45 protein-coding genes (1 of these 45 running past the window's edge) are annotated in these 57,671 nt (G+C 61.1%); 23 read left to right on the top strand and 22 right to left on the bottom strand.

The window, feature by feature from the left end; genetic code table 11:
• Positions 1 to 539, top strand: partial view of an adenine phosphoribosyltransferase gene (locus VFI82_08625; GenBank protein HET7184739.1) — the 3' portion only. It extends 13 nt beyond the left edge of the window; only the last 539 of its 552 coding nucleotides appear in the window; its start codon lies beyond the left edge, outside the window; it ends in the stop codon at positions 537 to 539.
• Positions 540 to 608: 69 nt separating this feature from the next.
• Positions 609 to 1,922 carry a SpoIIE family protein phosphatase gene (locus VFI82_08620; protein HET7184738.1) on the top strand — a complete coding sequence of 438 codons (1,314 nt, stop codon included), beginning with the start codon at positions 609 to 611 and terminating at the stop codon, positions 1,920 to 1,922.
• 17 nt (positions 1,923 to 1,939) lie between these two features.
• On the opposite strand, the gene VFI82_08615 is transcribed toward VFI82_08620, so the two are convergent.
• From VFI82_08615 to VFI82_08595, 5 genes are all read right to left on the bottom strand, one after another.
• Positions 1,940 to 2,206: a hypothetical protein gene (locus tag VFI82_08615; GenBank protein ID HET7184737.1), complete on the bottom strand. Its 267-nt coding sequence runs from the start codon at positions 2,204 to 2,206 to the stop codon at positions 1,940 to 1,942.
• A gap of 70 nt (positions 2,207 to 2,276) precedes the next feature.
• Positions 2,277 to 3,392, bottom strand: coding sequence for an NAD(P)-dependent alcohol dehydrogenase (locus VFI82_08610; GenBank protein HET7184736.1), 1,116 nt, complete (start codon positions 3,390 to 3,392; stop codon positions 2,277 to 2,279).
• Positions 3,393 to 3,519: 127 nt separating this feature from the next.
• Positions 3,520 to 5,037: a hypothetical protein gene (locus VFI82_08605; protein ID HET7184735.1), complete on the bottom strand. Its 1,518-nt coding sequence runs from the start codon at positions 5,035 to 5,037 to the stop codon at positions 3,520 to 3,522.
• Between the two features lie 223 nt (positions 5,038 to 5,260).
• Entirely contained in the window at positions 5,261 to 7,096 is a 1,836-nt protein-coding gene (locus VFI82_08600) for a phosphoenolpyruvate carboxykinase (GTP) (protein ID HET7184734.1), read from the bottom strand.
• A gap of 263 nt (positions 7,097 to 7,359) precedes the next feature.
• Positions 7,360 to 7,725, bottom strand: coding sequence for a hypothetical protein (locus tag VFI82_08595; GenBank protein ID HET7184733.1), 366 nt, complete (start codon positions 7,723 to 7,725; stop codon positions 7,360 to 7,362).
• Positions 7,726 to 7,806: 81 nt separating this feature from the next.
• Between VFI82_08595 and pgeF the strand changes: the two genes are divergently transcribed.
• Complete coding sequence (gene pgeF / locus VFI82_08590; protein ID HET7184732.1) at positions 7,807 to 8,709, top strand: peptidoglycan editing factor PgeF; 903 nt, start codon at positions 7,807 to 7,809, stop codon at positions 8,707 to 8,709.
• 52 nt (positions 8,710 to 8,761) lie between these two features.
• Here pgeF and VFI82_08585 read toward each other — a convergent pair whose 3' ends face one another.
• The 6 genes from VFI82_08585 to VFI82_08560 all read right to left on the bottom strand — a co-directional run bounded on the left by VFI82_08585 (position 8,762) and on the right by VFI82_08560 (position 18,531).
• Positions 8,762 to 9,091, bottom strand: a complete 330-nt coding sequence (locus VFI82_08585) for an HU family DNA-binding protein (GenBank protein HET7184731.1) — start codon at positions 9,089 to 9,091, stop codon at positions 8,762 to 8,764.
• 108 nt (positions 9,092 to 9,199) lie between these two features.
• Positions 9,200 to 10,117 carry a signal peptide peptidase SppA gene (gene sppA, locus VFI82_08580; protein ID HET7184730.1) on the bottom strand — a complete coding sequence of 306 codons (918 nt, stop codon included), beginning with the start codon at positions 10,115 to 10,117 and terminating at the stop codon, positions 9,200 to 9,202.
• A gap of 368 nt (positions 10,118 to 10,485) precedes the next feature.
• Positions 10,486 to 11,322 (bottom strand): diacylglycerol kinase family protein, encoded by an 837-nt coding sequence (locus VFI82_08575; protein ID HET7184729.1) that lies wholly within the window; start codon positions 11,320 to 11,322, stop codon positions 10,486 to 10,488.
• Between the two features lie 181 nt (positions 11,323 to 11,503).
• Positions 11,504 to 12,217 carry a fibronectin type III domain-containing protein gene (locus tag VFI82_08570; GenBank protein HET7184728.1) on the bottom strand — a complete coding sequence of 238 codons (714 nt, stop codon included), beginning with the start codon at positions 12,215 to 12,217 and terminating at the stop codon, positions 11,504 to 11,506.
• Between the two features lie 135 nt (positions 12,218 to 12,352).
• A complete protein-coding gene (locus VFI82_08565) occupies positions 12,353 to 15,649 on the bottom strand; it encodes a DUF3857 domain-containing protein (protein ID HET7184727.1) in 3,297 nt (1,098 codons plus the stop codon).
• Positions 15,650 to 15,771: 122 nt separating this feature from the next.
• Complete coding sequence (locus tag VFI82_08560; GenBank protein HET7184726.1) at positions 15,772 to 18,531, bottom strand: bifunctional acetate--CoA ligase family protein/GNAT family N-acetyltransferase; 2,760 nt, start codon at positions 18,529 to 18,531, stop codon at positions 15,772 to 15,774.
• A 607-nt stretch (positions 18,532 to 19,138) separates the two neighbouring features.
• Between VFI82_08560 and purM the strand changes: the two genes are divergently transcribed.
• Positions 19,139 to 20,191: a phosphoribosylformylglycinamidine cyclo-ligase gene (gene purM, locus VFI82_08555; GenBank protein ID HET7184725.1), complete on the top strand. Its 1,053-nt coding sequence runs from the start codon at positions 19,139 to 19,141 to the stop codon at positions 20,189 to 20,191.
• A gap of 84 nt (positions 20,192 to 20,275) precedes the next feature.
• Here purM and VFI82_08550 read toward each other — a convergent pair whose 3' ends face one another.
• Positions 20,276 to 21,958 (bottom strand): D-aminoacylase, encoded by a 1,683-nt coding sequence (locus tag VFI82_08550; GenBank protein ID HET7184724.1) that lies wholly within the window; start codon positions 21,956 to 21,958, stop codon positions 20,276 to 20,278.
• Positions 21,959 to 21,983: 25 nt separating this feature from the next.
• Here VFI82_08550 and purN point away from each other — a divergent pair, with 25 nt between their 5' ends.
• The 4 genes from purN (at position 21,984) to VFI82_08530 (ending at position 26,134) form a co-directional block, all read left to right on the top strand.
• Entirely contained in the window at positions 21,984 to 22,664 is a 681-nt protein-coding gene (purN, locus tag VFI82_08545; GenBank protein HET7184723.1) for a phosphoribosylglycinamide formyltransferase, read from the top strand.
• Between the two features lie 120 nt (positions 22,665 to 22,784).
• Positions 22,785 to 23,219: a dUTP diphosphatase gene (gene dut, locus VFI82_08540; protein ID HET7184722.1), complete on the top strand. Its 435-nt coding sequence runs from the start codon at positions 22,785 to 22,787 to the stop codon at positions 23,217 to 23,219.
• Between the two features lie 137 nt (positions 23,220 to 23,356).
• Positions 23,357 to 24,646: a tyrosine--tRNA ligase gene (gene tyrS, locus VFI82_08535; protein ID HET7184721.1), complete on the top strand. Its 1,290-nt coding sequence runs from the start codon at positions 23,357 to 23,359 to the stop codon at positions 24,644 to 24,646.
• Between the two features lie 45 nt (positions 24,647 to 24,691).
• Positions 24,692 to 26,134, top strand: coding sequence for an aldehyde dehydrogenase family protein (locus VFI82_08530; protein HET7184720.1), 1,443 nt, complete (start codon positions 24,692 to 24,694; stop codon positions 26,132 to 26,134).
• A gap of 79 nt (positions 26,135 to 26,213) precedes the next feature.
• On the opposite strand, the gene VFI82_08525 is transcribed toward VFI82_08530, so the two are convergent.
• A complete protein-coding gene (locus tag VFI82_08525) occupies positions 26,214 to 27,962 on the bottom strand; it encodes a thiamine pyrophosphate-dependent enzyme (GenBank protein ID HET7184719.1) in 1,749 nt (582 codons plus the stop codon).
• A 421-nt stretch (positions 27,963 to 28,383) separates the two neighbouring features.
• Here VFI82_08525 and VFI82_08520 point away from each other — a divergent pair, with 421 nt between their 5' ends.
• From VFI82_08520 to VFI82_08460, 13 genes are all read left to right on the top strand, one after another.
• Entirely contained in the window at positions 28,384 to 29,082 is a 699-nt protein-coding gene (locus VFI82_08520; protein ID HET7184718.1) for a cytochrome c3 family protein, read from the top strand.
• A gap of 48 nt (positions 29,083 to 29,130) precedes the next feature.
• Positions 29,131 to 32,265, top strand: a complete 3,135-nt coding sequence (locus tag VFI82_08515) for a TAT-variant-translocated molybdopterin oxidoreductase (protein ID HET7184717.1) — start codon at positions 29,131 to 29,133, stop codon at positions 32,263 to 32,265.
• A complete protein-coding gene (gene nrfD / locus VFI82_08510; protein ID HET7184716.1) occupies positions 32,265 to 33,665 on the top strand; it encodes an NrfD/PsrC family molybdoenzyme membrane anchor subunit in 1,401 nt (466 codons plus the stop codon). Before VFI82_08515 ends, nrfD begins: the two co-directional genes overlap by 1 nt.
• Entirely contained in the window at positions 33,662 to 34,195 is a 534-nt protein-coding gene (locus VFI82_08505; GenBank protein ID HET7184715.1) for a DUF3341 domain-containing protein, read from the top strand. The genes nrfD and VFI82_08505 overlap by 4 nt, the downstream gene beginning before the upstream one ends.
• Before the next feature lie 172 nt (positions 34,196 to 34,367).
• A complete protein-coding gene (locus VFI82_08500) occupies positions 34,368 to 34,958 on the top strand; it encodes a cytochrome c (protein ID HET7184714.1) in 591 nt (196 codons plus the stop codon).
• Positions 34,955 to 36,169: a hypothetical protein gene (locus VFI82_08495; GenBank protein HET7184713.1), complete on the top strand. Its 1,215-nt coding sequence runs from the start codon at positions 34,955 to 34,957 to the stop codon at positions 36,167 to 36,169. The genes VFI82_08500 and VFI82_08495 overlap by 4 nt, the downstream gene beginning before the upstream one ends.
• Before the next feature lie 34 nt (positions 36,170 to 36,203).
• Entirely contained in the window at positions 36,204 to 36,683 is a 480-nt protein-coding gene (locus VFI82_08490) for a hypothetical protein (protein ID HET7184712.1), read from the top strand.
• A gap of 40 nt (positions 36,684 to 36,723) precedes the next feature.
• Positions 36,724 to 37,599: an SCO family protein gene (locus tag VFI82_08485; protein HET7184711.1), complete on the top strand. Its 876-nt coding sequence runs from the start codon at positions 36,724 to 36,726 to the stop codon at positions 37,597 to 37,599.
• Positions 37,600 to 37,602: 3 nt separating this feature from the next.
• Complete coding sequence (gene coxB / locus VFI82_08480) at positions 37,603 to 38,604, top strand: cytochrome c oxidase subunit II (GenBank protein HET7184710.1); 1,002 nt, start codon at positions 37,603 to 37,605, stop codon at positions 38,602 to 38,604.
• A gap of 7 nt (positions 38,605 to 38,611) precedes the next feature.
• Complete coding sequence (ctaD, locus tag VFI82_08475) at positions 38,612 to 40,240, top strand: cytochrome c oxidase subunit I (protein ID HET7184709.1); 1,629 nt, start codon at positions 38,612 to 38,614, stop codon at positions 40,238 to 40,240.
• Entirely contained in the window at positions 40,230 to 40,892 is a 663-nt protein-coding gene (locus VFI82_08470) for a cytochrome c oxidase subunit 3 family protein (protein HET7184708.1), read from the top strand. Before ctaD ends, VFI82_08470 begins: the two co-directional genes overlap by 11 nt.
• 4 nt (positions 40,893 to 40,896) lie before the next feature.
• On the top strand, positions 40,897 to 41,199 hold the full coding sequence (locus VFI82_08465; protein ID HET7184707.1) for a cytochrome C oxidase subunit IV family protein: 303 nt from the start codon (positions 40,897 to 40,899) through the stop codon (positions 41,197 to 41,199).
• A 96-nt stretch (positions 41,200 to 41,295) separates the two neighbouring features.
• Positions 41,296 to 42,018 carry a PhoU domain-containing protein gene (locus VFI82_08460; GenBank protein HET7184706.1) on the top strand — a complete coding sequence of 241 codons (723 nt, stop codon included), beginning with the start codon at positions 41,296 to 41,298 and terminating at the stop codon, positions 42,016 to 42,018.
• Between the two features lie 56 nt (positions 42,019 to 42,074).
• On the opposite strand, the gene VFI82_08455 is transcribed toward VFI82_08460, so the two are convergent.
• Positions 42,075 to 42,794, bottom strand: coding sequence for a DUF1326 domain-containing protein (locus VFI82_08455; protein ID HET7184705.1), 720 nt, complete (start codon positions 42,792 to 42,794; stop codon positions 42,075 to 42,077).
• A 93-nt stretch (positions 42,795 to 42,887) separates the two neighbouring features.
• On the opposite strand from VFI82_08455, the gene VFI82_08450 reads away from it, so the two are divergent.
• Positions 42,888 to 43,727 carry a DMT family transporter gene (locus tag VFI82_08450; protein HET7184704.1) on the top strand — a complete coding sequence of 280 codons (840 nt, stop codon included), beginning with the start codon at positions 42,888 to 42,890 and terminating at the stop codon, positions 43,725 to 43,727.
• A 379-nt stretch (positions 43,728 to 44,106) separates the two neighbouring features.
• Positions 44,107 to 47,208 (top strand): carboxypeptidase regulatory-like domain-containing protein, encoded by a 3,102-nt coding sequence (locus tag VFI82_08445; GenBank protein HET7184703.1) that lies wholly within the window; start codon positions 44,107 to 44,109, stop codon positions 47,206 to 47,208.
• Between the two features lie 114 nt (positions 47,209 to 47,322).
• Here VFI82_08445 and VFI82_08440 read toward each other — a convergent pair whose 3' ends face one another.
• From VFI82_08440 to VFI82_08405, 8 genes are all read right to left on the bottom strand, one after another.
• On the bottom strand, positions 47,323 to 48,897 hold the full coding sequence (locus VFI82_08440) for a citrate lyase subunit alpha (GenBank protein HET7184702.1): 1,575 nt from the start codon (positions 48,895 to 48,897) through the stop codon (positions 47,323 to 47,325).
• Between the two features lie 45 nt (positions 48,898 to 48,942).
• On the bottom strand, positions 48,943 to 50,181 hold the full coding sequence (locus VFI82_08435) for an aldolase/citrate lyase family protein (GenBank protein ID HET7184701.1): 1,239 nt from the start codon (positions 50,179 to 50,181) through the stop codon (positions 48,943 to 48,945).
• A 19-nt stretch (positions 50,182 to 50,200) separates the two neighbouring features.
• On the bottom strand, positions 50,201 to 51,421 hold the full coding sequence (locus tag VFI82_08430; GenBank protein ID HET7184700.1) for an isocitrate/isopropylmalate family dehydrogenase: 1,221 nt from the start codon (positions 51,419 to 51,421) through the stop codon (positions 50,201 to 50,203).
• 104 nt (positions 51,422 to 51,525) lie between these two features.
• Entirely contained in the window at positions 51,526 to 53,511 is a 1,986-nt protein-coding gene (lysF, locus tag VFI82_08425; protein ID HET7184699.1) for a homoaconitase, read from the bottom strand.
• Positions 53,492 to 54,910, bottom strand: coding sequence for an MmgE/PrpD family protein (locus VFI82_08420; GenBank protein ID HET7184698.1), 1,419 nt, complete (start codon positions 54,908 to 54,910; stop codon positions 53,492 to 53,494). The genes lysF and VFI82_08420 overlap by 20 nt, the downstream gene beginning before the upstream one ends.
• Positions 54,907 to 55,470, bottom strand: coding sequence for an HDIG domain-containing protein (locus tag VFI82_08415; protein ID HET7184697.1), 564 nt, complete (start codon positions 55,468 to 55,470; stop codon positions 54,907 to 54,909). The genes VFI82_08420 and VFI82_08415 overlap by 4 nt, the downstream gene beginning before the upstream one ends.
• A 252-nt stretch (positions 55,471 to 55,722) precedes the next feature.
• On the bottom strand, positions 55,723 to 57,381 hold the full coding sequence (locus VFI82_08410) for a glutamate synthase-related protein (GenBank protein ID HET7184696.1): 1,659 nt from the start codon (positions 57,379 to 57,381) through the stop codon (positions 55,723 to 55,725).
• A gap of 82 nt (positions 57,382 to 57,463) precedes the next feature.
• On the bottom strand, positions 57,464 to 57,671 hold a 208-nt coding region (locus VFI82_08405), incomplete at its 5' end, for a four helix bundle protein (protein HET7184695.1).

Raw genomic sequence — 57,671 nt, 5'->3', positions numbered from 1 at the left:
CGAAGGCGCCCACCGATTCTGATTTCCTGAAGCAGTTAATCCGCGAGGTCCCCGATTTTCCCAAGCCGGGGATCCTGTTCTACGACATCACCACGCTGCTCAAAGACAAGCTCGGCTTTGCCACTCTGGTGGACTGCCTGGGTCAGTGCTACATCGGGCGGCGAGTGGACCTGGTGCTCGGCATCGAGGCCCGCGGGTTTATCTTCGGGCCGGCACTTGCTTATCGGTTGAACGCCGGCTTCGTTCCCGTGCGCAAGCCGAAAAAACTTCCCGCCGAGACGGCGCGTTGGACGTACGAACTGGAGTACGGCAGCGACACGCTGGAGGTGCACAAGGACGCGATCCAGCCGGGGCAGAGCGTGATCATCGTGGATGACCTGCTGGCCACCGGCGGCACCGCAAAAGCGACTACCCAACTGGTGGAATCCCTCGGGGGCAAGGTTGCGAGCCTGGCATTCATTGTGGAGCTGGATTTCTTGCGGGGGCGCGAGAAGCTGTCGGGCCATGAAGTGGTGTCGCTGCTGCATTACGACAAATAGCGATATTTACAACGCCATGGCCCCTGCATATAGTAGCGGCACCCCAGGCGCATCCGGGGAAAGGTGACCTTGGATTCCCCTGTTGCCACCGCCGGCCAGTACCAGAAGACAATCCAGCAGCTCTCGGCGCTGTTCGAGGCCACCCGCCTGCTGAATTCCACCCTCGACTTGGCGGAACTGCTGGAGTTGATCCTGAAAATCGCGCGCGCCGAGGTCAATGCCGATCGCGGCACGGTGTTCCTGGTGGACAAAGACGCGCGGCAAATCTGGTCGATCGTCGCCATGGGCCTGGAGAAGCAGGAAATCCGCATGCCCTTCGGCGTGGGAGTGGCCGGCACCGTCGCTCAGACTGGCCAGCCGATCAACGTCCAAGACGCTTACCAGCTGGCGTGCTTTGACCCCACTACCGACCAGAAGACGGGGTATCACACGAAGTCGCTGCTCTGCATGCCGATACGGCACAAGGGCAGCGGAGAGATCGTGGGCGTCATCCAGCTGCTGAACCAGTTGATCGACGGCCGCTTCACCGCGGAGGACCAAGACTTCCTGGAAAAGCTTTCCGGCCACATGGCGATGGCGCTGGAAAACGCCCGCCTGCATCGCGCCGCGCTGGAAAAGCAGCGCATGGAGCGCGAGCTGGAAATGGCGCGCGGCATCCAGCGCAGCTTGCTGCCGGATGCGCCGCCGGTGCTCGAAGGTTACGAGCTGGCGGTTTCCAACATGCCATGCTTTGAATGCGGGGGCGATTATTACGATTTCATCAGCCTGGGCCAGGATACGCTGCTGCTGGTGATCGCCGACGTGGAAGGGAAAGGCGTCTCGTCGGCGCTGGTGATGTCGAACCTGCAGGCCACGCTGCACGCACTGGTCACCCACCTGCACTCGCTGGAAGTGCTGGCCTTGTCGTTGAACGAAATGATCTGCAACGACACCAAGTCACGCAAGTTTCTTAGCATTTTTCTGGGACTGCTGGACACGCGCCGCAACCGGCTGCACTACATCAATGCCGGACATGTGCCCCCGATCATCGTGAACGGCGAGAGCGGAGAGTACGAACTGCTGCAAGCCGGCGGCACGGTGGTGGGACTGTTCCCCGACTCCGAGTACTCGCGCGGCTCCGCCAAGCTGAATGCGGGCGACCTGCTTGTACTCTGCACCGACGGCATCACCGAACCCTGCAACGTCGAGGAAGAGGAGTTCGGCAGCGAACGGCTGGCGGAATCCGTTTCCCGTAATCGCCGTGGCAGTGCCGAGCAAATCGTCGATGCGGTGCACAAAGAGGTCAACGCTTTCTCGCTGGGAGGCACCCATACCGACGACAAGGTGCTGATGGTGTTGAAGGTCACGGAAGCCGGCGGCGTGGACAAAGCAGCGCGGCGTTAAACAGCCGGTTCCGGTTTTCAGGTTCGTGCTTCTTCGGTGACAACCAACCCGGCGTCTTTCCCCATATAGCCCTTCCGGTGAAACCAGTCTTCCATTGCGGCTTTCAAGCGGTCCAGGGGGACGCGCGCTCCGATCTCGATAACGCCATCCCCGGCTGGAAGGGTGTCGTCGAAGACCTGGTCGTTAGTGAAGTTGCGCATGGCAAAACTGTCCAGCCACTTCACGGGCGCGGGCAGACGCTTGCCCTCAGCTTCGTATTCGACGCGAATCTTGCGGGAGAACATTCCCACCCGGAACAGTAAGGAGAATGCCCCGCCCAGGTTGTGGCATGACCGGGCGGGGCACTCCACGGGTTTATTGCAACGACGCCATGTCGATGACGAAGCGGTACTTTACGTCACTCTTCAGCAGTCGTTCGTAGGCTTCATTGATCTGCTGAATCCGGATCAGTTCGATGTCGCAGGTGATGCCGTGCTCAGCGCAGAAATCGAGCATCTCCTGGGTTTCACGGATACCGCCGATTCCGGACCCGGCCAACTGGTGGCGTCCAAAAATCAACCCGAAGGAAGAAACCGGCAGCGGCATGGGCGGCGCGCCCACCAGGGTGAGAGTTCCATCCCGCCTCAGCAGGGCAATGTAGGAGTTCACGTCGTGCGCGGCAGAGACGGTATCGAGAATGAAGTCGAAGCTGGCCGCACGTTTCAGCATTTCATCGGCATTGGTGGAAACCACTACTTCCTCGGCGCCGAACCGCAACGCGTCCGCCGCCTTGTTTGGGGAGGTCGTAAATAACGTGACATGGGCGCCAAGGGCGCTGGCGAACTTCACGCCCATGTGGCCAAGTCCGCCCAGTCCCACCACGCCAACTCTTTGCCCCTTGCGAACATTCCAGTGGCGCAGCGGCGAGTACGTGGTAATGCCGGCGCAGAGCAGCGGCGCTGTCGCGGCAAGGTTTACCTTGTCGGATACCTTCAGCACGAACGCCTCATCCACCACGATGCGCTCCGAGTAGCCGCCGTACGTGACTCCTCCGAGCACCTTGTCTTCCGAGTTGTAAGTGAAGGTGGCAATCTTTTCGCAGTACTGTTCCAGGCCGTCGCGGCAATTCCGGCAAACGCGGCATGAGTCGACCATGCAGCCGACGGCGGCGAGATCGCCTTCCTTGAATTTTGTCACCGCACTGCCGGCCTTCACCACGCGGCCGACGATTTCATGACCGGGCACGCAGGGGTAAACCGTCGGCATGGTCGCATGCCACTCATCGCGGACCTGGTGCAGATCCGAATGGCAAACCCCGCAATACAGAATGTCGATCTGCACGTCCTGCGGCCGCGGCGCGCGACGACGGAGGGAGGCGGGCGCCAGCGGCGATTTTGCCGATTGCGCCGCATACGCCCGCGTGGAATAGGAGTTATCAGCGCGCGAAGGGACCTCGTCGTTCAGAGTTATGGTTGAAGTGCGTTCGTCCATGGCATCCTTCCCTATTGATAAATGTATAAACCCGTCCAACCCCATTACGGATGTTTCGCGCAGGACGAAGATTCTTAACTTTGATTGTGGCGGGTTCCGATTGCCGCTCGCGGTCCTGCTGCGCGAACTACCACGTGTAGTGAACTGCATACATGATAGTGACTTCGCCATTGGCCGGAATGGCCACCGGGAACTCGACCTGGTGGGAATCGAGCTTGCGGTAGTCGTGGTTACGGCTGGTGATCTGCCAACTGTTGCAGCGGTAGAGGTGCTCGACTGCGCGCACCACGGCGGCTTCCTTCTTGTGGTTGCGGATCTTGATTTCGAAAGACTCGTCGATCGTTTTCTTCGCATTGTCGACGTGGTAGTCGACGCGGCGACGCTCGCCCACCAGGTCGAAGGCGTTGCCGGTGTAGAGGCGGATGGTCTCGTCGGGCGGGGTGTGGTCAATCATGTTTTCGCCGGTGAACTGCAGGCGGCCGTCTTCGTCGCGGCGATAGAAGCGCATGCGGCCGCGGGGCAGCGCGATTCCGAGGTGGTTGGCGCTGGAGTTTTTCAGCTCCTGCATGACCCAGACTTTGGGATTGGACTGGGTGCCATAACCGGGGTCGTTGCGAATATTTTCGAAGGACCAACCGCGATACTGGTTCCAGTTAATGTTGGCGCCATCGTAGACATACAGCCGCTGCGAATGGACGCCGGTGGCGCGCACGAACTCCACCTGCTTGGTTTCGTGGTCACGCATGGTGACCGGTCGCTGCAGCGTGTACAGGTGGTATTCGTCGAAGGAGCGCTCGGTGACGGCGGGCTGCATGGCGTCCACGGCTTTCATTGCCATGGCCTCGCTGCGCACCATTCCACCCACGGCGCCGGGAAGGATCTTGTTGATGTCGCCGGCCATGAGTCGCACGCGCGCGTGGTCGAAGGTCTTGCCGCTGGTGTTGTCGATCGTGACCCAGCCGGTGACATCGAGAACATCTCCTGATTCGGGCGCGACCACGTTGTAGTCAGCCTGCCAGCGCATGCCGCCGGAGACGTAAGACAGCTCGGCCTCGAACTTGCCCGGCTTGTCGGTGACCAGCTGCCAATTGAGCGTGGGCTTCAGCACCGAGTCGTTGCCGAGCGCGGGAAACAGGGGCAGGCCAGGGAGCCCGAACTGGAGGTGACCGTCCGTCTCGATGATGGGCTGGGTACCGCCCTGCGGATTGTAGCCGTTGCGGTAGTCGTAGACGCGCGGCGTGTATCCGCTGCGGACGACCCTGCCGGGAACGATCTTGTCGTTGCTGAGGCGGAAGCTGATCGTCTTGCCTTCGTACATGGAGAGCAGCAGCTCCTGCGATACAGGATCGTTGCGGAAATTCTGTTCCAGCACCTGCAGTTGGCGCCGCCCGAGCGGGTCGCGCAGCATCACCGAGTCCGGCTCAAGGAAGTTGGTGGTCTCTGTGAAGCGAACGTCGTTGACGCCGGGGTTGAGGTCGAGCGAGAGCGGCTGGCGTACGACGGCAAAGTTCTGGTTGTAAATGGTGAGCGAAGGGCCGGAGGCACCTTCGTCGACGGATTGGGCGCTCCTGGCGGCGACGATCGCTGCCGCGGCTAAAGACAGGGTCAAACAGATGGCGGCAGGGATCGCAAATTTGCGGCTCATGTTCTCTCCTCGGCTTGCGAGGAGAGAACGCGTGAGCAGGCGGAGCTTGCAAGCGGGTTGTCGTTACTCTAGTAACGCCGTGGGCCACCCGACAGAGCACGCGAGGGCGCGTGCGCCACATCCGCTTGGCGCGAGGAAAGTTAGGCCCCGGCGAAGGCGCCGGGGCCGACGTTAAGGATCTTCTCAAACGGCCGTGGCACGGCTGAAGCCGTGCCGTTTCCGTTTAGCCCTTCGTTTTCTTCAGCCGCTCTTCCAGTTTATTGACTTCGTCCTTCAAGCCCTGCGGCAGGCGCGATCCGAACTTGTCAAAGTGTTCGCGAATGAGCGGGATCTCGAGCAGCCATCCGTCCACGTCAACGCTGAGCAGCTTGGCGAGGCTGGTAGAGGGAAGGTTGAGGCCCTGGATATCGATGTCATTCGGCGAGGGCATGCGTCCGATGGGGGTCTCCACCGCTTTGCCGGTGCCGGCACAACGCTCGAAGACCCAGCGCAGCACGCGGCTGTTCTCGCCGTAGCCGGGCCACAGGAACTTGCCGTTCTCGTCCTGGCGGAACCAGTTGACATAGAAAATCTTGGGCAGCTGGGCGCCGGACTTCTTGCCGATGTCGAGCCAGTGTCCGAAATAGTCGCCCATGTGATAGCCGCAGAAGGGCAGCATGGCCATGGGATCGCGGCGCAATACGCCGACTTTGCCGGTGGTGGCGGCGGTGGTCTCGCTGCTGGCGGTGGAGCCGAGGAAGGTGCCGTGCTGCCAGTCGAGGGCTTCCGTCACCAGGGGCACGACGCCGGAGCGGCGTCCGCCGAACAGGATGGCGTCAATCGGCACGCCCTTGGGATCCTCCCACTCTTTGGCAATGACGGGGCATTGCCTGGCCGGCGCGGTAAAGCGCGCATTGGGATGCGCCGCCTTGCGGCCGGCGTCAGGAGTCCAGGGACGACGCAGCCAGTCGGTCAACTCTGCGGGCTTCTTTTCAGTCATGCCCTCCCACCAGACGTCGCGGTCTGGCGTCATGGCGCAATTGGTGAAGATGGAATTCTTAGTCACCGAGAGCATGGCGTTGGCATTGGACTGCATGCTGGTGCCGGGCGCGACGCCGAAGAACCCAGCCTCGGGATTGATGGCATAAAGCCGCCCGTCGGGGCCAAACTTCATCCATGCAATGTCGTCGCCGACGGTTTCCACCTTCCACCCGGGGATGGTCGGGATCAGCATGGCGAGGTTGGTTTTTCCGCAGGCCGACGGAAACGCGCCGGTGATGTACTTGGACTCACCCTTGGGATTGGTGAGCTTAAGGATGAGCATATGCTCGGCCATCCAGCCCTCGTCGCGCGCCTGCACGGAAGCAATGCGCAGCGCGTGGCATTTCTTGCCCAGCAGCGCGTTGCCGCCGTAACCGGAGCCGAAGGACCAGATTTCGCGGGTTTCGGGGAAGTGGCAGATGTATTTGTGTTCGGAGTTGCAGGGCCAGGGGGAATCTTGCTCATTGGGGCCCAGCGGCGATCCCACCGAGTGCAGGCCTTTGACGAAGTCGCCATCGACGCCGAGCACGTCCATGACCCGCGTGCCGACGCGCGCCATGATGTGCATGTTGGCGACGACGTAAGGGGAATCGGTAATCTCGACACCGACCTTGGCGATCGGGGAGCCGATGGGGCCCATGCTGTAGGGAATCACGTACATGGTGCGGCCGGCCATGCAGCCCTGGTACAGGTGGCTGAGCCGCTCCTTCATTTTCGCGGGATCTTCCCAGTTGTTGGTGGGGCCGGCATCTTCCTTGCTGCGCGAGCAGATGAAGGTGCGATCTTCGACGCGGGCGACATCGGCAGGATTGGAGCGCACGAAGATGCTGTTCGGGCGCTTTTCGGGGTTCATGGCGATGGCGGTGCCGCTGGTGATCATCAGCGTCAGCATCGCCTGGTACTCCTCGGGCGAACCATCGCAGAGGTGGACTTTATCCGGCTTGCACAGGCGCGCGACTTCGTCGATCCACTGAGCCAGCTTGCGGTTCTTAGTCTCTCCGCCGGTGGTTTCGACCGCTTCCAAAGTAGGACTGGACATATGATGGCGTCTCCCTTCAACCTGCGAATTCAATATTGTGCACCACGGCAGCTCGAGTTCCAAGACATTTGCGTCGCCCAGTGACACCAACAACGTGCACGCAGAAACGGCGCAAGCTTGATTGTTGGGGAAGGGCGGCTGCGGGGATGTGCCGACGGTCACTTTCGCTTGTGATGCGCGGCCGTGCCCGGCGGATGGGCAGCGCCCGGTTTTGGAAATTAGAAGTCAGAAGTAAGAAGTCAGAAGTCAGAAGTAAAGAACTCCTACTTCATACTTGACTGCACCGAAGCGCGCTCGGACTCGAGGATGGCGTCAATGTGGAACAAGGTTTGATCGACGCTCAAGGTATGCATTTCGCGGCCACCGTTTTCGCCCGACTCAATGGCCCATTTCAGGTAGCGGCCCGCGGCCTCGACGGCAAGCGGGTCGGTAAGCACTCTGCCAGTCCGCTTGTTGTATTCCCCCCAGGCGGGGTGGGGAAGCACAATCCAGACCGGTTGGCCGTTGACAAGGAACTTGATGTCCACGGCATCGGCGTGGCGGGTGGCGATGGCCACGATCAGCGCCTGGTATATGCAATGGACTTGTTCCCCGGACCATCGATCGACACAGCGAAAGTCGGCATACATGGCGAACTGATGACTATAAACGAGCATGCGCGGGGTCGGGAAGCATTTAGCAATTTAGCAATTTGGTAATTTGGTAATGGAATGGCGACGCGACTGACGAAGAAACCGACATCGGGAGTCGGCGTGGAAGTCATCAGGGCCGAATCGCTCAGCGGAATACGGTGGCTGGTGCACGGCTTCAGCACGCGCAAGGGCGGGGTTTCGGAGGCGTACGGGGGCGGAGCGCTGAACCTGGGGATCACGCCGGAGGACACGCGCGAAGCCGTGGAGAGCAACCGCAAGCTATTTTTCCAAACCATCGGGGCGCAGGGCCGGGGCAGTGCAGTGTGGCCCCAGGTTGGAATGCGGCAAGTGCACTCGAGCGTGATCCACCGCGTGGATGACATACCGGCAAAACCGCTGCAAGGCGATGGCCTGATTACCAATCGGCCCGAGATAATTCTTTCGGTGCGCGCCGCCGATTGCATGCCGGTATTAATTGCGGATCCGGAGCACCGAGCAGTGGGCGCGTTTCATGCCGGATGGCGCGGCACCCTGTCGCGGATTGTCGAAAAAGGCGTGGGCGAATTCCGGCGGCAGTTCGGGAGCGGCCCGGCGGAACTGAAAGCCGCCATCGGGCCGGGCATCCATGGCTGCTGTTACGAGGTCAGCGAGGATTTTCGCGATAAATTCGTGGCGCAGTTTTCCTATGCGGAAGGGTTGTTCCAGGATGTCTTCTCCTCGGATCCGGTACGGCGGAAATATCCGCTGCTATTCATGAACATGCGCGCGCCGGGACACGGCGAGCCGCCGCGGACGGTCCACCTCGACCTGGTGGAAGCGAACCGGCGGCAATTGCTCGATGCCGGGCTGCGCGAGGAGAACATCTGGTGCTCGGACTTGTGCACGTCCTGCCGCACCGACCTGCTGTTCTCGCACCGCAAAGAAAAGGGAGTTACGGGGAGGATGATGGCGGCGATCGCAATCAGGAAAAATTCAGAATGAAGAGGCGTCGGGTATTCTCAATTCTGCATTCTTCATCTTCATTCTGACTTCCCTAGCTTTGGCTCGGGGGCGTTGGCGCGTGAGAGCCGGCGCCGTTGGATCCGGTGTTGACCAGGTCTTTGAGTTCCTTGCTGGGCTTGAAGAAGGGAATCTTCTTGGCCGGGACTTCGACGCGGTCGCCGGTTTTGGGATTGCGGCCGACGCGGGGCTTGCGCTGGCGGGTGCGGAAGCTGCCGAAGCCGCGGATCTCGATCTTGTCGCCGGTACGGAGTGAGCGAACGATGCTGTCGAAGATGGTCTCGACGATGATTTCGCTGTCTTTCCGCGTCAGTTCCGCCAGCCGCGACACTTCTTCGATGAGATCGGCTTTAGTCATGTTGATATCACTCCTGAGCTGGAAGGCATAACATCTCAGATTTGTAGGGGTTTGCGCAAGCCGGGTGATGCCGGAAATGCCTGAACAAACCTGAATTTACCGGAATCCTGGAACTCACTTCCACAGAAAATAAAAGCCGGGATTACGCTGCAGCAGCTTGGCCCGGTCGGGCAGCCACTGGGAGGCGTCACCGAAAATCAGGTCGAAAAGGCTGTGGCGCTCCTTCGCCGGCCGGACCAGTGAAGGCTCGCCCTTGATGCCGACGGACTTCGCGGTGTCCTTGACCGCGGCCTCGAAGTCGCCGATCTGGTCCACCAGCTGCAAGGGGAGCGCCTGCTGGCCGGTCCAGACGCGACCGTCAGCGATCGGTGCAATGTCTTCGACCTTGAGGCCGCGCCCGCTGGCGATGGCGGCCACGAACTGGTCTTTCATATTCATCACCATGCCCTGCAGGTAGGCGCGCTCGGCGGGAGTCAGGTCGCGGGCCGGGTCGCCGGTGTCCTTGAACTCGCCTGACTTGATGACCTCTTCCTTGAGCTTGGCCCAGCGCACCAGGTCGCCGTAGTTGTACCAATCCATGATGGCGCCGATGGAGCCGACAACGCTGGCGTCATTGGCGAAAATCTTGTTGGCGCCGGAAGCGACGTAGTAACCGCCACTGGCGCCGACCACTGCGATATCGGCGACAACCCGTTTCTTCTTTTCGTCGCGGATGCGGCGAACTTCCTTGTAGATCTCCTCGGAAGCCGCGGCGCTTCCGCCGGGCGTATTGAGGTGAATGATGATGGCCTTGATGGAGCCATCGTCGGCAAATTTCTTCAGGTCCCGCACCGTAGGTTGCGAGTCGAGGATGACGCCTTCGATTTCCACCACCGCAATCTTGTCCCCGCTGCCGGTGGTGACGTACTGGGTGCCCTGCTCGCCGCGCAGGCTGAGGTACACGAGCGTGTACACGGCGAGTACGAAGATGAAGAAGGCCGCGCCTCCGATCAGCACCCATAGTCCCGCGCGAGAACGGCCGCCGTTCGCCATCAAGCCGCTAGTTTAGCATCCTGGGAACGCGGCGCGGACCGTTGCGGGAAGACAGGACACGAGGCGGCCGCGCGGGTGCAATCTCGCTGTCAGGATCCTCCGGGCGGCAAGTTGGGCGATGGCATGGAATAACGGCGTAATATCCTGTGACTTGGCCGCGAGTAGCGTTCGCCACTGCGGCAGCATGCAGGGCTTCAACTTCGGAGAAGAATGAAGCGCCGTAAATTGTCCGTGTGATTTTGGCGCGCTGGAAATATTGCAAATGGAAATGATTCAACCCGTGTACCTCGACGTGCACTCTAGTCAGGGCTAAGGTGGGGGTCGTTGTGCAACCGCAAGTATTGGCTGGTGCCTTTGGGAACACGGACCTATTTGGAACTAAAGCCATTTTGCTCTGGCGCAATCACGGGCATCGCGCGCGGCCGGACGCGAATTTCCGCCGGGGTTCGTCCGATGTACTCGCCGTCGCCAAAGATGTCGAGCGGGCGGTCGCTGCGGAGGGTCACCGCCGAGCAGTGCGCGTATTCAATCTCCGGCAAGGACAGGTGCCCGCCCGAAAATACGGTGGGAAACAGGCGTAACAGTCGGAGCCTGGAGGTACGGCGAACGAAGCACATGTCGAGCTTGCCATCGTCAAGACGCGCGCGCGGGGCAATGCGCATTCCGTGTCCGTAGGACTGGGCGTTGGCGAAGGCAACGAGCATGGCGCGCTCTTCGATTCGTCGTGGTCCGTTGCCATCGATCAACTCGAGCGTGATCTCCGGCGCCTGGAAGCCGAGCAGCGCCCCGGGCAGCGACAAGACGTAGCCGCCGTGGCCGCGCAGCCAAGATGGCAGCCGATTGGCGCGGCGGTTCACTTCCGAATCCAGGCCTACGCCCGCCACGCAGCAGTAGAGAGTTTTCGTGGTGGTGGAAGGTTGCGGTGAACCGGCGGCGGGCGCACAGGTGATCTCGCCGAGATCAATCATTCGCACGTTGTCGCCGCTCGAGCAAAATTTGCGCCAAGCCAGGAGGGAGTCAGCCACGCGCGCCAGTCCCAGGGCACGCGCAAAGTCGTTGCCGCTTCCGGTGGGAACACAGAGCACGGGTATTTGTGCCGCTACCGCTGTAAACAATTGACGGTGAACGCTGCCGTCGCCGCCGAGCACCACCAGCGCGTCATAGGCCGCGCCGGCAGCTAACTCGGATACAACCGCAATCTCCACACCCGAAATACGAAACCGGCGAAGGTCGTTCGCGGTAGCAGTTGGCCCGAGAATGGCGGCGGCTCGCAAAACGCGCGCAGCTTACCACGGTATTCACCAACAGCATCAACGGGGAGGACGGCAAACCCCGTCCGGAGCAAGACCACGCCGGATGGGGTTTTTGTTTACCTCTATCTCCGCGTTACTTGGTCTTGAACTGCGCGACCTGGCTCTTGACTTCCGTGCCCGTGCCTTCGCCCTGGCCGGAATCGACCACGAAATAGTAGGTCGTGTTCGGCTGCAGGTTGTTGATGGTCACACGATGGGTCACGTGCCGGCCATTACCCGCGGAACGATCGTACGGCGCCTGCGCCGTCTGGCTCAGGTTGTTCGGGTCGGTGCCGTAGCGCACCAGCGAACTGCCGCCGGTGCTGGTGGTCCAGGCGATTTCCGCCTTATCCGTCCCGACGTACTCCACCCGCGGGCCATCGGTGATCTGCAGCGCTGCCGAGCCACCCTGGCCTGAGGTCCCGCCCTTGGTGGCGAAGGACTGCACCGAGCTCTTGGCTTCGGTACCGGTGCCTTGTCCCTGGGCGGAATCGACCATGAAGTAGTACTTGGTATTCGGCTGCAGGTTTTGGATCTTCACCCGATGGGTTACGTGCTGGCTGCCTTGCCCGCTGGCGTACGGCTCCTGCGCCGTCTGGTTCAGGTTGTTGGGATCGGTGCCGTAGCGCAGGACCGTGCTACCGCCGGTGCTGGTAGTCCAGGCGATCTCGGCATTGTTGGGGCCGACGTACTCGATTCTGGGTCCATCCGTGATGGTGAGGGGTTGTGCCTGGGCTGTTGCCAGGGGCGGAAGCAGCAGTGCCGCAAACGCGAGCGCGGCAAGGATCAATTTTGCAGGTGAGTTCATGAGTCTCCTCCATTCCGAATTCGAAGCATGGCGGAATCCAGAGTGGCGCGCGCCCCGAGCTCCAATTCGGCTTTGCGAAGTTGGATGCTAGGCGACGGGAGCGTTCTGCTTCGATCCCAGGCGAGGTTTTTCTGGCTATTGCGCTCCCGGCGCTTCATCGGCAGGTATGAGGACCAATTTGCAATCTCCGGCAGCAGCACAGGAGAGAGTACCGCGACGCAGCAGACGCGTGGGTGTGGCGTCCGGAAAAGCGAAACTTACTTTGGCTGCGCGCAGGGCCTCGGCAAACGGCTTCAGTTTGTCGCTGCCGCTGATGAAGCGCGCATCTTCCACCTTGGGGCCGGGCCCGAGGACGACGTAGAAATCCGCCTGCGCCGTTTCGCGCAGGAGCGCGCCCACGCCGATAGTTCGCTGCGCATCAAGGTCGGCGCGCGCTTTTGCCACCAGCGCATCGATTCTGACGTCTACGGCGTTGGCCGGAGAGGCGCCGGTGCTCTTGCTCGCCGCCTTCTTCACCGCTTGTTTCGCGCTCGCGTCAGCCGCTGCCGACGTGCTTTCCGCCTGGGCAGAGGCACCCAGCAACGCCGCCAGACGGGCCCGTGTCTCCGGATCCGGCTTGTAGCCGGCAAGAGCCTCGGCGTACATCTGAATGGCTTTGTCTTTTTCGCCGCGTTTCTCGTAGATTCGCGCCAAGTGATCGCCGACCTCGCCGTGCTGTCCGAGTTGCCACGCGGCGCGAACGAATTTCTCCGCCTGGTCAAAATTGCCGCGCTGGAAATGGACCCAGCCCAGCGTATCCCACTCCGCGGCCAGCGAGATGACCAGCGCCTGCTGCTCCAGCTGCAGGCTGTCGGAGCTGAGATTGCGCAACGTGGCGGCGGTGGACGCCACGGCCGATTCGGCGTACTGCTGCGCCATGTCGAGGTGCACGTTGGCCAAGCTGAGCTGGTAGGCGATGTTGTTCCAAGCCCCCGGCGAGGGTGAAATAGTCACCGCGCGATCGAAGGAGGCAAGCGCATGGGCGTCGTCGCCAAGTTCGAGCTGCGCCTGCCCAAGGCTGATCAAGGCCTGCGGGTCCTGGGCATTGATGGAAACGGCCTTTTCCAGTTCGGGGAGGGCCTCCCGTTGCTTGTGCTCCTCCAGGTACATCATTCCCAAGTTGCGGTGCGCAAACTTGTCGAGCGGGTTCACCTCGATTTGCTTCTGGAAGGCCTCGGCTGCCTTCGGATAATCGCGCCGCTCCCACCAGGCGCGGCCCAGGTTGTTGTAGGCGAACTCGTCGAAGGCATTGAGTTCCACCTGCTTCTTGAACGCCTGGATCGCCTCCTCGGTGCGGCGCTGCGCGAGGTAGGCATTGCCAAGGTCGTTCCATGCCGACTTATGTTTCGGCTGCAGGTCAACGACGCGTTTCAACAGTTCGACCGCGCCCCGATAATTGCCCGCCTGCAGCGCCCCGATACCGGCCTCGTACAGTTCCTCCGGCTTCACATTCTCGGGCGGCTTGGGTGTGCCGCGCTGCGTGTTTTCCAGGGCGAGTTGCTGAGCTTCATCGGCGGCGAGGGCGCGGCGGAAGGCGGCATAGTCGCCCAGGCGCGCGGCCGGCAGATCCCGCCAGAGCAGCCGCACCGAGCGCTCGGCGGCGAAAGTATTGCCCTTCATTTCGTAGGCGGCGTGGTAGTCGGCGTAGTCGCGCTTCATTTCGAAAGGCAGCGGCGCGCGGGCGGTGAAGGTGGACGGCAACTCAATCTTCAAGCGCATGGTGATGGTGCCGGGAGCGCCAAGCTCGATCGGGTCCGATGATTTGGCGTCCGCTTCCGCCAAGTCCGGCAGCCGCACGCGGGCGAGCGGCAGATCGAGCACCGAGGAGCGTTTCGACCAGTCCAGGAAGTTCGGCTGTGTCAGATCAAACTCCAAGTGGAAAGGACCACGGTTGTCGGAGGGATCGTCAGCCTTCAAGTTGCTGACATCGCCGTGCAGCCCCACCATCTGCTCCACCGCCTTGGTCAGTTCCTTCCAGCGCGCGCTGGGGACCTGGCGGAAGCCGATTCGCAACGGCAATTCACTGTCGCCGCTGAAAGCCAGCTTCACATGCGCGGTGAGCTTGCCCAAGTCGGAGACTTTCCCTTCCGTTTCGATCAATTGCGTGTTGGGAACGGGCGCGTCAGACGGAGTCTGCATCAATTGCGCCGCGCCGCTGGGCGGAATGACCAGCGCCTTCTTGTTGCGGATATTGAAAGTGAGCAGCCGGAAGGGCGCGATCTCTGTGGTCGTATCCAGCCAGACTAATTCCTTGCCGATCGGAACGACGCTGATGACGTGATCAAACTGCGAGGGCGAGGGAACGTCGGGATCGAGCTTGCGCGAGGAATTGATGAGCGCCGAAGAGGCGTGGATGCCGATGGAATCGAGCAGGCCCTCCAGCAGTGTGTGCTTGTCTTTGCAATCGCCGTATTGGTTCGCCAGAACGTCGGCGGCGGAGTGCGGCTGGTATCGGCCGACACCAAACGACAGGCTCACGTAGCGAAAATTTTTCGCGACGTAATCGTAGATGGCCTGCAGCTTGTCCATGTCGGTGTTGCGGCCCTTCACGATTTCTTCGGCGCGGGCGCGCACTTCGGGCGTGGGTGCGCGGCGATCGCGTTCCAGGGAGGCGTACCAGCGGCCGACCGCTTCCCAGGAGGCAAAGGTCGTCATTTGCACGTCGGGCTCGGGCTGGACGCGCCGGGATTTTTTCGTTTCCGATTCTTCCTCGTCCCGCGCCCGGCGTGAGGCCGACCAGCGATAAATGCGGCGATCGCCTTCGTCGGAGACCGTCGCTTCGTGGCCGCGGCTGGTTTTGAGCTTCACGGTCCGCTTGCGCGGAATGTTGACTTCAAGCCGGTCATCAAGAACGATGCCGGTGTCAGCGAACCGGTGCTCCATCCAAAATTCGTTTTCCGCCAATGGTGTGGTTGTCGTGGTCACGACCTCGTATTCCAGGGTCTCCCCGGGACGCAGGCCAGGCACCGTGACATGCTTCTGATGAAAGTCGGTGTACACCGGCGCCTCGCGAGCGACGGGAGCCGTGAGGTCCTGGATGGCGCCGGCAGGTGCGGTGACCACAACTCCTCCCGCCTTGAGCACGCGCACGTACGCTATGTCCATCTTCTCGTTCGCCGCGCTGTAGCCGAAGATCAATTGGCCGAAAAACTCCACCCCAGCCTCGGTCTGCACGCGAATGCGCGCCGTGACCTCTTTCCGCCCGGTGCCGTCGTTTTCGAAACGATAGACGGTGCGCTGCGACTCAACCACATAGGCTTCCTGCGGATAATCGGCTGGCTTTTCCGCGTTTTTCGCGGGGGCGTTATCGGCGCTCGCGGGGATGGGAACCGGGGGAGGAGTTTGCCCGAAAACGGCGGAAACGAGGAGGAAGACAACGGCAAGAAGCTTCATGGGAGTATCTCAGTTGTATCGCAAATAGCGGCCAGTAGCCAATGGCGATGTACCTGAGTTCACTCGCAGCGGAGGACTTCAACCAGTCCAGTTTGCCGGTGCCAGGGCCGGTGCACTTTGGTTTAGGTCAGCGTAGCGCGGGCGTTGACCAGGTCGTCTTCCATGTCGAAGCTGAGCTGGAAATTGAGCCGCTTGCAGATGGCGCGCATCTCGCGATTTACTCCCAGCATGGTGGAGGTCACGTACTTCAGTTTTTCGTCCTGCGCGATCTGCATCAGCCGGCTCACCAGTTCTGTGCCGAGGCCTTTGTGCTGGTACTCGTCGCGAACCAGCACCGCGATCTCGGCCTCCTCGCTGCCGTGCAGCTTGCTCAAACGTCCGACAGCCAATATCTCGCAGGTCCCGTCCGGACGGCGGAGTTCTGTCACCAGCGCCATCTCGCGGTCGTAATCGATGAAGCAGATTCGCGTCAGGCGCTCGTGGGCGGTACGCTGTGTCAGCTTCAGTGGCTGGAAATAGCGCAAGTACACGCTGCGGTCCGAGAGCCGGCTGTGAAAGTTAATCATCAGCGGCTCGTCTTCGGGACGGATGGGGCGGATAATGACCCGGGTGTCATCCTTCATCGTCCAGTCGCCGACGTACTGCTGCGGATAGGGGCGAACCACAAGACACGGCAACTCTTCTTCGCGCAGGTCCGCCGGATGAAGCACGATGCGGGCGTCCAACGCGAGCAGGCGTTCGCCGGAAGCCAGCAACGGGTTGATGTCGATTTCCTTGATCCAGCGCTGGTCGATTACGAGCCGGCTGAAATTCACCAGCAGCGTTTCCAGCGCCGCCAGGTCAACCGGCGGCAGGCCGCGGACGGCCTTGAGTGCCTTGTAGATCTTGGTCTGCTCCATCATGCGGCGGGCGAGCGTGGTATTCAGCGGCGGCAGCGACAGGGCGCGATCGTCCTCGACCTCCACCATCTGCCCACCACGACCAAATAGCAGCACCGGCCCGAACTGCGGATCAATGCTGCTGCCAAGGATCAATTCGAATCCCTGGCGGGGAATCATCGGCTGCACGGTCACACCGAGGAAATGCCGGCTTCCCGCGTTGGCTTGCACGTTTTTTTCGATCGCCGCAAACGCGCGGCGCACCGCGGCAGCATCTTTCAAGTCGAGCTCCACGCCCCCCACATCGGTTTTGTGGGTCAAGGTGTGCGAGTGCAGCTTGACCACCACCGGGTAGGTGATTGCGTCCGCGTGCGCCACCGCCTCGTCGGCCGTCGCGGCGACGCGAGTGTCGACCGTCGGTATGAGATAGGCAGCGAGCAGTTGTTTCGACTCGGCTTCGGAAAGCAGAGAGCGGCCTTCCTGGCGCGCCTTTTGCAGTAAGCTGTCGGCAATCGCGCGATCCGGCTCCTGCTCGGTCTGGCTGCGCAGCACCGGAGTTTCATATAGCCCGCGCAGGTTATAGCTATAGCGCCACATGTAGGTGAAGGCACGGGTAGCAGTGTCTGGGAACTGGAAGGTGGGAATGCCGGCGCGGTTCAGGATCTCATTCGCAGCCACGATTTCCGCACCTCCCATGAAGCAGGCCAGGATCGGCTTTCCGGTCGAGGTGGCGTAAGGCTTCAGCAACTCGGCAATTTTGGTCGGCTCGGCCAGACCCTGCGGGGCGGTCAAGACCAGGACGCCGTCGGCGTTGCGATCCTTGAGCACGACGTCGAGGGCGCGCGCATAGCGGTCCGGACCAGCATCGCCAAGAATGTCGATGGGGTTGCCGTGGCTCCAGTGCGGCGGCAGAAAGCTGTTCAGTTCGGTCTCCGTTTCCGGCGACAGGTCGGCCAGATCACCACCCTGCGAGGCCAGTCCGTCGGCCGCCAGCACACCCGGTCCGCCCGCATTGGTCAAGATCGCCAGGCGGGGACCGCGGGGCCGCGGCTGCTTGGCCAGCACTTCCGACATATAAAAGATGTCGGAAATGGTGGCCACCCGCAGCACACCGCTGCGTCGAAAGGCGGCGTCCAGCACTTCATCGCTGCCGACCATGGTCCCGGTATGAGAGGCGGCGGCCTTAGCGGCAGCCTTGGTGCGCCCGGCCTTAATCACGATGATTGGCTTATTAAGAGAAACTTCGCGGGCCGCGGACAGAAACTTGCGCGCGTCGCCGATCGACTCCATGTAAATGAGAATCGACTGCGTGCGAGTGTCATTGCCGAGGTAATCAATCAGGTCGCCCCACCCTATGTCAAGCATCGACCCGACCGAGACGAAGGCGCTGAACCCCACCATCTCGCGCAGGCTCCAGTCAAGGATGGCGGTGCACAAGGCGCCGCTCTGACTGATAAACGCCACGTTGCCCGGACGGGCAATCTGCTGAGAAAACGTCGCGTTCAGCCCGGTGAGCGGATTCATGACGCCCAGACAATTCGGCCCGACTACGCGCAGCCGCTTGCCCTTGATCCGGTCCGCAATCTGGCGCTCCAGTTCCAGCCCCGCTTCGCCGTGCTCCTTGAACCCGGCCGAGATGATGACTGCTGTCTTCACACCCGCTTGCACGCATTCGCCGACGATGCCGGGCACGGTCGCGGCCGGGGTCGCGATTACCGCCAGGTCCACCGTCTCCGGCACCGAGGCAACGTTGGCGTAAGCCTTGATGCCAAGCACGCTGGCGCGGTCCTTGCTCACCGGAAAAACGGTGCCGCCGAAGGGGCTGCTGAGCAGCGCCCACAGTACCCGGCGGCCGATCGAGCCCGGCCGCTCCGTCGCTCCGATCACCGCCACTGCTCTGGGGTGGAACAGCGCGTCCAGCGGATGGCCCTCGGTGCGCAGGACGTCGTGCGCTTTGTCGGTCGTAGTAGAAGTCTTCAGAGCGGGTTGGGTGGCGGGATCCATGGGAAAAGGAAACTCCGAGTCGGGGAACACTAGAGTCTAAACGTTTCGGGGGCGGCTGGGGAGCAGGCTTGTCACACCTCTATGTGACCGAATTTCACAAGGTTGCCGGTAGCATCCGAGAACAGAGCATCCCAAGGGCGGGAAAAGCATCGTAAGAAGAGCTTTTTCGCACTCGGGGCCCGGCAACGTTAGTGTAGAATCACTGTATTCATGTGGGTGCGCCCGCTCCTTGAGAACGCCAGCGGGTCCTCTTTCATAACCAGCGAAAATGGCCTCATACCGAGGTCCCCAGCACATCCGGGGAAGTTTATGGGAGGCCGAATGCAGCAGGCAACATCGCCACAACCACCGAAAGCGGAGAGCAATCGGAATTTCTGGATTTACACTGGGTACGCAGCAGCAGCTCTGGGCCTGCTGGGAGTGCTGGCCTATCACTTTTCCGGGTATCTTCTGAAATAGGGGCGGATCCGCAGGCCGACCCGCCGTTATTCCTTTTTGCCTGCGGCGCTGCCACTCGCGCGGTTTGCAGCCCCGTTGGAAGCGGCTTCCAATGCTAGAATGAGGTGTTCTGCCCGGCTCTGATCCTTTCTTTACGGATACAACACGCTTGCCCGACAACGGTCCCAAGAGCAGCGCCATCACCTACGCCGATGCCGGGGTTGACCTGGAGCGCGCGGGCCGCGCCAAGCAGCGCATCAAGTATCTTGCCCACAAGACATTCACCAAGGGTGTGCTGAGCGAAATCGGCAGCTTTGGCGGAATGTTTGCCCTCGACATGAAGAAGTACAAGGACCCGGTGCTGGTCTCCAGCGTCGACGGCGTCGGGACCAAGCTGAAGGTCGCCTTCGAGATGAGCCTGCACCACACCATTGGCGGCGACCTGGTGAACCACTGCGTCAACGACATTGCCGTCCAGGGCGCGGCGCCGCTGTTCTTCATGGATTATTTCGCCACCGGCAAACTCGACCCGGAGATTGCCGAGCGCGTGGTCTCCGGCATTGCCGATGCCTGCAAGCATAATGGCTGCGCCCTGATCGGGGGTGAGACCGCGGAAATGCCCGGCTTCTACGAGCAAGGCGAGTACGACCTGGCCGGCTTCATCGTGGGCATCGTGGACAAGGAGAGAGTTCTGACCGGCAAGCGTGTCGAGGTGGGCGACGTGCTGGTCGGCCTGCCATCCAACGGCTTGCACACCAACGGATACTCTCTCGCCCGCAGGCTGCTATTTGAGACCGCGCGCTATTCGCCGGAAACGTACGTCAATGAGCTGAAAAACAAGGTCGGCAACGAACTCATGCGCGTCCACAAGAGTTACTGGCCGGTGCTGAAAAAACTTGTGGATGGCGACGCCGTCTCCGCCATGGCCCACATCACCGGCGGCGGCATCACCGGGAACCTGCCGCGCGCGCTCCCCAAGGGCACCGCTGCCGTCGTGGAGATGGGCACCTGGCCGGTGCAGCCCATCTTCCAGCACCTGCAACAGCTCGGTTCCATCCCGCAGGACGAAATGATGCGCACCTTCAACATGGGCATCGGCATGATCCTGGTAGTCCCGCCGAAGAAATTCAAGAAAGTGCAGACCGTGCTGGAGCGCGTGGGCGAGAAAGCCTTCACCATGGGCAGGATCGTGAAAGGCGAGCGCAAAGTTCTGTACAGCTAGCAGAAAGTTTGCCGCATTGCGGAACTGCGGAATTGCTGAATTGCTGAATTGAATTGCGGTGATAGCGGATCGTAGAGAGGCCGCCTATTTCTTCTTCCATCCAGCTCCTCGCAATACTTTCCCCGGCAGAGCGTTCGTCATTTTGCCATCTTCGATCACCGGCACGCCGTTGACCAGCACATAATCCATGCCCACCGAAAGCTGGTTCGGATCCTCGTACGTTGCCAGCTCGTGAACCTTGTCGGGATCAAAGATCACCACGTCCGCCCACATGCCCTGCTTCAGCACGCCACGATCGGCCAGCCGCATGCGCTGGGCCGGCAGCGCGGAAAATTTTCGAATCGCGTCCTCCAACCTGAGCTTCTTTTCCTCGCGGACATATTTCCGCAAGATCCGCGGAAATGTGCCGTAGGCCCTCGGGTGCGGATGCTCGCGTCCGAGCAGGCCGTCGGGCGCGGTGCCGCCGTTGTCGTTGTCAATTGATACCCAGGGTTGCTGCAGCGCGAGCGCGACATCGTTTTCCGACATGATGAACAGCGCGACCTCCGTGATCGCATTATCCTGGATCAGCAGGTCGAAGGCCGCGTCGATGGGATCCTTGCCCCACATCTTCGCGATCTCCGGCAGCCGCTTGCCTTGCAACGACACCAGTTTCGGATTGTGCACCGCAGTGACCAGGAATCCTTCCGGACCTGCGACCTCCTGCCATTCGTTTTCCCAATCGCCGGAATCCGTCTCCAATTCTTTTCGGATTCGCGCCCGGGTGGCGGGATCCTTCAGTCGCTGGATCAGCTTGGCATCGCCGCCATCGTGCGCCCACGGCGGAATCAGCGCGGAGAACGAATTCGACCCGGCGGTGTAGGCATAGGTGTCGGCCGAGATATCCACGCCCGCGGCGCGGGCCGCATTGATCTTGGTAATGACGTCGGGCATCCGTCCCCAGTTCTTTTTGCCCGCCGTCTTGAGGTGCCAAATCTCCACCGGAACATTGGCCTCGCGGCCGATGCGAATTGCCTCGTCCAGCGCCAGCATGATGCGATCGCCTTCGCTCCGCATATGGGTAGCGTAGATGCCGCCGTAGGGCGAGGCCTCGCGCGCGAGCGCAATCAGTTCCTCGGTGGCGGCGTAGGGGGCCGGGGCGTACTGCAGCGAGGTGGAGACTCCCACCGCGCCTTGCTGCATCGCTTCGCGAACCAGGGCACTCATGCGCTCCAGTTCAGCCGGCGAGGGCGTCCGGTTGTCGTCGCCCAGAACCATGCGACGAACCTGGGTTGCTCCGACGTAAGTTGCGAAATTGATGCCGATGCCCTGTTTTTCCAGGCGCGCGAAATACTGCTCGAAATTCCGCCAGTCGGGAAGAATCTGGTAGCGCTCGTACCCGATACGATCGGCTTCAATGATGCGGTCGTTCAGCGGGGCCACCGATCCGCCTTCGCCGGTTATTTCGGTGGTAATGCCCTGGTAAATTTTCGAAGGCACGTGCGGATTCACCAGGATGGTCAACTCGGACTGGCCAAGCATGTCGATGAATCCGGGCGCGACCACGCGTCCGCGGGCGTCAATTACATGCCTGGCAGGCGCCGCGGAAAGATTTCCGATGGCGGCGACATGTCCGTCGCGGATCCCGAGGTCGCCGGCGTACCACGGAGAACCGGTGCCGTCCACGATATGCCCGTTGCGAATAATGATGTCGTACGCCGGCGTCTGCTGCGCGGCCACAGCGATAACCAGGAAGACGATTGCCAAAACGGCTAACCAGCGCGTCATGCGATGACCTCACCCCTGAAATTTCTTGCTTCGAATTACCCTGGAGGATGAAAGAATATACGTCATGCCCCAGCAGAAGAAACTCGGCATCCTTTTATCCGGGCGAGGGAGCAATTTCGCCGCCATCGCCGAATCGGTGAAGCAAGGCCGCATCAACGCGGAAATCACGATTGTCATTTCGAACCGCACGGAGGCAGCCGGCATCGAGCACGCTCGCAAACTCGGCCTCGACGCGCGCGTCATTCCCAGCAAAGGACGCCAGCGCGAGGAGCACGACGCCGAGGTCGTGGCCGCGCTCAATGAAAAACAGGTTGACCTGGTGTGCATGGCCGGCTACATGCGCCTGCTGTCGCCGGTGTTTATCCGCGCCTTCCCCAACCGCATTCTGAATATTCACCCCTCCCTGCTGCCGGCATTTCCCGGCCTGGAGGCGCAAAAGCAGGCGCTGGAGTACGGCGTAAAGGTCTCCGGCTGCACCGTGCATTTTGTCGATGAGCACCTCGACCATGGCGCCATCATCGTGCAGCGTGCCGTGCCGGTGCTCGATACCGACGACGACCATACTCTGGCTGCCCGCATCCTCGAGCAGGAGCACATCGCCTACACGGAAGCGATCACCATCATTCTGGGCGGCAACTACGATATCGTCGGACGCCGCGTGGTGCAGCAGAGGGCCTTCGCCGCAGCCGTACCGATTCCGCGATAGCTCTTAGCCATTAGCCATTGCTGATTAGCTATCCGCCTTAAACGACGGGCATTTTTGGCACGACCACCGATCGACGACCAATTACCAATGGCTAATGGCCGCGACCACCGGCAATCATCCATGCTCAAAGTCAAACTCCTCGTCCCGACCGCGAAAGCCCCCGCCGTCGCTCACCCCGGCGAAGACCTCGGTTACGACCTCTTCGCCGCCGCTGACATCACCATCCCCGCCCGCGATCACGCCATCGTCTCCACCGGCATTGCCATTGAGGTCAGCGACGAGAAGGGCCGTGCCATGGGAGCGTTGCTGCGCGACAAATCTTCCATGGCGGCCAAACGCCTGGTGCTGACCGGCGGCGTGATTGATGCCGGTTACCGCGGTGAAATACGGGTGCTGATGGAAAACATGGGCGACTGGCCGGTCACCATCCATGCCGGCGACAAGATTGCCAACCTGATTCCTTATCCGGTGCTGACCGGCGAAGTCGTGGTGGTTGACGACCTGGCACAATCCAAGCGCATGGCGGGCGGGTTTGGATCGACGGGAAAGAACTAGCCGCTGTATACACGCCGATAAACACCGATCGCGAACCCGAAATCGATTACAAAATCAAGTCAGGATCAGCTGTGTTCATCCTGTTTATCAGTGGCCGATTTCTTCCGTTGCGTCCTCTGCGGTAAAGTAGTTTCTCGATGCCGCAATTCCGTCCCGTTGACGAACAACTCGCGTACATCAAGAAAGGCGCGGCGGAGATCATCCGCGTTGACGAACTGCGCGACAAACTGAAGCGGTCCCTGGATAGCGGCAAGCCGTTGCGCGTCAAGATCGGTCTTGATCCCACCGCGCCCGACCTCCATCTTGGCCACACCGTCGTTCTGCGCAAGCTGAAACATTTCCAGGACATGGGCCACACCGTCATCTTCCTGATCGGGGATTTCACCGGCATGATCGGCGATCCGACCGGGCGCTCGGTCACCCGCCCGCCGCTCTCGCGCGAGCAGATCAACCAGAATGCGACCACCTACCTTGCGCAGGCGCACAAAATCCTCGATCCCAGCCGGATCGAGATCCGCTACAACAGTGAATGGCTCGACAAGCTCGGCTCGGAAGGCTGGATTCGCCTGGCCGCCAAGTACACCGTCTCTCAGATGCTGGAGCGCGAGGACTTTCACAAGCGCTTCCACGATGAGAAGCCGATTGCGCTGCACGAATTGCTCTATCCGCTGGCGCAGGGATATGACTCTGTCGCTCTCGAAGCGGATGTCGAACTCGGCGGCACCGACCAGAAGTTCAACCTGCTGGTCGGGCGCGAACTGCAGCGCGCGCACGGCCAGCCTTCCCAGGTGGTGCTGACTACGCCGCTACTCGAAGGTCTCGACGGCGTGCAGAAGATGTCGAAGTCCTACGGCAACTACATCGGCATCACGGAAGCGCCGCTGGAGATGTATGGCAAGGTGATGTCCATCTCCGATGCGCTCATGTGGTGCTACTACGAACTGCTCACCGACGTCAGCGCCGAAGAGATTGACCGCATGAAGGCCGATGCGGCTGCCGGCCGCGCCCATCCCATGCAGCTGAAAAAAGATCTGGCGCGCCGCATTGTCAGCGACTTCCATTCTCCACCGGCCGCGCAGCAGGCCGAGGAGGACTGGGCCCGCCAGTTCCAGCGCGACGAAGTGCCGGAGGACGTGGAAACGGTGACGGTTCCATATTCCGCTGTGGAATACAGAATAGGGGAAGACGCTGACCTAGCAGGGCCCGGGATGGGTCGAAAACAATTTGGCGTGAAACTCGACCGTCTGCTCGTCCAATCCGGGCTGGCCCCGTCAGGTACGGATGCGACCAGGAAGATCAAGGAAGGTGCGGTTCGCGTCGCAGACAAGGTAGTCTTGCAACCACGGATGATCTTTGTGACTTTCCCCGGACCATTGATCGTGCGCGTGGGAAAAAAGATGCGGCGTGTAGTCATCGACCAAAGGTAATCCTCGGCGCCCCGACAACCTGCCAACAGGACTAGAATCTTCCCCATGAGTACCACACTGACTTCTGTCAAAACCTTCGGATTCTTCCTCGACGGACACTGGATTAGCGACGGTGAGCTGCACGAAATCCGCGCGCCCTTCGATGGCGAAGTAGTCGGGACCGTCGTATACGGCACGCGCAAGCACGCTGAAGCTGCCATTGCGGCTGCGGTAAAGGCTTTCGAGACCACGCGCCGACTGCCAGCCTATGAGCGCCAGCGAGTGCTGCGTACCGTGGCCGGTGGCTTGACTACACGCCGCGAAGAGTTCGCCCAGGTGCTGGCGCGGGAGGCGGGGAAGCCGCTGAAGCAGGCGCGCGCCGAGGTGGAGCGCGCCATTTCCACCTTCCACATCGCGGCCGAAGAGAGCACGCGCATCCAGGGCGAAGTACTGCCGCTGGACACCGCGCCGGCCGCGACCGGACGTTGGGGAATCGTAAAACGCTTTCCGCTTGGCGCGATTTCGGCGATCACGCCATTCAATTTTCCGCTGAACCTGGTCGCGCACAAGGTAGCGCCGGCCATTGCCTGCGGCTGCACTATGGTGCTGAAGCCGCCGCCGCAGGACCCGCTCAGCGCGCTCATGCTGGCGGAACTGGTGCAGCAGGCAGGATGGCCCGACGGAGCGCTCAATGTCCTGACGCTCCGCAACGACGATGCCGCGCCGCTGATCACTGACGAGCGCATCAAGCTGCTTACCTTTACCGGCAGCACCGCCGCCGGCTGGGAAATGAAGAAAAAAGCCGGCAAGAAGCGCGTCGTGCTGGAACTGGGCGGCAATGCCGGCTGCATCGTGCACGGCGACGCCGACCTGAAGCTTGCCGCGGAACGCTGTGTTGCCGGCGGCTTCGGCTATGCCGGCCAGACCTGCATCTCGGTGCAACGAATTTTCGTCGAACGCAAGGCGGCCCGCGAGTTCACCGAACACCTGGTCGCCGGCGCGAAAAAGCTGAAGGTCGGCGATCCCTTGGACGCCACGACCGATGTCGGACCGATGATCCGCGAAGCCGACGCGGTTCGCGCCACGGAATGGATCGAGGAAGCCGTGGCAGCGGGCGCGAAGGTGCTCTGCGGAGGCCATCGCCAGGGCTCGTTCGTGGAACCGACGGTGCTGACCGAAACCCGCCCGAACATGCGTGTGAACTGCATGGAAGTTTTTGCGCCGGTGGTGACGGTGGAACCGTACGATGATTTTGCCGACGCTCTCCGCCGCCTCAACGACTCGCCTTGGGGATTGCAAGCGGGCCTGTTCACACGGGACGCGCGGCTGATCTTCCGTGCGTTTGAGGAGTTACAGGTCGGCGCCGTGATCGCCGGCGACATCCCCACCTGGCGCATGGACCAGATGCCCTACGGCGGCGTCAAGGATTCCGGCATGGGCCGCGAGGGATTGAAATACGCGATCGAGGAAATGACCGAGCGCAAGCTGCTGGTGATGAACGTGCAGTGAGGGCATGGCCAGCGGTGGTCGGCCGACGGTGACCGGCACGCGAGTACACGCAACCGATCACCGCTGATCCTTGATCACGCTAAATGATTTCGCGCGCCTTGTCTTTCATCGCGGTGGCGAAGATTTCGGTTGCCTTCGGTTCTCCGCGGGCCAGCGACTCGACGAAGTGCAGCGCCTGTTTGGCATTGATTTTTCCAGGCATGGGCGCGGTGAGCGGATCTACGACAGCTTCCAGCACCGCGGGCCCCGGGGCGTTCAGGAATTTCTCCATCGTGTCGCCGCAGAGCCTGGGATCGTCCACTCTAAATCCGGCTCCGCCGCAGGCTTGGGCAAACATCGCGAAGTCAATCGGAGCAAGATCGACGCCGAATTCAGGGTTTCCCAGGAACACCATCTGCTCCCACTTGATCTGGCCAAGATAGTTGTTCTTGATAATAACGACCTTGATCGGCAGCTGGTACTTCACGGCGGTAACGAAATCGGCCATGAGCATGCTGAAACCGCCATCGCCGACGAAGGCGACCACCTGCCGCTCCGGATACGCGAGTTGCGCCGCAAGTGCGTAAGGAAGCCCCGGCGCCATGGTTGCCAGGTTCCCCGACAGCGTATGCTTCTGGCCGCGCTTGGATGGAATGTGGCGCGCCCACCAGGTGGCGATGGTGCCGCTGTCGCAGGTGGTGATGGCGTCGTTGCGGAGGCGCTTGCCAAGTTCGGCCGCGACTACTTGCGGCTTCATCGGCTTGGTATCGACAGCCGCCAGGCGGTCCATGAACTCCCACCATTGCTTCATTCCGTCCTGTGCCTGCTTGAGGAAATCGCGGTTTTCGTTGCGCTTGAGCATGGGCAGAAGTTCACGCAACGATCTCTGGCTGTCGCCAACGAGCCCCACCTCAATGGGATAGCGCAACCCGACGTTGGCCGCATTGATTTCAATCTGCACCGCGCGCGCCTGTCCCGGCTTCGGCATGTACTCGATATAAGGGAAGCTGCTGCCCACGATGAGCAGCGTGTCGCAGTCCTCCAGGACTTCCTGCGACGGACTCGTTCCGAGCAGGCCGATGGGCCCGGTGGTATATGGGCTGTCGTCGGGCACGCACGCCTTGCCAAGCAGGGCTTTGACAATGGGCGCTCCGAGCGTTTCGGCGGTTTGTTCGAGCTCGTCGGTGGCGTGCAGCGCGCCCTGGCCGGCCAGAATCGCGATTTTCTTCCCGGCATTCAGGATCTCCGCGGCGCGGCGCAGGTCGGCGGCATCGGGCACTCGCGCCGAGCGCGCAAAAACGTCGGAGACGTGATGCTGGATATTGCGCTTCGAAGCCTGCTTCGGGTGATACGACTCTTCCTGCACGTCCACCGGGATGGTGACGTGTGCGACGCCGCGATACGCCAGAGCGGTGCGCATGGCCAACTCGACCACATTTTCCACGTGCGTCGGTTTCATGATGCGCTGGTTGTAGACGCAGACGTCCATGAAGAGCTTGTCGAGTTCAACGTCCTGCTGGGTGCGCGTGCCGATCAGGTCGCTGAACTGCAGGCCGGTGATGGCCAGGACAGGCTGGTAATCGAGCTTGGCATCGTAGAGGCCATTGAGCAGGTGAATTCCGCCGGGACCAGAGGTGGCCAAGCAGACGCCGATTTTCCCGGTCATTTTGGCATAGCCGCAGGCCATGAAGGCGGCAGACTCTTCGTGGCGCACCTGGATGAAGCGGATCTTGTCCTGCTTCTGGCGCAAAGCTTCCATGATGCCGTTAATGCCGTCGCCGGGAAGGCCGAACACGAATTCGACGCCCCAATCGATAAGTTTTTCCACGAGAACATCGGATGCGGTCATGCAGAGCCTCTTTCCTTGCGCAGCCGCCCGCCGAGTGATTTGGCTGCGGCACAGTGAATGAAATTTTCTTGGTGCGCGCGGGCGGGTTTGTTCATCTGCGTCAATACAACCGTAGGATGCGCAGCGCGCATCGGCTGTTAACTGGTATTGAAAGTACCCGGTCATTTTTATTTCGCTACGGTTGATACAACAGGGGTAAGGGCAAGAGGGGCCACGGCTCTCCTAAGGTGCACCAGGGCGCCGACTAGCCCGGCACGGGCAAGGGCGGCGTCAACTCCGGTCATTTGGCGATTTGGGGTCTCGGGCGGTTCGCGGCAGAAATTGGTCGTGGAACGATATGTTACACTTCAAGTTTTCTTGACGTGAGTCGCGACAAACAGTGACGTCAACCAGCAACTCAGGGCGAGGATCGGGCGTTTAGATGGCCCAGGTATTCCATCGCAGCACGAACACGATTTCGCGGCTGTCGATCGTGCTATCCGTGATCGCGGTGGCGGCGTTTTTTTTTGTGGCCGCCCAGATGCAACGCTCGCCCTACGTGAGCTGGCGGGGGGTGGCCCGGGAGCAGGTGGTGCCGTTCAGCCACCAGCACCATGTCGGTGGACTGGGCATTGATTGCCGCTATTGCCATACCTCGGTGGAGGTTTCCGGTTTTGCCGGCATCCCTCCCACCAAGACATGCATGAACTGCCACGCGCAAATCTGGACCAACGCCGAGATGCTGGCGCCGGTCCGCGAGAGTTTCCGCTCGGGCAATTCGCTGGTTTGGCAGCGCGCCAACCAGGTTCCGGACTTCGTCTATTTCGATCACAGCATTCACATCAACAAGGGCGTGGGCTGCGCCTCGTGCCACGGGCCGGTGGACCGGATGCCGTTGATGTATGCGGAAAACTCGCTGCAGATGGAGTGGTGCCTGAACTGCCATCGGGCCCCGGAAAAGTTTCTGCGGCCGAGGGCTGAAATTTTCAACATGCGATACCAGCCGCCAAGTGGGGAGAAGCCGCTGGAAATGGACGGCAAGAAGTTCACCGACCAGATGGCGCTGGGAACGTACTTGAAGACGAAGTACCGGTTGCGCAGCGTGAACGACAGTACGAGCTGCAATACGTGTCATCGCTGAAAAGACAGTCGATTGATTGTCGGCAGTCAACAGTCGATGGGAAGAATGATGCGAGAAGAAGAAAAACAAGAGGGGCTGATACAGATTCAGCCGGCGGGCCGCCACAACCTCAAACACGACGCGCGGGATGCCGTGTGTCATGGCGCTTCGCACCAGCGGCTCGAACTGGAAGAGGTGCGGGCGAAGCTGGAAGGAGCGAAGGGGCCGCAATACTGGCGGTGCCTGGAAGAACTGGCGGGCAGCAAGGCTTTTGAGGAGATGCTGCACCGCGAATTTCCGCGGCAGGCCAGCGAGTGGGTGGGCGGCGACGTGTCGCGGCGGAATTTCCTGAAGCTGATGAGCGCCTCGCTGGCGCTGGCCGGGATGGCCGGGTGCACCAAGCTGCCGGTGGAAACGATAGTTCCGTACGTGCGGCAGCCGGAGGAAATCATCCCCGGAAGGCCGCTGTTTTTCGCGACGGCAATGGAGTTGGGCGGGTACGCGCAACCGCTGCTGGCACGCAGCAACGAAGGACGGCCGACCAAGCTGGAAGGCAATCCGGAGCACCCGGTGAGCCAGGGCGCAACCGATGTCTATGCGCAAGCGGTGCTGCTCGACCTGTACGATCCGGACCGCTCGCAGACGAGCACGTATGGTGGCGAGGTCGAGCCGTGGTCCTCGTTCATCGGCGCGATGCAGGGACCGATCGCGGCGCAGAAGGCAACCGGCGGGAGCGGTTTCCGGCTGCTGACGCAATCGGTGTCGTCGCCGACCCTGCTGGCGCAGATTCGCTCGTTGCAAAAGAATTTTCCGGAAATGAAGTGGCACCAATGGGAGGCGGTGAATCGCGACGGCGCGCGCGGCGGAGCGCAGATGGCCTTCGGGCAGCAGGTGGAAACGCGATACCTGCTGGAGAACGCTGATGTCGTGGTGGCGCTCGATGCCGACTTCCTGAGCAGCGGATTTCCCGGCTTCACCATGCACACGCGCGATTGGGCGAAGCGGCGCAACCCGGATCACCCTGCCGGCATGAATCGCACTTACGCCATCGAGAGCACGCCGACCACGTCAGGTTTCAAGGCCGACCACCGGTTGCCGGTGCGCGCGTCGGAGGTGGCGTGGTATGCGCGCGTGCTGGCTGCGAAGGTGGGAGTCGGTGGCGCTGCAACCGACCGCGTCAACCCCGAAAACCTGATTCCGCCAGAGGTCAACAAGTGGCTGGATGCGGTAGGGAAAGATCTGCAGCAGCACCGCGGCAGGGCGGTGGTCATTCCAGGCGAATACCAGCCGCCGGTGGTGCATGCGCTGGCGCATGCGATGAACGAGGCGCTGGGCGCGGCGGGCGCCACCGTGCTTTACACCGATCCGATTGTGGAAGGCGCAGTGAGCCAGGCAGAGTCGATCAAGGAGTTGGTGGCGGACATGAACGCCGGGAAGGTGCAGTTGCTGCTGATCCTTGGCGGCAATCCGGTGTTTGACGCGCCCGCCGACCTGAATTTTGAAGCCGCCATGGGCAAAGTGCCGCTGCGCATCCACCACGGGCTCTACCAGAACGAGACCTCGGTGTACACGCACTGGCACGTGAATGCAAACCACTTCTTAGAGGAGTGGAGCGACACGCGCGCGTTGAATGGCATGGTGAGCGTCGTGCAGCCGCTGATCGCGCCGCTCTACGGCGGGCGCAGCGCGCACGAAGTGCTGGCCGTATTCAATGGCCAGCCGGATACATCGTCGTACGAGCTGGTGCGCGCGTACTGGAAGTCACAGTATTCCGGCAACGACTTCGAAGGCTTCTGGCAGCAAGCGGTGCACGATGGGTTCATGGCTGGCACCGAATCGACGCCCAAGCCGGTGAAGGTGACAACGTTCTCGTTCCAGGCTATATCGGCGCCCCCCACTTCACCGAATGGCGAGTTCGAAATCGCGTTCCGTCATGATCCTTGCATCTTCGACGGGCGCTATGCCAACAACGGGTGGCTGCAGGAGTTGGAAAAGCCGGTCAGCAAATTGACCTGGGACAACGTGGTGAACATCAGCCCGGCGGACGCGAAGAAGCTGGGCGTGAAAGAAGGACAGGACGCAACGGTGGTCAAATTGAACTACCGTGGCCGGGAGGTGGAAGCGCCGCTGTGGCCGCAGCCCGGCCAACCTGATGGCCTGCTGACCGTGTTCTTCGGCTACGGACGTACTCGCGGAGGACGCACCGCCAGCGACAAAGGCTTCAACGCCTACAAAGTGCGGTTCTCCGACGCATCCAGCTTCGGCAGCGGGGCAAAGATCACCAAGACCGGCGCGACCTACCGGCTGGCGTCCTTGCAGGGATACCAGATGCTGGAAGGGCGCAACGTCGTGCGCTCGGCGACAGTTGCCACCTACAAGCAGAATCCCGGTTTCGCGCACCAAAATAACTTTGCGCCGCCGCGCACGGATACCTTGTATCCGAACTACCAGTACAACGAATACGCCTGGGGGATGGAAATCGATCTCAACTCCTGCGTTGGTTGCAACGCGTGCATCGTGGCATGCCAGGCGGAGAACAACATTCCCGTGGTCGGAAAAGAACAGACGATGCGCGGTCGCAAGATGCACTGGCTGCGGGTGGATGGATATTTCGAAGGCGATCCCGCCAATCCGAGGATGTACTACGAGCCGCTGCCGTGCATGCAGTGCGAGGACGCGCCCTGCGAGGTGGTATGCCCGGTGGGCGCCACGGTGCACAGCAGCGAGGGCCTGAACGACATGGTTTACAACCGCTGCGTCGGCACGCGGTACTGTCAGAACAACTGCCCATGGAAGGTGCGGCGGTTCAATTTCCTGCTCTTCAACGACTGGAACACGCCGCAGCTCAAGATGGTGCGCAACCCGGAAGTCACGGTGCGCAGCCGCGGCGTGATGGAAAAATGCACGTACTGCGTGCAGCGCATCACCAAAGCGCGGATTGCCGCCGAGGAGGAGGACCGGCGCGTGCGCGATCAGGAGATCCTGACGGCGTGCCAGCAGGTCTGTCCGGCCAACGCCATCATTTTCGGCGACATCAACGACCCGAACAGCTCGGTGCGCCGTTTCAAGGAACATCCACGGAACTTCGGCGTGCTCGAGGAACTGAACACGCGCCCACGTACGACGTACATGGCGGCGGTGCTCAACCCGAACCCTGAAATTCCGGAAGCCATCAGGCGAGAGCAGCCGGAGCAACACTTCTAATGGAACCAAGAGATCCAGTCGAGGCGATGGAAGTTCGGCATGGACGGCCGCCGGTGCTGGAACCGGGCCACACCTTCGCCACGATCACGGACAAGATCAGTTCCATCGTACTGACCAAGCAGACGCCGGTGGGATGGTTGATGGGCGTCGGGCTGGCGGGTTTGATGACCGGGATACTGTTCTACGCCATCGGGTTCCTGCTCTACCGCGGTGTGGGCATCTGGGGCGTGAATCATCCCGTCTCGTGGGGATTCGCGATCGTGAATTTCGTGTGGTGGATCGGAATCGGACATGCGGGCACGCTGATATCGGCCATCCTCCTGCTGCTGCGGCAATCTTGGCGCAATTCCATTAACCGCTTCGCCGAGGCCATGACGATCTTTGCGGTCATGCAGGCGGGGTTGTTCCCGCTGCTGCACCTGGGCCGCCCATGGCTGTTTTATTGGCTGTTTCCGTATCCGAACACGATGACGGTGTGGCCGCAGTTCCGCAGCCCGCTGGTGTGGGACGTCTTCGCGGTCTCGACCTATTTCACGATCTCGCTGGTGTTCTGGTACATCGGGCTGGTGCCCGACCTGGCGACGCTGCGTGACCGCGCGCAGAACCGGGCGGCGCGTACGATTTATGCGGTGCTGGCGCTGGGCTGGCGCGGTTCGGCGCGGCACTGGCATCGCTACGAAACGGCGTATCTGCTGCTGGCAGGATTAGCCACGCCGCTGGTGCTCTCGGTGCACACCGTGGTCAGTTTTGATTTCACCATCGCCATCCTGCCCGGCTGGCACAGCACCATCTTCCCGCCGTACTTCGTGGCGGGCGCGATTTACTCCGGATTCGCCATGGTACTGATCCTCGCCATCCCCATCCGCGCGGTCTACAACCTGGAAGACATGATCACCGACCGGCACCTGGACAACTGCGCCAAGGTCATGCTGGCGACGGGCTTGATCGTGGCCTATGGCTACATCATGGAAACCTTCATGGCGTGGTACGGCGGCAATTTTTATGACAAGCACATGATCTGGAACCGCATGCACGGTCCGTATCGGGTGGCGTACTGGGTGCTGATCGCGATCAACGTCGGATTCGTCAACGTGCTGTGGACGCGCAAGGTGCGGTTCACGCCGAAGCTGCTGTGGCTGGTTTCCCTGGTCGTGCTGGTGGCGATGTGGCTGGAGAGGTTCGTGATCGTAGTGGCCAGCCTGGCGCAAGATTTCCTGCCGTCCTCGTGGGGCATTTACACCGCCACGCGCTGGGACTGGGCGGTATTCATTGGCACGATCGGCTTCTTCGCCTTCATGTTCCTGCTGTTTATCCGCGTCATGCCGATGATATCCATCGCCGAGATGAAGCACCTGCTGCCCTCATCGGAGGTGAAGGTGCCGCTGGAGTCTGAGTCATGAGAGCGCCGATCTATGGGCTGGTGGCGGAATTCGACACGCCGACCGAGATCGTGGTCGCGGCGCGCCAGGCGCACGAGCAAGGCTACCGCAAGATGGACGCCTACAGCCCGTTTCCAGTCGAGGGGCTGAGCGAGGCAATTGGGTTTCATAAGGACAACGTGGCGCTGATCTGCCTGGTGGGAGGAATTTTGGGGCTGGTAACGGCGTACGCGCTGCAGTACTGGGTCAGCGTGATCAGCTACCCGGTCAACGTGGCCGGGCGGCCGCTGCATTCGTGGCCGGCATTCATCGTGGTGTGCTTCGAGATGACGGTGCTGTTCGGCGGCCTGGCGGCAGCGTTCGGGATGCTGGCGCTGAACGGCCTGCCCTTGCCGTATCACCCGCTATTCAACGTGCCCAGCTTCGGCTTCGCGTCGCGAGACAAGTTTTTCCTGTGCATTGAAGCAGCCGATCCGAAATTCGATCGCGAGGCGACATACAGGTTTCTGGCCGGCCTGGGTCCGCGAACGATCACGGAGGTGCCGCATTAGGGCACACGTTCAAATTCGCGCGCGTCTTAAGAATCGCGGAACTGCAGAATTGCGGAATTGCGGAAACGCACTCGTGCCGGCGTGCCAGTTCGGCAATTCTGCAATTCGGCAGTTCGGCAATGCTCTCGGCCGGAGGATCGCCTTGTTGATTCTTGCGGCTCTGAGCTGCGCAATGCTGTCCGCATGCCGCAATGACATGCACGTGCAGCCGAAGTATCTGCCGCTGGCGCACAGCGATTTTTTCGAGGATGGACGCGCATCGCGAAACCCGCCGCCGAACACGATCGCGCGCGGGCAATTGCGCGACGACACCTATTTCTTCAGTGGGATGGTGAACGGCCAGCCGGGAAACATGATGCCGTTTCCGGCAACGCGCGAAGTGCTGGAGCGCGGGCGTGAGCGCTTCAATATTTATTGCTCCCCATGTCATTCGCAGCTGGGAGACGGCAACGGAATGATCGTGCAGCGCGGATTCCGGCGCCCGCCGTCGTTTTACGAGCAGCGGTTGCGGCAGGCCCCGCTCGGACATTTTTATGACGTCATGACCAATGGATTCGGGGCCATGCCGGATTACGCGGCGCAGGTGAACTCGCGGGACCGCTGGGCGATTGCGGCGTACATACGAGCGCTGCAGGCGAGCCAGACAGCGATAGCAGCGCCGGCATCCCAGCCGGGTTCGCCGGTGCAGATACCCAGTACGGCGCCGAGCGGGGCAACTTTGCCGCCGGGCGCAGGCCCGGGCGTGCCGGAGAGGAAGAAGTGACCATCGACCCGCGCATGAGAAATGACAATTCGAACTTCGCCGCGCCGCCTATGGTGGCGGGATTGCAGCGGCGCGCGCTGCTGGCGGGCCTGGTGTTCTCCGCCGTTTCGGTAATTGGGTTCGTGATCGAGCCCCGGCAGGCGTTCCATTCGTACCTGTTGGCCTACATGCTGTGTCTGGGGTTGACGCTGGGGCCGATGTCGCTGCTGATGGTTTGGCACCTGACGGGCGGCGATTGGGGCATCCCCGTCCGGCGAATCTGGGAGGCGGCCATCGCCACTCTGCCGATGACGGCGGCAGCATTTATCCCGGTTGCGCTCAGCGCGTACCTGCACCTGAATTATCCATGGGCAGACCCCGAGGAGATCAAGCACAGCGTGCACATTGCCCACCAGGCGGCACAGTATCTGAACCCGAACATGTTTTTGCTGCGCGGCATTGTGTACTTCGTCGCATGGGGAATCCTTGCTTATCACCTGCTGGCGTGGTCTGACCTCCAGGACCGTCCGCCGGAACGCGCATTTGATGTCCGGTTCCGGGCGCTGAGCGGGGCTGGCCTGGTGATTTACGCGTGGATGCTCACGTTTGCGAGCATCGACTGGGTAATGTCACTGGAGCCGGCATTCACGTCCACAATCTATGGCTTGATCTTCGTGGTTGGCCAGGGGCTGATCGCGATGTGCCTGGCGGTGATCATCGCCAATGTGCTGGGGTCCCGCGAGCCCATGAACGAAGTGCTGCAAACGAAGAATTTTCTCGATTACGGCAACCTGATACTGACTTTCGTCATGCTGTGGGCCTACTTCAGTTTTTCGCAGTGGCTGATCGTGTGGTCGGGCAATTTGCCGGAGGAAATTCACTGGTTCGCGGACCGAATCAAGGGCGACTGGGGCGCGGTCGGGTTGCTGCTGATCGTGGGTCATTTCGCGGTGCCGTTCGCATTGTTGCTGTCGCGGCCGTTCAAGCAGAATTCGCGAAAGCTGGCATGGCTTGCAGGATGGCTGGTCCTGATGCGCTACCTGGATCTGCACTGGAACATTGAGCCGAATTTTCATCGCGCCAGTTTCCACTACAGCTGGCTGGACGCGGTGATTCCGATCGCAATGCTGGCGCTCTGGCTGGCATATTTCTTCCGGAACTTGAGGCGGCGGCCGTTGCTCGTGCTGCACGATCCGCACGTCCGCGCCGCGTTGGCAAAGCAACATGAATGAGGCAAATGACAAATCGAGGGAGCCGGAACACGGGATGCCGCTCGAACAGGCAAGCCATCCGGAGACAATGTACGACCGGAGCGACCTGAGCGCGCGTGCCGTCGTCTACTTCCTCATCACGCTGGCGATTACGATCATCGGCATTCACCTGGTGCTGTGGGGAGCATTGCGGTTTTTTGCGCATAACCAGTTGACGCCGGTGCCGCGCAACGCGGCGATTGTCACGCCGTCGTGGCAGGCGGGTGCGAAGGGCGATCCGGTGCAACATTTTCCGGCGCCGCAGTTGCAACCCGATCCGGTGGCGGACCTGAACAAGTTCCGCGCCACAGTCGAGCAGCAACTGAACACCTCCGAAGGAGGACGGATCGCCATCGAGCAGGCGATTGACGCGGTCGCCAATGGCACTTTGCAGGTGCGGCCGCAACCAGTACTGCCACCGCGAGCGCAGTTCGGCAGCGGTGACGGAAGTGTAGCCGGCGCCGGAGGCGGCACCGAACCCAAAGGCAACCAGTGATGCAGAATTGGCGAATTGACAAATTAATTGAGGAGCGACTGTGAATCGCGCGGTCAAAGCGGTTGCGAAAGCAGGGGCGGCTCTTGGCTGCCTGCTGGCGGCGTCGGTCGCCCTGGCCCAGGGAATGGCAGGCCCAATCGTGAAGCCGGCGACGCCGCCGCCGCAAATCCTGAGCAACATCGAAATCGAGCAGAAACTGAATTCGGCCGTGCCCCTGGACTTGCCGTTCAAGGATGAAAGCGGCCGTGCGGTGAAGCTGGGCGACTATTTCGGCAGAAGGCCGGTGGTGCTGGCGCTGGTCTATTACGACTGCCCCATGCTGTGCACGGAAGTGATGAACGGAATGGTGAGCGCGTTCTCGGTGCTGACGTTCGACATCGGCAAGGAATACGAAGTGGTCACGGTGAGCTTCGATCCGCGCGAAAAGCCGGACCTGGCGCGGGCGAAAAAGACGACCTACTTGCGGCGCTACGGGCGTCCAGGCGCGGAGCAAGGCTGGCATTTTCTGACCGGCGAACAGCCCGCGATTTCAGCGCTCACGCAAGCGGTGGGATTTCATTACCAATGGGACGATCGAACCCAGCAATTCGCGCACGCCACCGCGCTGATGCTGCTGACACCGCAGGGCAAGATCGCCCAGTACTACTACGGAGTTGAGTACTCGCCCAAGGACCTGCGCCTGGGGATGGTGGAAGCGTCCAAGGGACGCACCGGAACGGTGGTCGACCAGTTGCTGCTCTACTGCTATCACTACGATCCACGCACCGGGAAATATGGGGCAATCATCTCGCGCATATTGCAGATCGCCGGCGGCATTACGGTGGTGATGCTGGGAGGATTTCTGTTCCTGATGATCAAACTGGAGCCTAAGCACAGCCGCGGCGCGGGCGGCGCCGCACGGACGGGAGGACGCTAGCACATGTGGCAGACACTGCCGCTCTGGCCGGCGCGAGCCTCCACCCTGGCGGACCGCACCGACGCGCTTATGATTTTTATGCTGGTCGTCACCGGCTTCTTCACGCTGATGATCTTTACCCTGATTTTTATATTCGCAGTGAAGTTCCGGCGGGCGCGCAACCCCGTGGCCACGCAGATCGAGGGTTCCAACACGCTGGAAGCAACCTGGACGCTGATTCCGTTCGGTATTTTTCTGATCATGTTTGTCTGGGGTGCCTCGATTTACATGACGTGGGCGCAGCCGCCGCCCGGCGCGGAAGATATTTTTGTGGTCGGCAAGCAGTGGATGTGGAAGTTCGAGCACCCGGAGGGACAGCGCGAAATCGACCAACTGCACGTGCCGCTGGGACGCGCCATCCGGCTGACGATGATTTCCCAGGACGTCATTCACAGCATGTTCTTGCCCGAATTCCGGGTCAAGCAGGACGTGCTGCCCGGGCGCTACACCACGGCTTGGTTCCAGACCACGAAGCCGGGCCACTATCATCTGTTCTGCACGCAGTACTGCGGCACCATGCACGCCGGCATGATCGGGGAAGTGGTGGTCATGGAACCGGCGAGTTACCAGGCGTGGCTGTCGGGAGGAAATGCGGAAGGATCGCTTGCGTCCACCGGCCAGAAGCTGTTTCAGCAACTCGGTTGCACCACCTGCCATCGCTTTGACACGCAGGGGCGTGGGCCGAATTTAGTCGGCGTCTACGGAAAGCCGGTCTTGCTGGATGACGGAAGCACCGTCACCGTGGACGACAGCTACATTCGCGAATCGATTCTGAACCCCGGGGCAAAAGTGGTTGCCGGATTCAAGCCGATCATGCCGACGTTCCAGGGGATCGTCAACGAAGAGCAATTACTTTCCCTGTTGGCATACATCCGATCGTTATCGCAACCGGAGCAGCGCGAGCCGGTGAGCAACCGTCCAGCTGTGCCCGCTCATCCTGCACCGTCTCCGGCAAGGAGTCGCTGAGGCGAATATGGCCACCATTACCGCACCAGCGGTCGAACGCGAAAACTACCTGAACACCGACTACGGCGTGAAATCGTGGTTGCTGACCACCGACCACAAGCGCATCGCCATCCTTTACTTGATCTCCATTACCGCCATGTTCTTCATCGGCGGTTTTGCGGCGACGATGATCCGGCTGGAGCTGCTGACGCCCGCCGGCGACCTGATGTCGTCCGACACTTACAACAAGATGTTTTCCATCCACGGCATCGTCATGGTGTTCTTCTTCCTGGTACCGTCGATTCCGGCGACGCTGGGTAATTTCCTGGTGCCGATGATGATCGGGGCCAAGGACCTGGCCTTCCCCAGGATCAACTTGCTGAGCTGGTACCTGTACATTGCCGGCGCCGGGCTGATGATGTACGTCATCCTCACGGGCGGTGTGGATACCGGCTGGACGTTTTACGTGCCGTTCAGCAGCACCTACTCCAACACGCACGTAATTGCCGCCGCGGTGGCAATCTTTATCGCCGGTTTTTCCTCCATTTTCACCGGCTTCAATTTCATCGTCACCGTTCACCGCATGCGCGCGCCCGGTATGACGTGGGGCAGGTTGCCGCTGTTCATCTGGAGTCACTACGCGACCTCGGTCATTATGGTTTTGGGAACTCCGGTGGTGGCGATTGCCCTGTCGCTGGTGGCGCTGGAGCGCGCCTTCCACCTGGGCCTGTTCGATCCGCAGCTTGGCGGCGACCCGGTGCTGTTCCAGCACCTGTTCTGGTTTTACTCGCATCCCGCCGTGTACATCATGATCCTGCCTTCCATGGCGGTGATTTCAGAAGTGGTGTCCACCTTCTCGCGCAAGCGGATTTTCGGATACGCCTTCGTGGCGCTGGCCTCGATTGCGATCGCGGTGCTGGGCTTCCTGGTTTGGGCCCACCATATGTTTGTAGCCGGCATTTCCGCCTACGCCGCGCTGGTGTTTTCCCTGTTGAGTTACTTCGTGGCCGTGCCGTCCGCGATCAAGGTCTTCAATTGGACGGCGACGATGTACAAGGGTTCGGTGTCGCTGCAGACTCCCATGCTTTACGCCATGGGCTTTATCGGCCTGTTCACCATGGGCGGAATGACCGGACTGTACCTGTCGGCGCTGGGCCTGGATGTGCACGTCCACGACACCTATTTCATCATCGCGCACTTCCACTACATCATGGTGGGCGGCGCGGTCATGGGATACTTGGCCGGGATCCATTTCTGGTGGCCGAAAATCAGCGGGCGCATGTACCCGGAAACCTGGGGAAAAATCGCCGCGGCCACGATTTTCTTTGGCTTCAACCTGACGTTCTTCCCGCAATTCGTGCTCGGGTACCTGGGCATGCCGCGGCGGTATCACTCGTATCCTGCCGAGTATCAGGTGTTGAATGTGTTGTCGACAGCAGGCGCTTCGATCCTTGCCGTCGGTTACGTGCTGCCGCTGGTGTACCTGTTGTGGTCGCTGCGTTATGGCGCCGTTGCGCCCGATAACCCGTGGGCAGCCACCGGCTTGGAATGGCGAACGCCGTCGCCTCCGCCCACCGAAAATTTTCCCGAAACACCGGTCGTGACCTGGGAAGCATACGACTACTCCAGTCTGCCGGAGGTTCCCGTTGCACGATAGCGCCATCCCCGCGCAGCACGATCTGCGGCACCACTTCGCCGACCTGGAACAGCAGCGCGCCAGCGCCACCCTGGGCATGTGGGTCTTCCTGGTTACGGAAATCATGTTTTTCGGCGGGCTGTTCGCCGGCTACGTTGTGTACCGCACCACGCACTACGACGCGTGGCTGATCGGCAGCGAGCACATGGAATTCTGGATCGGCACCATCAATACGGTGATCCTGCTTTGCAGCAGCTTGCTGGTTGCGTTGGCGGTGCATGCGTCGCAGGTGGGCCGCGGCCGGACCTGCGCCGTCTATTTGTGGATCGCGTCCGTCATGGGCGTGGCGTTCCTGGTGCTGAAAGGATTTGAATACCACGCCCACTTTGTCGAGGGTGCCGTTCCCGGGGCGTTTTGGAAGCTGGCAGTGCCGGATCCGCGGTCCGTCCAGATGTTCTTTTACATTTACTTCGTGATGACGGGCTTGCATGCGATTCACGTCACCATCGGCGTGGTTCTGCTGGCGGTGATTGGGTGGTTCGCGTTCAAGGGGCGATACTCACCGGCTTATCACAACCCGGTACACGTCAGCGGCTTGTACTGGCACTTTGTGGACGTAGTGTGGATCTTTCTGTACCCGCTGCTTTACCTGATCGGCCACAAGAAGGCTTAGAAAAATGTCTGAGCACGTCATACCCCGCAAAACGTACATCTGGGTCTGGGTCGCGTTGATGGCGCTGATGATGCTGACCGCCGGGCTGTCGCGGATCAACTTGGGCGAGTGGAGCACGGTGGTCGCACTGGTGATTGCCGCCATCAAGGCCCTGCTCGTCGTCCTGTTCTTCATGCACGTCCGCTACGAAGACCAGAAGATGGCCTGGGTCTTTGTGCTGGCGGGATTCTTCTGGCTGGCCATCCTGTTGACGCTCACCATGACCGACTACATGAGCCGGGGCTACCTGGGCATAGCCGGGCATTGAATTCTGAAATGGGGTCCCATTTCTGGAATATCGACCTGACCGTCACTGCTTGCCGAGTTTCGCTTAAAATTGTTGTCCCTCGAAGCGGAGTGCCAGATGAACCCGGCCAGCCCTCCTAATACGCCAAGACCGACTGTGCTCGACCTGCGCGGACTGACCGCGCGCGCCTGCGAGGTGGCACGCATGTCCGCCGCCGCGACCGAAGAAGGGATTGGCACCGGCGCCACCCTGCCGCTGGATTTCATTCGGACCTGCGAAGAAGAGCTGGATGTGCTGGACCGCCAGATCAACGAGGGCGTAACCGCGGCCATCGCCGGCGCCTCTGACGCCGATGCCCGTGAGCTTCTTTTCTATCTCAAGCTTTTGATTGAACTCGAGCGCATTGGCGACCTGCTGCTCAACGTTGCCAACCGGGCGCGTACCGTTTCCGCGCACCTCGATCCGCAGGACGCAACCGACCTGAAGCGGATGGCGCAGCTGCTGCACCAGATGATGGCTGACGCGCAGGTCGCATTCCGCGATCGCGATCTGCAGCGCGCGCTCGCCATCCTGCGAGCGGACGCCGAAATGGACCGCATCCGCAACCTTCTGTTCGTGCGCCATATCGACAATCCCGAGCGTCTACAGCGCCAGGAGAGTTTTCACCTCGTCTTCATGACCCAGACGCTGGAGCGCGCCGGCGATCACGTTAAGAACCTGGCCGAAGAGGTGTGCCATCTTGTGACCGGGCGCAGCGTCCGCCACCTTGTCCGCGCCGCCGACAAGCCTTTTGAAGAGATGTTCCTGGATTGGATGCGCCGCCAAACCATCAAAAAATAAAAGCCGGGAGGCCTGCCCCGGCTCTTCTATGCCCGCTTATCGCAGCCTGATGCGGTTCACTTGCCCATGGAGGAATCTTTGTTCGCAGCGACATCCTTCGAGGTCATGTCAAAGGTGAGCATGAACCCGTTCGTGCCCTTGAACTCGAACGCCTTGAGGCCTTCGCGGTAGGTTTCAATTTCGTTCGGCATCATCACGAATCCGTCGTTGCGTGGTGTCCCCCAATAGCGGACATTCTTCAGCACCGCTGGTTCGTTGGTCATGCCCTGGAAGCGCTTCAGCTTGACCTCTGCCGTCTTGCCGCCATTCAAAGTCGCGTGCGCCTGGTCCTTGTCATAGCTCCAGGCAATGTCGCCCTCCGCGGTGGTCAAAGAATTCCACTTCACCGGGAAGACGTGATTGAGGATTTCGCCGATGGCCTGGCGTTGTTCGACGCTGGTCGCCTTGTCAAAAGTCACCAGCGCCCAGTCCATTTGGCCCTTCGAGAAGTCACTGCCGAGATCGCCGGTAATCCAGAATTTCGCGCCATCCAGTTTGGTCGCGCCGTAATGTCCGTGGTTGACCTTGTACGCGTTATTGAACTTGCAGTAATGCTCCATCTTTCCGCTGGCGTCGTGGTGCATGGCCGGATGGGAATTGAAATAACAGATGCAGAACTCTGGGCAGCTGCAGGCTTCGATCGCCGTCGCGTTGATCGCCCAGTTGTTCGCAGGTGATGTATGGCCGACGCTGATGGCCAGCAGGGAAAGCACAGTTACCAATGCCAGTTTGCGCATGGTCTCACCCCTTGAGCGGGCAATTATGCCCTTGGCAGCTTCGGCTTGCAAGCCGAAGCGCTATACTGCCGTTCCTGCATTCAGGAAAGACCTGTGTCCGATTTCGCCTCTCCCGCTCTCAGCCTCGCTGCCGCCGCCACCTGGGGTGCAGCCGACTTCAGCGGCGGTGTGGCCACCAAGAGGGCGAATCCCTTTCACGTGGTCGTCGTCGCTCATGCCACCGGCATGGTATTCATGCTCACGCTGGCGCTCGCGACGCAGGAGTCGATTCCGGGCCGGAATGCCTTGCTATGGGGTGCTATCGCGGGACTGGTCGGCGGCATAGGATTAGCCGCGTTTTACAAAGCATTGGCCATCGGCACCATGGGCATCAACGCGCCGCTTTCGGCGGTGATCACCGCCATCGTTCCGCTCGTCTTCAGCTTCCTCACCGAGGGCCTTCCGCGCGCGATCCAGATCGCCGGCTTCGTCTTTGCGCTGCTCAGTATCTGGCTGATCGCCGCGCCCCCCGCGGGTGCCGTACGCTCGCGAGGAATAGCGCTGGCAGTTGTTGCCGGGTTCGGGTTTGGCGGGTTTCTGCTCTTCATCAAGTTGGCCGGAACCGGATCGGTGTTCTGGCCGCTGGTTGCTGCGCGCTCGGCTTCCACGCTCTTCATGCTGGCTATCATGGTTGTGTCAGGCACGGGATGGAAAACCAGCCGCGGTTCGCTCGCCTACATGGTGATTGCCGGTGTCCTCGACTCCGGCGCCAACGCGCTGTTCGTTGCCGCCGCGCATCGCGGCCGCCTCGACGTCGCGGCCGTGCTTTCATCCCTCTACCCGGCGACGACGGTGGTGCTTGCCCGCCTGGTGTTGAAGGAACGTCTCTCGCGACTGCAATTTGCCGGCATGGCGATTGCGTTCGTCGCCGTCGCCCTCATTGCCGCCCGGTGAGGTGCGCAGCGGCGGCGTGCGCACCGCCGAATTGACTCCCAAAATGGAACAGTGACTGCCCGTAACCTACAGAATATAAAAGCCCGAAACGGGAATCTCCGCAAAAACGTAGGGTCGTTCCCGCTGCACTTTTTTAACTCTTGAGTTAGCAGCCACTTCGGGGGATTGAGCCAACTCGACCCCCCACTAAAGTTGTGGACGCAGAAATGCCCCTATTTTCGTGAAGCATTTTTCATGCTGTAAAGATTTTCAGCAGTACGCCTCCATGGGGTGGTCGCGTCTGAACTGCGCGGCCGGATGTGGGTGAGGCGGTTCGTAGCCGTTGCTTACTCTCATTTGAGCGCAGCCCGATCGCGCTCGACGCCAATAAGGAGGCGTAATGCATTCCATTGATTCAAAGCGAATATTCGTCTCGCTTTTTCTCGTCGCACTTCTAGTTGCTCTAGTCCTGCCCGCATACGGCCAGGAGCGCTTCGGTAACGTCACCGGCGTGGTCAAAGACCAAACCGGCGCCGTGCTGCCCGGAGTGGCAGTTACCATAACCAACAAAGACACCAACCGCAGCGTCACCGTTCACAGTCGCGGCGACGGCAGCTACACCCTCGCCGACGTTGAACCGGGTCATTATTCGGTAACCTTTGTGAAGACCGGCTTTACCAGCCGGGAAGTGGCCGACATCGTGGTCCTGGTCGGCAGAAACACTTCCGTCAGCATCGAACTGCAAGTCGGGACCGTGCAAGAGATGGTCGAAGTGAGCGGCGCTGCGCCCATCATTGACACCACCGCTACCATGATCTCGCATAACGTAACCGCCGAGGAAATTAACACCCTTCCCAAGGGCCGCAATTTCGCCGGCGTCGCAGTGTTCTCGCCGTCGGTGAATACCGGCACGATCGAGGGCGGCTACCAGATCAATGGCGCCAGCGGCGCTGAAAACGCCTATTACGTTGACGGCGTTTCCACCAACAGCCTGATTGACGGCTCCTCGCGCCAGACTGCTACCTTCGACTACATCCAGGAAGTCCAGGTGAAGACCACGGGACTGGAAGCCGAATACGGCGGCGCCCTCGGTGGTGTGGTCAGCGGCATCAGCAAGTCGGGTGGCAACACCTTCCATGGTGACATCCACGTCTACTATTCGGGGAACAAGATTTCCGCTGGTCCCGCCGAGCGCATGCAACTCAGCGACGACATGACCACCTTCCACTACTTCCAGGATGGCAAGCGGAAGCAGGATAACTACGAAGTCGGTGGTTCTTTGGGCGGCCCCATCATCAAGAACAAGCTGTTCTTCTATACCAACTTCTCTCCGTCATGGTTACGGCAGAGCCGCAAACTCACCTTCTCTGACGGCGCGGGTACCTTCGGCACCAAGGCGCTGGCGATGAACTGGTTCAACAAGCTGTCCTTTGAACCGACCAGTCGCGTACGCATGAACTTCACTTGGCTGTATACGCCTCAGTATTCCCAGGGCGTCACTCCAGGACCGAACGGCCAGGCGCCGAACGTCAGCACCAGCAACATGACGGCTCAGCGCGACAACGCCATGCTCGGATTCAACCAGCCGGAGCAAAGCTACACCGGCCAGATTGACTACACGCCGACGAATAGCTCGGTGCTGAGCGTCAAAGGCGGCCGCTATCGCCTGAATTACAAAGATACCGGCGTGACGGCAACCACCGAGTATTGGTGGCGCGCTTCGTCCATTGATATGCCCGGTGTCCCTCTGGCGGCACAGCAGGCGAACGGCTATACCACTCCGGCCGCCGGTCAGATCGTGCACGACCTGACCACTCGCACCTACGTGCAGGCCGACTTCAGCCAGTTTGTCCGCCTCGCCGGCCAGCAGCATAACTTCAAGTTCGGCGTCGGCACGCAGAAGAACATCAACAATGTCTTCAGCACCGACGATGGCCCGAACGGCCGCGTCTACCTCTACTGGGGCCAGACCTGCGCCGGATGCACCCCGCCGAACGCAACTGGGACCTACGGCTATTACCGGGTCGATGACTACGCCCGCCGCGGCTCCGCCGGCGCCAACATCAACCACATCTACGTCCAGGATTCCTGGAAGGCGATGAGCCGGTTGACGATCAATGCTGGTGTCCGTTTTGAAAAAGAAACCATTCCCTCCTTCCGTACCGACATCAAGCAGTACGCGTTCCAGTTCGGTTATGGCGACAAGCTGGCTCCGCGGCTGGGCGCCAGTTTCGACCTGTTCGGCAACGGTAAGGTAAAGATCTCCGGTGGCTGGGGCCGGTACTTCGATTGGACCAAGCTTGACTTGGCCCGCGGAACCTTCGGCGCCGACCTCTGGCATATTTACTACCGCTCGCTGGATACCACCGACGTGTTCAGCCTCGGCTTGAACAACATGCCCGGCACCAATCTGTGGGGAAGCGCTTTCCGAGACATGCGTCTGCCGGGTTTCAATTACGTGGACCCGCAAATCAAGCCCATGAGCCAGGACTCGCTGAATGCCGGCGTGGAATGGGAAATCCGGAAGAACATGGTCTTCACCGGCCGGTACGTGCGCACCAACTTGAACCGGACCATTGAAGACATGGGCGTGCTGGTCGATGGCAGCGAAGCTTACAAATACGGCAACCCCGGGGAAGGGGCAAACACCGAGTCGCCGTCTTGCTACGTTGGCACCAGCCTAAGCGATGCTGTGGCGACTTGCGGCATACCCATGCCCAAGCCGAAACGTGTTTATGACGCGATGGAGCTGTCTTTGTCGCGACGTTTCGGTAACGGACTGCTGTTCAATGCCAGCTACGTCTATAGCCGCCTTTGGGGCAATTACTCCGGACTGCAGAGCACGGACGAAATTACTCCTCCAACCCTCGGCTATTCCTCGGCGGGTAACCAGAGCTTCTACGGCCAGATTTTCCGGCCCGGTGGGAACGCCAACCGCTACTACGATCTCGACCAGACCATGATTAACGCGCATGGCGTCATCGGAAACTATGGACCGCTGCCGACCGATCGTCCGCACGTGTTCAAGTTTTACGGCGCCAAGCAGTTTAAGTGGGGCACCGAGATTGGCGGCTTCTTCCGCGTTTCCAGCGGCACTCCGGTCTCAACCCAGATGCAGACCATTAACGGCATCGGCATGTACGTCGAAGGCCGAGGCGACATGGGCCGGACTCCGGTCTTCAGCCAGACCGACCTGATGGTGGCGCATGAACTCAAGCTGGGTAAGAGCGAGAGTCGGAGATTGCGCTTTGAGTTCAACGCCCTCAACCTCTTTAACCAGAAGACCAGTGTGTTCACCATGGACCGTTACAACTTCGAAGAAACCTACGATTCCACAGGTGTCAGCCTCCTGAACATGGACCTGCGGAAGGGCTTCGATTGGAAACCCATGGCGGCTGCGGCAGCCTTGGCGGGAGGCAGCAATCTCGACCCCCGCTACGGCAAGGCGGCCATGTTCAACCCTGGTTTCCAGGGCCGATTCCTGGTGAAGTTTATTTTCTAGTATTTTCTAACCTGAAACACTTTGGGCCGGCTTTCGAGCCGGCCCTTTTCCATGTGCTCGAAGCAGTTGAGGAACCTGTTCCGAAGGATGCGGCTAACGGCTAATAGCTAATAGCTAAGTGCTGATTTGCCAAACCGTGTCCAGCACCGTTCCGTCCACCCACTTGACCACGGCGACAGGCTTTTCGGTGAGTCGGGGTTTCTGCGGTTTGCCGCCGCAGATTCTTTCCACGTCGCGCTGGATGTCTTGGATCGGACGGATGGGAAGTGACGAGCCTTTCACCGCGTCGAGCAGATCTTGCCGTCGCGGATTGATGGCGATGCCTCGCTCCGTTACCACCACGTCCACCAACTCGCCCGGCCCGGTAAGCGTGGTTACCTGATCTACGATCACGGGAATGCGGTCGCGGAAGGACGGAACGGCGAGAATGGTGCAGCCGGCGAACAGGCAGTTCTGCCATCCGCCGATGCCGTGCAGCAAGCGCCCGTCGGAGTGGGTGACGACGTTGGCGTTGAAGTGGACGTCTACTTCCGTTGCCCCCAGCACTACTACGTCAACCAGGGAGTTGAAAAAACCCTTGCCGTGGTAGTTGTAGGAGGTGAACGGCGAGGTCGCAACGTGCCGCGGGTCGTTGGCCATTGACCGCACGGCCTCAAGATCGAAGGTCTGGCCGTCGAGGATGTAGTCGGTCAAGCCTTCCTGGAGCAAGTCGACAAGGTATCGCGTGGAGCCGCCGCGCACAAAGCGCGCGCGCACGCCGCTCTGCTTCATGTGGCGTCGCAGGTAGTCCACAAATGCAAGCGCGATTCCGCCCGCTCCGGCCTGGAACGAAAATCCCGGCCGCATGATGCCGGCGTCGCGCACGAACTGCGCCACCTGCTGCGCGATCAGCAGGCGGTCAGGCGAGCGCGTGATCTGCGTGGTGCCGGATACGATTTTGGACGCATCGCCGATGGAATCAACCTGCACCACATAGTCCACATTGTTGCCCTGAATTTGCCACGGAACGCAGGGGAACTCGACCAGGTTATCGGTGACGACGATCACGTGGTCGGCGTACATCGAATCCGCGAGCGCAAATCCCAGCGAGCCGCAGGCCGAGGGCCCGTGCGAACCGTTGGCATTGCCGAACGCGTCCGCGGTCGGGGCGGCGATCACCGCGATGTCAATGTGTACCTCGCCATCCTGGATTGCCTGCCAGCGCCCGCCATGCGAGCGCAGCACGCCTAGGCCGCGCATCCGGCCCTGGGTGCAGTAATCGCCGAGCGGTCCGTTCATCGAGCCCTCGATGTGGTGCACGTTCCCGGATTCCATCAACTCGATCACCGGGGCGTGTGCCGGGAACGACGCCGAAGGGAACCACATCAGGTCGCGCGCACCCAGCTTTGCCGCGGTTTGCAGCGCCCACAGCGCCACCCTGTCGCCGTCGCGCAGGTGATGGTGCGTCGAGATCGTCATGCCATCGCTCAGCCCGCAATTGCGCAGGGCGGTCTCGAGGTCGGGCACGCGCTTGTCTCCATTCATCGGATAGTCGGAGGCGGTGCGGACCGGGGGCGCGGCTTTGCGTCCCTGCGGACGATTGTTGTTCACGCCCGCGTACACGCGTTGCGGCGCTCCGTTGACGCTGGCAGGAACCACGCGTCCGGCGGCGTTGGTGGCGAGTTCAATCGAATTGGCGGTTGTGCTCATCTAGAATCGGCGCTGATTAACGCGGATCGGAACGGATCAGAAAAATCAGCGTTCATCAGTGTTCCCTCGCGGCGAATGTATCAGCCCCATGAGCCTGGCGCGCTCGACGAGTTTGAGCGCGCGCTGTACCACCGGCGCGTCGATCATCTTCGAGCCCAGGCTTACCACGCCGAGGCCGCGCGCCTGCGCGTCTTCATAAGCGGCAACAATTCGCAGCGCCCGATCAATTTCCTGTTGCGCCGGGGCAAACGCCTGGTGAATGACCGCAACCTGCAGCGGATGGACGCAGCCCATGCCCTCAAAGCCGAGGGCGCGGGCGTTGCGAGCCCAGGCGGCCAGGCCCTCGAGGTCACCGACATCACCGTACACGGAGTCATTCGCCTGCAAGCCGGCGGCCTTGGCGGCGTTGATGATTCGCGTGCGCGCGTACAGCGACTCAGCCCCCAGCGCCGTCTTCGCTACGCCGATGTCGGCGGTGTAATCCTCCAGGCCAATGGTGAGCGCGACATTGCGTGGCGAGGCGGTTGCGATCGGCATTGCGTTCTCAATTCCCATCGCCGTTTCCAGGATCGGCAGCAGCCAGATGTCGCGATGCAACCCGCAGCGCGACTGTACGCGCGCGATCCGCTGCTCCACCTCGGCGACCTGCTCGGGATGCTCCGTCTTGGGGATGAGGACCAGGTCGGGAGATTCCGGAACCACCTCGTCCAAATCCGCCAGCCCGAGCGGAAGCTGATTGATGCGCACCATGCGCTCACACGTCCCAAAATCTACCGCGCGCAACGCGTTCCGCACCAGCACGCGCGCCGCATCTTTTTCATTCGAGTGAACCGCGTCTTCCAGGTCGAGAATAATCGTGTCGGGCGCATGCAGCGCGGCGTTGACGAAATACTTTGGCTCACTGCCCGGCAGGTACAGGCGCGAGCGGCGCAAGCGATCCCGTGGCGAAGGCGCGGGCAGTGGCACCTGTTCCGGCAGCGATCGCCTGCCTTCGCCCAAGCCTGCACGCCGCACCGCGGCTTCAATCCGCGCTGAAATAACGAACGGCAATGCCCCGGCGTCTTCGATCAACAGTCGCCCGTGCTCCACGCCGAGATCGGCTAATACCTGGCGTGCCTGGGTTAGAATCGAATCGCCGTAGTACGCCGCAACTTTCGATTGCAGCTCAATGTCGATACCGCCAGAGCTGTGGCCAGAAAACACGACGCGGCAGTCGGAGCGAATATCGGCTCCGCTTCGCCCCGCTTCGAACGTTGTCGTATTCACGTTTGCCGTTGTCGCCATAAAAGCTAAAAAGTAAGAGCTAAGAGCCAACGCTAGTCAGCTGCCGCACCTTCGCCGTTTCCAACTTCTGCAAGATGGCATCGGTCATCTGCATTGTTGTAGCGGCGCCCTGCGCAACCGACTTAGCGCCGCCGGGAATCCGCATCATGTCATAGGTGCGGACTTTTCCCTCCGCCACCACCGCCGCAATTGCGCTGCGCACGCGCTCCGCCTTGTCGTGCTCGCCGACGTGGTCGAGCATCATCGCCGCCGACAATATCATCGCGATGGGATTGACGATAGGTGGATTGAGTTCCGCATACTTGGGTGCCGAGCCGTGCGTCGGCTCAAAGACTGCGACTTCGTCGCCAATGTTGCCGCTGGCGGCAAAACCCAGGCCACCGACCAGACCGGCAAAAGCGTCGCTGATCACGTCGCCAAAGAGGTTCGACGCGATGATCACCCCGTAATCCTCCGGGTTCTTGGTCAGCCACATGGTCTGCGCGTCGATGTTGGTGGACCAGAGCGGAATCGAGTAGTCCCTGGCCACCTGCTTCGCAACTTCTTCCATCATGCCGCTGGTTTCGCGGAGCACGTTGGGCTTCTCGCAGATGGTCACGTTCTTGTAGTCATATTTTTTGGCGTGCTCGAAGGCCGCGCGGGAGATGCGCTCAGCGCCGCGACGCGTAATTATGCGAACGGAAATCGCCAGGTCCTCGCCGCGCGTTGTGGCAAACGGCTTGAATTTTGGGTGCGACTCCAGCGCGCTGCGCACCGGTGCCGGCGGATTCGTCCATTCGACGCCCGCGTACAGGCCCTCGGTGTTCTGGCGGAAGACGACCACGTTGACCTGAGGCTCTTCAAATCCGCCACCGACTTTCTTGCGAATGAAATTGAGAGGATTGCCGGGAAAGCCGATGCACGGCCGCTGACAGATATCGAGGTTGAAGCGCTGCCGCATGGTGACAATGGGCGAGTAATACGTGTACCCCTTGCCGCGGAGGGCGGGCGAGAGTTCGGCGTCAGCTTCCTTCTTTGGCTTCGAGGTGATGGCGCCGAACAGGCCGAGCTTGTGTTTCTCCAGCAGGGCGATGGTGCGGTCGGGCAGGGCATTGCCCTCGCTCTTCCAGAATTCCCAGCCGATATCGCCGTGCACGTAGGTCGCGTCGAAGCCGACCGCGTCGAGCACGCGAATCGCCTCCGGTAGAACCTGGTTGCCAATGCCATCGCCAGGCATTGACACGAGTGTGTGTTTCGCCATGAATCCCTCCATTGCTGAACTGCCGAATTGTCAAATTGCCGAATTGTTCACGCCGTGCTTCGATCCGGCAATTCCGCACGTCTGCAGTTCAGCAATCACGGGTACTAAGATCGCAGTCGCCGCGCAACCAGGTTCTCGACTCCGCCCGCGACCACCAGCGATTGTGGCACGGCGCCCAGCGGGGGGAAACGGAACTGGTCACTACGCCATGTGACCACGCCGCTGGTGAAGTCGATGGCGACCTCGTCACCCGGAATGATCGTCTTCCCCCCTGCCGCGATCTGCTGTGCAAAGTCCGCCTTCAATCGTTTCACCAGTTCCGGAATCTCGATGCACAGGAAGCCGTTGTTGAAGGCATTGCGTAAATACGTTTGCGAGAACGAGGCGGCGATGAGCAGCGGAAAGCCTTTCGCCTTGAGCGACGTTGCCGCCTGCTCGCGGCTGGAGCCTGTGCCAAAGTTGGCGCCGCTTACTATCACGTCGCCCGGACGAGTAAGCTTCGGAAATTCGGGATCGTAATTGGAGAAGGCAACATCGGCCATCATCTGCGGCGTGACGTCATCGCGATAAGTGTAGCTGCCGGGATAAATCGCGTCGGTGTTGAGGTTGTCTTTGGGCACAAATACCAGACGACCGCGCAGGCGCTCGGGAAATCCGGGAATGATCTCCACCGTCTCGCCCGCACTCTCCGACCGGCGCCCCACTTGCAGGTTCTTGTAACGCGCCAGCATGCCGCCGGTTTTCTTGCGATCGTCACGCTCTCCTGACGGACGCCCCAGCGTTTCCGGCCCGCAGATATAGCCGGCCACCGCACTTGCCGCCACCACCGCGGGCGATGCGAGGTAACACTGCGCCTCGCGGGAACCCATACGTCCCTTGAAATTGCGGTTGGTGGCGGAAATCCCGACCTCCCCTGGTTCCAGCAATCCGACACCGAGGCCGATGCATGGTCCGCACCCGGCCGGCAGAGTGGTTGCGCCAGCTTCCTCCAGGGTGCGCCAGATGCCGCGCCTCTCCGCTTCCTCCTGTACCCGCTTGCTGGCGGCTCCGAGGTAGAACTTGACCGAGGGCGCTACTTTCTTGTTCAGCAGCACCAGCGCCGCTTCCTCCAGGTCCTCGACGCGCGAGTTCACGCACGACAACAGGTACGCCTTCTGGATGGCGACCTTCTTTTTTTCGAGTTCGACCAGGGAAGTCATCTCCTGCACCGTGTCGGGGCCGGACACGTGTGGCGTGAGGTGCGAGAGATCGAGCGTAATGCGCGCAGCGTAATCGGCATCCGCGTCCGGGTGCGGCGGATCGGTGACCCACGATCTTAAGTCCGCTTCGCTATAGCGCGCGGGCTCGCCGCGTTGTAGGCGCTCCTGTCTCCGTTCGCGCAGCCACTGGATCGTGATCTCATCGCACGGGAACCAGCCGACCAGGGCGCCCCACTCGGTCGTCATGTTGGCGATCGTCATGCGGGCATCCAGGGAGAGCGACGCAACACCCGGTCCGCTGAATTCCACCGCCGCATTCAGAACATGCACATTGAACGCGCCACAAAGGGCAATGATCACGTCTTTGCCGGAAACGCCAGGCGTCAGCGACCCATCGAGCACCACCTGCACGGTTCGCGGAATCTGCCACCAGAATTCGCCGGTTGCCCAGATGGCAGCGGCATCGGTGCGGACCACAGGCGTGCCGATCGCGGCGAGCGCGCCGTACATGTTGGAATGAGAATCGCTGGCGACGACGAACGATCCGGGCGTGACGTAGCCACGCTCGCACATGATCTGGTGACCGATGCCGGTGCCTGCCGGATAAAAATCAATGCCGTGCTCGCGCGCAAAGGCCTCGATGGCGCTGTACTTCTTACGGTTCTCCTCGCATTGATTCTGGATGTCATGGTCGAGCGCGAACACAGGCTGGCGCGGGTCATGGATTGTTGTCGCACCGATGGACTTGAACTTCTTTATTACCGCCGAAGTGTTGTCGTGGGTCATGACATGCTTCGGACGGATGGAGACGAAGTCGCCCGCCCGCACGGCACGTTTCGGGCCCTGGGCAAGGTGCGCCTGCGCGATTTTTTCAGTGATCGTCTGACCCATGGGCCATCCCTTTAGTTTGGTTAGCAACCATGCGTTTCTCCTTCAGCAGCTTCATCAACCCGCTAACGGATTCCAGCTTTTCCAGGTTCCACACTGCCTCGCGGATCTTTTCTTGCGCGGCGCGCGACATCACCGGCCCCGCCAGCGCCGCGAACTTCTCTTCAATTTCGGCATCCGACAAACGGTTGCGCGGATCGCCCTTAGGATAGTCGAGCTGCCGGGTGAACTCCTGCCCTGACGTAGTGCGAACGGTCACGATGACGCGCTGCAAGGCGGGGAATACTTTTTCGATTTCGGGATCGCCGATCACTTCAACCTTGCGCAGTTGCGCGCGAATCTTCGCGTCCATGATCTTCTCCGGCGTGAACTGCGCCGGCGTGACCTGGCGGTCCACCAGGGCGGCGGCGATCACGTAAGGCAGCGAATGGTCGGCGGTTTCCTTGGTGTGAGGATCGTACTTGCTGGGGTCGGAGAGGATGTCGGCGGCGCGCGCCAGCGAACGAATGTGGACTTTTGCCACCTGGTCGGGCTTGAGGTCGTGCGCATGCACCAGGTCAAGTACGGCCGAGATGGGCGCGTGCGTAAGCGCCTCGGTAGGGAAGAACTTCATCCCGCATTGGGTGATGCGCCATGACTGCCCCAGCCCTTCTGTCAGCACGTCCAGTTTCCACTCGGGCCCGAAGCAATGCGTCAGCCCCTCTTTGCCATCCACCACGTGCTCGGGGCCGGTGTAGCCCTTTTCGGCCATGAGGGCGGCCAGCACGCCGGACTGCGTCGCCATCGGGTCCACGGTGTTCTTCATCATGGTTAGCTTGCCGGCGGTCACCGCCCCGAAGGTTGCATGGCGGGACGCCGAGATGCCGATGGCGTGCTGAATCTGCTCCGCTGAAAGATGCAGCGCACGTCCGGCCACGATTGGCGAAATGAACGCTGTCAATGTTGCGTGATGCCAACCGCGCTCGCGAATGCCGGGAAAGGCTGCCTCGCAGAAGCGGCACTCGAACTCATGGCCGAGCACCAACCCCACGATCAATTCACGGCCATCGCTGCCGGAGCGCTCGCAGCAGGCCAGTGCCGCGGGAAAAATGTCGGAGGGATGCGAGGGGTCCTGCTTCCAGTAGATGTCGTTGTAGTCCATGCAGCGGATCATTAACGCGTTCGCCAGCGATGCCGACACGGCGTCCACGCGCTTGCCGCTGCCGATCACCGTGCACGGGCCGCGGCCGGCGATTTCGTCCAGCACTTGCAGCGCCATGACGACGTCGTGCTGGCGGTAGCCGCCGAGGGCACAGCCGATTGAGTCCAGCAGGAATCGCTTCGCCTGGTAAACGGCGTCGGGGGAGAGGTCTTCAAACTTGAGCGACGATGCGAATTGCGAGATCGGTCCGGTGATCGTCATTTCAGATTTCTGAACGGTTCGTAGGCCATAAAGTCGGCGTGGTGCACGATGATTGCTTCCGTGGAGCGCCGCACATGATCCCCTTCGGCGGCGTGGGCGGCGATGATGTGGCAGACCGCGTCAGGCACCCCGCACTCCATGGCCAGCGCTACGCCGGTGAAAGGGTGCCGCAGCAGCTCACCGCGTTTCGATTGCCGCGTCTTGCCGCCCACATTCTCGTATTCCAAAAGCTTTCCAACGTCCGCGAGGATCGCGCCCGCGATCACGACGTCCATGTCGATGGCCAGAGTGCGGCCCATGTGCTCGCGCATGGCCTCGGCGGAACGGCGCGCGATGTGGACCACACAACGTTTGTGCTCCATGAATGTCGCCGTGCAGTTCGGCACCAGCAGCGTGAAGGGAATGCGTTCCAGGTCGTCGGGCGTCAACGGAGAGAGCTCGAATGCCCGCGACCAGGTGCGCGCCACCTTCTCGAGCAAGTCCTTATTTTGTATCCACTCCAGCTCCGGCCAGAGCCGGCGGACGGCGTCGTGCAGCGTGCCGGCAGCTGCGTCAGGCATGGTCAGCGCCTCCCAGGAAAACCATTAAGCATAGCGCATGTCCATCAGCTCGCGGACTTCCTTTCGAAAGGTACGGAAAAACTGACAGACTGATAGCCGGCCAAAAGAGAAACCCGGGGCTGCGCCGCCCCGGGTTCCTTTTACTCGCGCGTCCCTGGTTTGAGCGCGCTGCGAGTGATTCCTGTGGCCTCAGCGGCTCAAGCCGCCGCTGTGAAGTTCCCTTCGGCACGACAGAAGTCGTGCCGACACAAGCTACTTCCTCCCCTTCCCATTCTTGCCGGCCAGGACCCGCGGCTTGGCAGCCTTGGCCGCCTTGGAAGTGCCGTTGGCGAACAGGATGTCATCCGCCTGCTTCTCATCGACGTCCATGATGTACTCGATGCCGCTGATGCGGGCAGCCTCGGTCGTCAGGGAGGCGATGTCGTCGCGGGTGATGTAATGCAGGGCGAACTTGCGCGCGCCGGTCATGAACTGCCGCAGTCCCTGCGCCAGCCGCTGGTTGTAGGTGTAGACGCCGATGGCGCCGATGGGCAGCTTCTTGAAGCGGTCGCCCAGGATGTGACGCAACTCGTGCGCGGTGACGAAGATCTCATCCACGCCCATGCCGAAGCGCTGGATGTAGATGGGCAGGTTTTGCGACTCGATGGCCTTGCCGATGTTCTTGGCCACCATCGCCGCCGCCAGCGGTGCGCGGGCGTAGGCGATCAGCTTGGCAAACGGGGCGCCGAGCGCGAGTCCTTTGAACATCTGGTCTTCGAAGGTGAAGCCGCCGGCGAAAGCCAGGTCGGGCAGGAACATCTTCTTGCTGGCCAGCTTGCAGTAGTACTGGTAGACCAGCGAGTGCAGTTCGACCGAGGGGATGCCCCACTCGTTCATCATCCGCCACGGGCTCATGCCGGTGCCGCCACCGGCGCCGTCGACGGTGAGCAGGTCGAGTTCGCAAAGCGAGGCGTACTTGACGGCGCGTGCTGTGTCCTCGGGCCTGTATGCGCCGGTCTTCAGCGTGATGCGCTTGGCGCCGCACTTGCGCAGCTCTTCGACCCGCTTCATGAAGCCGTCGAGCGTGACCATGCCGACGCGGGAGTGGCGCTCGAACTCGTGGAAGGCGCCGCGCTTGAAAGCCTCGATAACGCCGGGATCGGACGGGTTAGGAAGAACGACGTAGCCGCGCTTCTGCAACTCCTGCGCCTTGTTGAGATCGCGGATTTTCACTTCGCCGCCGATATCCTTGGCGCCCTGGCCCCACTTCAATTCGACCGACTCGACGCCGAGGTTCTTGATGGCATATTCCTGCACGCCGAGCATGGTGTCCTCGACGTTGGCCTGGAGAATGACCTCGCCGTAGCCGTCCAGCTGCCAGTCGCGGTAGGAATCGACGCGCCACTTCAGTTCGGGGGCGGAGATGACTTTGCCGCCGGCAAACTGCGAGTTCATGTCCATGCCGGTGACGTTTTCACCGATCGCCATGGGCACGCCGCTGATGGCCAGGCCGGCGGCGTACTCCGGCCAGTTGTTCTTGGCGACGTTGGTGGAGCCCATGGCGGCGCCGATGAGCGGCATCTTGCACTTGATCCCGTTCTTTTTGTTCGCGCCGATGGTGACTTCGAGGTTGACGTTGGGGAACAGGGCTTTGTTGCTGTCCGGTTCGCAGCCCCACGCTCCGGCGCAGCGCCCGAGGATGGTGAAATGCGACAGGTCGACCGGGTAGTCCTTCTGCGAGGCGGTGGTGATGATGCCGAACGGTTGCGGGTAGATCATCTCCGGGCCGCGATAGGCCGACTTGCCGATCTCGCACATTCCGATGCACCCGTCAATGCAGGTGGTGCACATTCCGCTGAACGGGCTGACCGAGTCCTCGGTACGGTTCTTGGTCAGCGTCGCCGCGGAAGCGTTCAGGCGCGTGTAGGTCATTGGTGTTCTCCTAAAGATCTCTGTCTAACTCGACCAGCTTTGAGCTCTGAGCTGTGAGCTTTGAGCTCTGAGCTGTTAGTGCTTACCGCTCGCTTGGAACAGCCGATTTCACCTTTCGCGTCAAGGAAGTCAGCATTCGGCGGACCTCCTCGAGTTGGGTGTCCAAACGCAGGAAATCTGTTTCTTCCAACAAACCCAAGTCCTTGGCCAGGAGCAGGTGATAACTGAGTTCGCTCGCCGAGCCCGTGGCGATCAACAGAAAGCGCGCGAACTCCGCATCCGATCTGCGC

Source organism: Terriglobales bacterium, from assembly GCA_035691485.1.
GTDB lineage: Bacteria > Acidobacteriota > Terriglobia > Terriglobales > Acidobacteriaceae > JAIQGF01.
This window is presented reverse-complemented; position numbering and strand designations above follow the sequence as displayed.

Coding starts and splice junctions, on each gene's coding strand:
- VFI82_08615 (HET7184737.1), bottom strand. CDS start 2,206: ATGTTCTCCCGCAAGATTCGCGTCGAATACGAAGCTGAGGGCAAGCGT.
- VFI82_08610 (HET7184736.1), bottom strand. CDS start 3,392: ATGGACGAACGCACTTCAACCATAACTCTGAACGACGAGGTCCCTTCG.
- VFI82_08605 (HET7184735.1), bottom strand. CDS start 5,037: ATGAGCCGCAAATTTGCGATCCCTGCCGCCATCTGTTTGACCCTGTCT.
- VFI82_08600 (HET7184734.1), bottom strand. CDS start 7,096: ATGTCCAGTCCTACTTTGGAAGCGGTCGAAACCACCGGCGGAGAGACT.
- VFI82_08595 (HET7184733.1), bottom strand. CDS start 7,725: ATGTATGCCGACTTTCGCTGTGTCGATCGATGGTCCGGGGAACAAGTC.
- pgeF (HET7184732.1), top strand. CDS start 7,807: ATGGCGACGCGACTGACGAAGAAACCGACATCGGGAGTCGGCGTGGAA.
- sppA (HET7184730.1), bottom strand. CDS start 10,117: ATGGCGAACGGCGGCCGTTCTCGCGCGGGACTATGGGTGCTGATCGGA.
- VFI82_08570 (HET7184728.1), bottom strand. CDS start 12,217: ATGAACTCACCTGCAAAATTGATCCTTGCCGCGCTCGCGTTTGCGGCA.
- VFI82_08565 (HET7184727.1), bottom strand. CDS start 15,649: ATGAAGCTTCTTGCCGTTGTCTTCCTCCTCGTTTCCGCCGTTTTCGGG.
- VFI82_08560 (HET7184726.1), bottom strand. CDS start 18,531: ATGGATCCCGCCACCCAACCCGCTCTGAAGACTTCTACTACGACCGAC.
- VFI82_08550 (HET7184724.1), bottom strand. CDS start 21,958: ATGACGCGCTGGTTAGCCGTTTTGGCAATCGTCTTCCTGGTTATCGCT.
- dut (HET7184722.1), top strand. CDS start 22,785: ATGCTCAAAGTCAAACTCCTCGTCCCGACCGCGAAAGCCCCCGCCGTC.
- tyrS (HET7184721.1), top strand. CDS start 23,357: ATGCCGCAATTCCGTCCCGTTGACGAACAACTCGCGTACATCAAGAAA.
- VFI82_08530 (HET7184720.1), top strand. CDS start 24,692: ATGAGTACCACACTGACTTCTGTCAAAACCTTCGGATTCTTCCTCGAC.
- VFI82_08525 (HET7184719.1), bottom strand. CDS start 27,962: ATGACCGCATCCGATGTTCTCGTGGAAAAACTTATCGATTGGGGCGTC.
- VFI82_08520 (HET7184718.1), top strand. CDS start 28,384: ATGGCCCAGGTATTCCATCGCAGCACGAACACGATTTCGCGGCTGTCG.
- VFI82_08515 (HET7184717.1), top strand. CDS start 29,131: ATGCGAGAAGAAGAAAAACAAGAGGGGCTGATACAGATTCAGCCGGCG.
- nrfD (HET7184716.1), top strand. CDS start 32,265: ATGGAACCAAGAGATCCAGTCGAGGCGATGGAAGTTCGGCATGGACGG.
- VFI82_08505 (HET7184715.1), top strand. CDS start 33,662: ATGAGAGCGCCGATCTATGGGCTGGTGGCGGAATTCGACACGCCGACC.
- VFI82_08500 (HET7184714.1), top strand. CDS start 34,368: ATGCTGTCCGCATGCCGCAATGACATGCACGTGCAGCCGAAGTATCTG.
- VFI82_08490 (HET7184712.1), top strand. CDS start 36,204: ATGCCGCTCGAACAGGCAAGCCATCCGGAGACAATGTACGACCGGAGC.
- coxB (HET7184710.1), top strand. CDS start 37,603: ATGTGGCAGACACTGCCGCTCTGGCCGGCGCGAGCCTCCACCCTGGCG.
- ctaD (HET7184709.1), top strand. CDS start 38,612: ATGGCCACCATTACCGCACCAGCGGTCGAACGCGAAAACTACCTGAAC.
- VFI82_08465 (HET7184707.1), top strand. CDS start 40,897: ATGTCTGAGCACGTCATACCCCGCAAAACGTACATCTGGGTCTGGGTC.
- VFI82_08460 (HET7184706.1), top strand. CDS start 41,296: ATGAACCCGGCCAGCCCTCCTAATACGCCAAGACCGACTGTGCTCGAC.
- VFI82_08455 (HET7184705.1), bottom strand. CDS start 42,794: ATGCGCAAACTGGCATTGGTAACTGTGCTTTCCCTGCTGGCCATCAGC.
- VFI82_08445 (HET7184703.1), top strand. CDS start 44,107: ATGCATTCCATTGATTCAAAGCGAATATTCGTCTCGCTTTTTCTCGTC.
- VFI82_08440 (HET7184702.1), bottom strand. CDS start 48,897: ATGAGCACAACCGCCAATTCGATTGAACTCGCCACCAACGCCGCCGGA.
- VFI82_08435 (HET7184701.1), bottom strand. CDS start 50,181: ATGGCGACAACGGCAAACGTGAATACGACAACGTTCGAAGCGGGGCGA.
- VFI82_08430 (HET7184700.1), bottom strand. CDS start 51,421: ATGGCGAAACACACACTCGTGTCAATGCCTGGCGATGGCATTGGCAAC.
- lysF (HET7184699.1), bottom strand. CDS start 53,511: ATGGGTCAGACGATCACTGAAAAAATCGCGCAGGCGCACCTTGCCCAG.
- VFI82_08420 (HET7184698.1), bottom strand. CDS start 54,910: ATGACGATCACCGGACCGATCTCGCAATTCGCATCGTCGCTCAAGTTT.
- VFI82_08415 (HET7184697.1), bottom strand. CDS start 55,470: ATGCCTGACGCAGCTGCCGGCACGCTGCACGACGCCGTCCGCCGGCTC.
- VFI82_08410 (HET7184696.1), bottom strand. CDS start 57,381: ATGACCTACACGCGCCTGAACGCTTCCGCGGCGACGCTGACCAAGAAC.